At 63.3% G+C, this 57,671-nt stretch carries 49 protein-coding genes, 1 tRNA gene and 1 pseudogene (2 of these 51 running past the window's edge); 22 read left to right on the plus strand and 29 right to left on the minus strand.

Going from position 1 to position 57,671, the window contains the following annotated elements:
* Both KCN53_RS13670 and KCN53_RS13675 read left to right on the plus strand, forming a co-directional pair.
* Positions 1-1,056, plus strand: the 3' portion of a protein-coding gene (locus tag KCN53_RS13670; RefSeq protein WP_088713658.1) for a cytochrome P450. Its footprint begins 258 nt before the window's first position; the window shows 1,056 of its 1,314 coding nt (coding positions 259-1,314); the start codon falls outside the window, past its left edge; the stop codon is at positions 1,054-1,056.
* Positions 1,053-1,484: an acyl-CoA thioesterase gene (locus tag KCN53_RS13675; protein WP_088713657.1), complete on the plus strand. Its 432-nt coding sequence runs from the start codon at positions 1,053-1,055 to the stop codon at positions 1,482-1,484. The genes KCN53_RS13670 and KCN53_RS13675 overlap by 4 nt, the downstream gene beginning before the upstream one ends.
* On the opposite strand, the gene KCN53_RS13680 is transcribed toward KCN53_RS13675, so the two are convergent.
* Both KCN53_RS13680 and KCN53_RS13685 read right to left on the minus strand, forming a co-directional pair.
* A complete protein-coding gene (locus KCN53_RS13680; RefSeq protein WP_088713656.1) occupies positions 1,447-2,832 on the minus strand; it encodes an MATE family efflux transporter in 1,386 nt (461 codons plus the stop codon). The two genes, KCN53_RS13675 and KCN53_RS13680, sit on opposite strands and share 38 nt — an antisense overlap.
* Positions 2,833-2,844: 12 nt before the next feature.
* Positions 2,845-3,012 (minus strand): hypothetical protein, encoded by a 168-nt coding sequence (locus KCN53_RS13685; RefSeq protein WP_172406328.1) that lies wholly within the window; start codon positions 3,010-3,012, stop codon positions 2,845-2,847.
* Positions 3,013-3,226: 214 nt separating this feature from the next.
* Between KCN53_RS13685 and KCN53_RS13690 the strand changes: the two genes are divergently transcribed.
* On the plus strand, positions 3,227-4,060 hold the full coding sequence (locus KCN53_RS13690; protein WP_088713655.1) for a sulfotransferase family protein: 834 nt from the start codon (positions 3,227-3,229) through the stop codon (positions 4,058-4,060).
* 3 nt (positions 4,061-4,063) lie between these two features.
* On the opposite strand, the gene bioB is transcribed toward KCN53_RS13690, so the two are convergent.
* From bioB to KCN53_RS13720, 6 genes are all read right to left on the minus strand, one after another.
* Positions 4,064-5,071: a biotin synthase BioB gene (gene bioB, locus KCN53_RS13695; protein ID WP_088713654.1), complete on the minus strand. Its 1,008-nt coding sequence runs from the start codon at positions 5,069-5,071 to the stop codon at positions 4,064-4,066.
* A 13-nt stretch (positions 5,072-5,084) separates the two neighbouring features.
* Entirely contained in the window at positions 5,085-6,026 is a 942-nt protein-coding gene (locus KCN53_RS13700) for a DUF808 domain-containing protein (RefSeq protein ID WP_088713653.1), read from the minus strand.
* 107 nt (positions 6,027-6,133) lie between these two features.
* Positions 6,134-8,191, minus strand: coding sequence for a S9 family peptidase (locus tag KCN53_RS13705; protein WP_088713652.1), 2,058 nt, complete (start codon positions 8,189-8,191; stop codon positions 6,134-6,136).
* A 108-nt stretch (positions 8,192-8,299) separates the two neighbouring features.
* Positions 8,300-9,124, minus strand: coding sequence for a methyltransferase domain-containing protein (locus KCN53_RS13710; protein WP_172406327.1), 825 nt, complete (start codon positions 9,122-9,124; stop codon positions 8,300-8,302).
* Positions 9,117-9,944 carry a glycine/sarcosine N-methyltransferase gene (locus KCN53_RS13715; RefSeq protein ID WP_172406326.1) on the minus strand — a complete coding sequence of 276 codons (828 nt, stop codon included), beginning with the start codon at positions 9,942-9,944 and terminating at the stop codon, positions 9,117-9,119. Before KCN53_RS13715 ends, KCN53_RS13710 begins: the two co-directional genes overlap by 8 nt.
* A 171-nt stretch (positions 9,945-10,115) precedes the next feature.
* Positions 10,116-11,591, minus strand: a complete 1,476-nt coding sequence (locus KCN53_RS13720; protein ID WP_263435135.1) for an acyl-CoA carboxylase subunit beta — start codon at positions 11,589-11,591, stop codon at positions 10,116-10,118.
* A 148-nt stretch (positions 11,592-11,739) separates the two neighbouring features.
* Between KCN53_RS13720 and KCN53_RS13725 the strand changes: the two genes are divergently transcribed.
* From KCN53_RS13725 to KCN53_RS13745, 5 genes are all read left to right on the plus strand, one after another.
* Positions 11,740-12,876, plus strand: a complete 1,137-nt coding sequence (locus KCN53_RS13725) for a deoxyguanosinetriphosphate triphosphohydrolase (protein WP_088713650.1) — start codon at positions 11,740-11,742, stop codon at positions 12,874-12,876.
* Between the two features lie 98 nt (positions 12,877-12,974).
* Positions 12,975-14,708 carry an arginine--tRNA ligase gene (gene argS / locus KCN53_RS13730; RefSeq protein WP_088713649.1) on the plus strand — a complete coding sequence of 578 codons (1,734 nt, stop codon included), beginning with the start codon at positions 12,975-12,977 and terminating at the stop codon, positions 14,706-14,708.
* 13 nt (positions 14,709-14,721) lie between these two features.
* Complete coding sequence (locus tag KCN53_RS16195) at positions 14,722-15,522, plus strand: SPOR domain-containing protein (protein ID WP_088713648.1); 801 nt, start codon at positions 14,722-14,724, stop codon at positions 15,520-15,522.
* Between the two features lie 10 nt (positions 15,523-15,532).
* Entirely contained in the window at positions 15,533-16,567 is a 1,035-nt protein-coding gene (gene nagZ / locus KCN53_RS13740; protein WP_224199732.1) for a beta-N-acetylhexosaminidase, read from the plus strand.
* Positions 16,568-17,354: 787 nt separating this feature from the next.
* Positions 17,355-18,161: a mechanosensitive ion channel family protein gene (locus KCN53_RS13745; RefSeq protein ID WP_088713647.1), complete on the plus strand. Its 807-nt coding sequence runs from the start codon at positions 17,355-17,357 to the stop codon at positions 18,159-18,161.
* 26 nt (positions 18,162-18,187) lie between these two features.
* On the opposite strand, the gene KCN53_RS13750 is transcribed toward KCN53_RS13745, so the two are convergent.
* Both KCN53_RS13750 and KCN53_RS13755 read right to left on the minus strand, forming a co-directional pair.
* Complete coding sequence (locus tag KCN53_RS13750; protein WP_088713646.1) at positions 18,188-18,805, minus strand: TetR/AcrR family transcriptional regulator; 618 nt, start codon at positions 18,803-18,805, stop codon at positions 18,188-18,190.
* The gene (locus KCN53_RS13755; protein WP_224199734.1) at positions 18,802-19,083 is read right to left on the minus strand and encodes a hypothetical protein; all 282 of its coding nucleotides are present in this window, start codon (positions 19,081-19,083) and stop codon (positions 18,802-18,804) included. The genes KCN53_RS13750 and KCN53_RS13755 overlap by 4 nt, the downstream gene beginning before the upstream one ends.
* Positions 19,084-19,113: 30 nt before the next feature.
* Here KCN53_RS13755 and KCN53_RS13760 point away from each other — a divergent pair, with 30 nt between their 5' ends.
* Genes KCN53_RS13760 through KCN53_RS13775 form a run of 4 tightly spaced genes read left to right on the plus strand, consistent with a single transcriptional unit; the run spans position 19,114 to position 22,555 of the window.
* Positions 19,114-20,028, plus strand: coding sequence for a catalase family protein (locus KCN53_RS13760; protein ID WP_224199736.1), 915 nt, complete (start codon positions 19,114-19,116; stop codon positions 20,026-20,028).
* Between the two features lie 25 nt (positions 20,029-20,053).
* Complete coding sequence (locus KCN53_RS13765) at positions 20,054-20,749, plus strand: hypothetical protein (RefSeq protein ID WP_088713644.1); 696 nt, start codon at positions 20,054-20,056, stop codon at positions 20,747-20,749.
* Position 20,750: 1 nt separating this feature from the next.
* Positions 20,751-22,139 (plus strand): Dyp-type peroxidase, encoded by a 1,389-nt coding sequence (locus KCN53_RS13770; protein ID WP_088713643.1) that lies wholly within the window; start codon positions 20,751-20,753, stop codon positions 22,137-22,139.
* Positions 22,136-22,555 (plus strand): acyl-CoA thioesterase, encoded by a 420-nt coding sequence (locus tag KCN53_RS13775; RefSeq protein ID WP_063511171.1) that lies wholly within the window; start codon positions 22,136-22,138, stop codon positions 22,553-22,555. The genes KCN53_RS13770 and KCN53_RS13775 overlap by 4 nt, the downstream gene beginning before the upstream one ends.
* On the opposite strand, the pseudogene KCN53_RS13780 reads toward KCN53_RS13775, so the two are convergent.
* From KCN53_RS13780 to KCN53_RS13795, 4 genes and pseudogenes are all read right to left on the minus strand, one after another.
* Positions 22,552-23,317, minus strand: a pseudogene (locus tag KCN53_RS13780) (IS5 family transposase). The gene KCN53_RS13775 and the pseudogene KCN53_RS13780 sit on opposite strands and share 4 nt — an antisense overlap.
* Before the next feature lie 773 nt (positions 23,318-24,090).
* Entirely contained in the window at positions 24,091-25,320 is a 1,230-nt protein-coding gene (locus KCN53_RS13785) for a tyrosine-type recombinase/integrase (protein ID WP_088713642.1), read from the minus strand.
* 202 nt (positions 25,321-25,522) lie between these two features.
* Positions 25,523-25,596, minus strand: a tRNA-Gly gene (locus KCN53_RS13790).
* 132 nt (positions 25,597-25,728) lie between these two features.
* On the minus strand, positions 25,729-28,506 hold the full coding sequence (locus KCN53_RS13795; protein WP_088713641.1) for a TonB-dependent receptor: 2,778 nt from the start codon (positions 28,504-28,506) through the stop codon (positions 25,729-25,731).
* Positions 28,507-28,867: 361 nt separating this feature from the next.
* Here KCN53_RS13795 and KCN53_RS13800 point away from each other — a divergent pair, with 361 nt between their 5' ends.
* On the plus strand, positions 28,868-31,816 hold the full coding sequence (locus KCN53_RS13800) for a TonB-dependent receptor plug domain-containing protein (RefSeq protein ID WP_088713640.1): 2,949 nt from the start codon (positions 28,868-28,870) through the stop codon (positions 31,814-31,816).
* Between the two features lie 65 nt (positions 31,817-31,881).
* Entirely contained in the window at positions 31,882-33,078 is a 1,197-nt protein-coding gene (locus KCN53_RS13805) for a thiolase family protein (RefSeq protein ID WP_088713639.1), read from the plus strand.
* Between the two features lie 37 nt (positions 33,079-33,115).
* Here the strand turns inward: KCN53_RS13805 and KCN53_RS13810 are convergent, their stop codons facing one another.
* Positions 33,116-34,168 (minus strand): alcohol dehydrogenase, encoded by a 1,053-nt coding sequence (locus tag KCN53_RS13810; protein ID WP_088713638.1) that lies wholly within the window; start codon positions 34,166-34,168, stop codon positions 33,116-33,118.
* Between the two features lie 204 nt (positions 34,169-34,372).
* Between KCN53_RS13810 and KCN53_RS13815 the strand changes: the two genes are divergently transcribed.
* The 3 genes from KCN53_RS13815 to KCN53_RS13825 are packed head-to-tail and all read left to right on the plus strand — an operon-like array spanning position 34,373 to position 39,842.
* Positions 34,373-35,458, plus strand: a complete 1,086-nt coding sequence (locus tag KCN53_RS13815; RefSeq protein WP_224199738.1) for an efflux RND transporter periplasmic adaptor subunit — start codon at positions 34,373-34,375, stop codon at positions 35,456-35,458.
* Positions 35,455-38,589 carry an efflux RND transporter permease subunit gene (locus KCN53_RS13820; RefSeq protein ID WP_088713637.1) on the plus strand — a complete coding sequence of 1,045 codons (3,135 nt, stop codon included), beginning with the start codon at positions 35,455-35,457 and terminating at the stop codon, positions 38,587-38,589. The genes KCN53_RS13815 and KCN53_RS13820 overlap by 4 nt, the downstream gene beginning before the upstream one ends.
* A complete protein-coding gene (locus tag KCN53_RS13825) occupies positions 38,586-39,842 on the plus strand; it encodes a multidrug effflux MFS transporter (protein WP_088713636.1) in 1,257 nt (418 codons plus the stop codon). Before KCN53_RS13820 ends, KCN53_RS13825 begins: the two co-directional genes overlap by 4 nt.
* Positions 39,843-39,893: 51 nt before the next feature.
* Here the strand turns inward: KCN53_RS13825 and KCN53_RS16075 are convergent, their stop codons facing one another.
* Both KCN53_RS16075 and KCN53_RS13830 read right to left on the minus strand, forming a co-directional pair.
* Positions 39,894-40,025, minus strand: a complete 132-nt coding sequence (locus tag KCN53_RS16075) for a hypothetical protein (protein WP_263435130.1) — start codon at positions 40,023-40,025, stop codon at positions 39,894-39,896.
* A gap of 76 nt (positions 40,026-40,101) precedes the next feature.
* Positions 40,102-40,893: an SDR family oxidoreductase gene (locus KCN53_RS13830; protein WP_088713635.1), complete on the minus strand. Its 792-nt coding sequence runs from the start codon at positions 40,891-40,893 to the stop codon at positions 40,102-40,104.
* A 104-nt stretch (positions 40,894-40,997) separates the two neighbouring features.
* On the opposite strand from KCN53_RS13830, the gene KCN53_RS13835 reads away from it, so the two are divergent.
* Positions 40,998-42,206 carry a PLP-dependent transferase gene (locus KCN53_RS13835; protein ID WP_088713634.1) on the plus strand — a complete coding sequence of 403 codons (1,209 nt, stop codon included), beginning with the start codon at positions 40,998-41,000 and terminating at the stop codon, positions 42,204-42,206.
* Positions 42,203-42,589: a hypothetical protein gene (locus KCN53_RS13840; protein ID WP_088713633.1), complete on the plus strand. Its 387-nt coding sequence runs from the start codon at positions 42,203-42,205 to the stop codon at positions 42,587-42,589. The genes KCN53_RS13835 and KCN53_RS13840 overlap by 4 nt, the downstream gene beginning before the upstream one ends.
* On the opposite strand, the gene hslO is transcribed toward KCN53_RS13840, so the two are convergent.
* The 4 genes from hslO to KCN53_RS13860 all read right to left on the minus strand — a co-directional run bounded on the left by hslO (position 42,586) and on the right by KCN53_RS13860 (position 46,507).
* A complete protein-coding gene (gene hslO, locus KCN53_RS13845; protein ID WP_088713632.1) occupies positions 42,586-43,488 on the minus strand; it encodes an Hsp33 family molecular chaperone HslO in 903 nt (300 codons plus the stop codon). The genes KCN53_RS13840 and hslO overlap by 4 nt on opposite strands.
* On the minus strand, positions 43,488-44,414 hold the full coding sequence (gene argF, locus KCN53_RS13850; RefSeq protein ID WP_088713631.1) for an ornithine carbamoyltransferase: 927 nt from the start codon (positions 44,412-44,414) through the stop codon (positions 43,488-43,490). Before argF ends, hslO begins: the two co-directional genes overlap by 1 nt.
* Before the next feature lies 1 nt (position 44,415).
* Positions 44,416-45,618, minus strand: a complete 1,203-nt coding sequence (locus KCN53_RS13855; protein WP_088713630.1) for an aspartate aminotransferase family protein — start codon at positions 45,616-45,618, stop codon at positions 44,416-44,418.
* Positions 45,619-45,697: 79 nt separating this feature from the next.
* Positions 45,698-46,507 carry an ABC transporter permease gene (locus KCN53_RS13860; RefSeq protein WP_224199740.1) on the minus strand — a complete coding sequence of 270 codons (810 nt, stop codon included), beginning with the start codon at positions 46,505-46,507 and terminating at the stop codon, positions 45,698-45,700.
* A 102-nt stretch (positions 46,508-46,609) separates the two neighbouring features.
* Between KCN53_RS13860 and KCN53_RS13865 the strand changes: the two genes are divergently transcribed.
* Entirely contained in the window at positions 46,610-47,341 is a 732-nt protein-coding gene (locus KCN53_RS13865; RefSeq protein WP_088713628.1) for a GcrA family cell cycle regulator, read from the plus strand.
* 67 nt (positions 47,342-47,408) lie between these two features.
* On the opposite strand, the gene KCN53_RS13870 is transcribed toward KCN53_RS13865, so the two are convergent.
* The 3 genes from KCN53_RS13870 to KCN53_RS13880 form a co-directional block, all read right to left on the minus strand.
* The gene (locus tag KCN53_RS13870; RefSeq protein ID WP_172406325.1) at positions 47,409-47,771 is read right to left on the minus strand and encodes a bactofilin family protein; all 363 of its coding nucleotides are present in this window, start codon (positions 47,769-47,771) and stop codon (positions 47,409-47,411) included.
* Complete coding sequence (locus KCN53_RS16200; protein ID WP_224199742.1) at positions 47,761-48,834, minus strand: M23 family metallopeptidase; 1,074 nt, start codon at positions 48,832-48,834, stop codon at positions 47,761-47,763. The genes KCN53_RS13870 and KCN53_RS16200 overlap by 11 nt, the downstream gene beginning before the upstream one ends.
* A 203-nt stretch (positions 48,835-49,037) precedes the next feature.
* A complete protein-coding gene (locus KCN53_RS13880; protein WP_088713757.1) occupies positions 49,038-50,777 on the minus strand; it encodes a PHA/PHB synthase family protein in 1,740 nt (579 codons plus the stop codon).
* Between the two features lie 206 nt (positions 50,778-50,983).
* On the opposite strand from KCN53_RS13880, the gene KCN53_RS13885 reads away from it, so the two are divergent.
* Entirely contained in the window at positions 50,984-52,180 is a 1,197-nt protein-coding gene (locus tag KCN53_RS13885; RefSeq protein WP_088713756.1) for an LL-diaminopimelate aminotransferase, read from the plus strand.
* On the opposite strand, the gene KCN53_RS13890 is transcribed toward KCN53_RS13885, so the two are convergent.
* Complete coding sequence (locus tag KCN53_RS13890; RefSeq protein WP_317988434.1) at positions 52,149-52,946, minus strand: EAL domain-containing protein; 798 nt, start codon at positions 52,944-52,946, stop codon at positions 52,149-52,151. The two genes, KCN53_RS13885 and KCN53_RS13890, sit on opposite strands and share 32 nt — an antisense overlap.
* A 175-nt stretch (positions 52,947-53,121) precedes the next feature.
* Here KCN53_RS13890 and KCN53_RS13895 point away from each other — a divergent pair, with 175 nt between their 5' ends.
* Positions 53,122-54,411, plus strand: coding sequence for a homoserine dehydrogenase (locus KCN53_RS13895; RefSeq protein ID WP_088713625.1), 1,290 nt, complete (start codon positions 53,122-53,124; stop codon positions 54,409-54,411).
* On the opposite strand, the gene KCN53_RS16205 is transcribed toward KCN53_RS13895, so the two are convergent.
* The 4 genes from KCN53_RS16205 to KCN53_RS13915 form a co-directional block, all read right to left on the minus strand.
* Positions 54,377-55,477 carry a mechanosensitive ion channel family protein gene (locus KCN53_RS16205; RefSeq protein ID WP_088713624.1) on the minus strand — a complete coding sequence of 367 codons (1,101 nt, stop codon included), beginning with the start codon at positions 55,475-55,477 and terminating at the stop codon, positions 54,377-54,379. The genes KCN53_RS13895 and KCN53_RS16205 overlap by 35 nt on opposite strands.
* Before the next feature lie 120 nt (positions 55,478-55,597).
* A complete protein-coding gene (fabI, locus tag KCN53_RS13905) occupies positions 55,598-56,401 on the minus strand; it encodes an enoyl-ACP reductase FabI (RefSeq protein WP_088713623.1) in 804 nt (267 codons plus the stop codon).
* A complete protein-coding gene (locus tag KCN53_RS13910; protein WP_088713622.1) occupies positions 56,398-57,213 on the minus strand; it encodes a YihY/virulence factor BrkB family protein in 816 nt (271 codons plus the stop codon). The genes fabI and KCN53_RS13910 overlap by 4 nt, the downstream gene beginning before the upstream one ends.
* Before the next feature lie 91 nt (positions 57,214-57,304).
* Positions 57,305-57,671 carry the 3' end of a DnaJ C-terminal domain-containing protein gene (locus KCN53_RS13915; RefSeq protein WP_088713621.1) on the minus strand. Its footprint extends 638 nt past the window's final position, so the window shows 367 of its 1,005 coding nt (coding positions 639-1,005); its start codon lies beyond the right edge, outside the window; its stop codon occupies positions 57,305-57,307.

The following is a 57,671-nucleotide window of genomic DNA, read 5'->3' on the forward strand; positions in this document are numbered from 1 at the left end:
GAAGAGCATATGCTGCAGATGACCGGCGACACGCACCTGTTTCGCACGCTGGTCGACCTGGACGATCCGCTACATCGGCATATCCGCGCCGTGACGAACGAATGGTTCAAACCGGGAAGCCTGAAAAAGACCGAGGACTCGATCCGCGAGATCGCCCGCGACCACGTCGAACGCATGGCGAGTCTGGGCGGCGAATGCGACTTCGTGAACGAGGTGGCGCTGTTTTATCCGCTGCGCGTGGTGATGAAGATCCTGGGCATTCCGCCCGAAGACGAGCTGATGATGCTCCAAATGACGCAGGAGACGTTCGGCGCTGCCGATCCGGACGTCGTGGCGCGGTCGCAGCGCATCACGTCCGGCGGCACGGGAACGATGGCGACGTCGGGCGAACAGGCCGTCGATCTGATCGCTCTGGCGCAAAGCTTCTTCGAATATTTCGGTAAGGTGATCGCGGATCGTAAGCAGAACCCGCGCGACGACGTCGCCACGGTGATCGCCAATGCGGAAATCGAAGGCGAGCCGATGGATCTGCACCATCAGCTCAGCTATTTCGTCATCGTGGCGACGGCGGGCCACGACACGACGTCGAGCTCCACATCGGGCGGCCTGTTGCAGCTGATCCGCAACCCCGAACAGCTCCAGAAGCTGAAAGACGAGCCGAAGCTGATGATGCAGGCCGTCGAAGAGATGATCCGGTGGGAAACGCCGGTGAAGCACTTCATGCGCACCTGCCAGGAAGATTTCGAGCTGCGCGGCCGCACGATCAGGAAAGGTGACGGGGTCTGCCTGTTCTACTGGTCGGGTAACCGCGACGAGGATGTTTTCGAGGATCCCTACCGCTTCGACGTGGAGCGACGGCCCAATCAGCAGATCGCGTTCGGGTTCGGTGTGCATCAATGTCTCGGGCTGCATCTGGCGCGCCTGGAGATGCGCGTCCTGTTTGAAGAACTGGTGCCCCGCCTGAAGCACATCGAACTTGCAGGGGATCCTGCCTGGACGCGCTCCAACTTCGTCTCCGGCCTGAAACGCCTGCCCATTCGCTACGAGATGTCGTGAGAACCGACCCGGCGCGCCGGGAGCGCGAGACTTACCCTTTCGGTTTCGAGATGCACGTCCGCTTCGCGGACATGGATGTGAACGCACATCTGAACAATGTCGCCTTCGCTCGCTTCTTCGAGGAAGGACGGGTGCGGTTGCATCATTCCCTTGGCGGGAAACAGAAGCTGGCGTTCCGGCCGATCGTCGCGAGCATCACGGTGGACTTTCTGGCCGAAGGAAGCTGGCCGGAGCCCGTCGAAGTGCGCGGCGGCATCGTCCGCTTCGGGCGGACCAGCTATGTCGTGGGGCAGGGCCTGTTCCAGGGTGGCCGCTGCATCGGTCTGTCCGAGACCGTTATGGTCAACAAGGCAGAGGACGGTCCCGGCGGCGCGCCGCTGCCCGAAAGCCTCACGCGGCCTCTGGAAGCGCTGCGGCTGAGCGCGTGATCCACCAGAACCGGCTGATGAGAAAGGCTGCGGCGAGAATGCTGACGCCGCACATGACCCAGACCAGTCCGACAACGCCGTAACCCAGTTCCAGCCCGAACCACCAGGCGGCGGGAAGCATCACCAGATTGTAGCTGATGAAGTGGGTCAGAGTGGGCATCCAGTTGTCGTCGGCTGCTCGCAGCGACGCGGCCGTTACCACCTGCAGCCCGTCGACGGGGAAAAAGAAACAGGCCGCGAGGAGCGCCGGAACGACAAGCGCCAGCAGTTCGGGATCGGTGGTATAGGCGCCGGCCCAGAGTTGCGGCACGAAGGCAATGACCGCCGCGAGGCCGAGAAGGAAGATGAAGGTGGCGCCCACACCGAGTATTCCAGAACTGCGTATGCCCTCCACATCGCCCCGGCCATAATATTTGCCGACGAAAACGGCGGTCGCGCTCGACATGCCGAGCGGTATCATGAAGACGAGCGCCGCCAGGTTGAACGTGATGGAGAAGGCCGCGACGCTGAGCGCGCCCATAAGCCCGGCAATCAGCGTCGTGCCGGCGAACCCGCCGGATTCAACGAAATAGGAGGCGGCAGTCGCCCAGCCGACCCGCATCATGCGCCCCCAATAGGTGGACCAGGAGGCGGCCTTTCGAACCAGGAATACGCCGAGCGAGCGCGCCTCGGGCCAGGCTAGGATCACGAAGATGAGCGCGATGGCGTAAACCGAGCGCGAGAAGAAGGTCGTCCAGGCGCTGGCAACCGCCCCGTCCACGGCAAAGGGACTGGTGCCCGGTACCAGCCAGATGTTCAGCGCGAGGTTCACCATATTGGCAAGAAGCATGAGGTACATGCCCGGCTTGGGCCGTTCCAGCGCTTCGAGCCAGAAGCTGCACACGATGCTGACCAGATAAGGCGTCATCGACAGCGACAGGATTACCACGACCTCCGACGCACCTGCCGCAAGCGCAGGATCATGGCCGAGCAGCCGAAATAGCGGCGGTGTGCCCGCGATCAGGACCGCTGTCGCCAGCAGTCCGACGAGGAGGCTAAGCAGAAGTCCACGCTGCAGGACGGCGCCAGCCTCGATGCGCCGATCCTCGCCGACAAGCTGCGCAGTGAGCACTTGGACCCCCATCAAAAGGCCGACGCCGGTCGTCACCACCACACCGGTCGGCCCCCAGCCGAGGGCCTGGTATCCGAGCTCCTCCGCCGAATAGCGACCGACAACGATCGCGTCCGTCACGCCCATGCACATGATGCCGAGGCGCGAGAGCACCACGGGCCACGCCAGCGTCCAGAGTGCAGCGAGGGTTGGCGGTCCCTTGGGCAGGGCCGCATTCGAGGCGGTCGAATCCAGCAAAGCCGCGCAGGACTAGTGAGCCGGGGCCAGCTTGGCGAGCAGCTTTGCCAGTCCATTGACAACGCGTGGCTTTTTACCGGTTCCGGCAAGTCCGCCAGTGGCGACTCGCGCTGATCCCTGGCCAAGGCGCACGAAATGGCGCCGGCCCAGCTCGTCGCGGTCGATCAGAAAATCCTTCACTTCACTGCTCCCTGTTTTTCGGTTGGGGAGCCAGTCTTGTGCAACCTCAACCGCAGTCGAGCTCAAGACTGATCGCGGCGGAAATCTTCGATCAGTGTGATCGCCCGAAGCGCAGGGGTTCGGGGCGCATGACGTGGCGGGTCTTGCTATTGGCGCGCTACTGCGGCGGGATGGTCGGTCGCTAGTGTGCAGAAAAGGGGGCGGACAAGGCGTCATGGCGGAAGGCAGTCTGAACGAACGTCCGCTGGGCATTCGCTTGTATCTGGCGGCAAAGCGGGTCGTGCCGCGGCCTTTCGGCCGGCGTCCGCCAGTTACTGTCTTCGTGACGGGCACGCCGCGCTCGGGAACGAATATGCTGATGTACGCACTCGACCGAACCTTTCAGACCACCGCCCTGCACGAAACCGATCCGCGCGCCTACGAGGATTTCGCGCTGAGAGACCTCGGTACGATCCGCGCTTTGCGGGATTCCACGCGCGGCAGCTACATGATCGTGAAATGCCTGATGGAAGGCGAACGGCTGACCGACATGACGCGTGCGCTGGCGCCTGCACGGGGCATTTGGCTGACGCGCCACGTCGATGCGATGGTGCGCAGCCACCAGAAGAGCTTCCCCGGAAATCGCGAAGCTATCGACGAGATCGTCGCGGACCGGTCTGCAGGCGTGTGGCGGGCGCGGGGCATGAGCGAGGAGACCCATGAGCTTCTCCGCTCCGCCTATCGTCCGGGATTGAGCGACGAGAACGCTGCTGCGCTGTTCTGGTGGCAGCGCAACCGCCTGGTCTTCGACCAGCGGCTGCCGGACCGGCCGGACATGGCGATCCTCGACTATGACCGGCTGACCGAGAATCCGCACGGCACCGGACGAGCGCTCGCCGCGCGGTTGGGCCTGCCCTATTCGCGCTTCATGTACTCGGGCATCGTCGCCCGCGCGCCCGGGGTGCGACGCGAGGTGCCGCTGGCACCGCACATACGTGAGCTTTGCGAGGAGATGTGGGCGCGGATCGGCGCCTGCGCGCTACGGCCCTCCGCAGACGATGCGGCCTAGGCCTCAGGCGAGTTCCATTTCGTCCGGGTCCATCGCGCTGAGGCCGAACTCCGCGAGTAGCGCGGCGTCGCTGTCTTCGCCGGCATTGGGTGCGGTCAGCAGCGTGTCGCCGGTAAAGATCGAATTGGCGCCGGCGAAGAAGCACATCGCCTGAAGCTCACGCGACATGCTTTCGCGGCCGGCCGACAGGCGTACGACCGAAGCGGGCATGGTAAGGCGGCAGGTGGCAATGGCGCGCACGAACTCGATGCCGTCGATTTCCTCGTAGCGGCCCTCGATCAGAGCATCGCCGCGCGGCGTACCCTTGACGGGAACGAGGGCGTTGACCGGGACGGACTTCGGGTGCGCGGGCAGGGTGGCGAGCGCATGGATGAGGCCGACGCGGTCGACACGTTCCTCGCCCATGCCGACGATACCGCCGCAGCAGACGTTCATGCCGGCGTCGCGAACCTTCTCCAATGTATCGAGCCGGTCGGCATAGGTGCGCGTGGAAATGATCTCGCCATAATGCTCGGGTGAGGTGTCGAGATTGTGGTTGTAATAGTCGAGCCCGGCGTCGGCGAGCTTCTGTGCCTGCTCGTCTGACAGCATGCCGAGCGTCATGCAGGTTTCCAGGCCGAGCGACTTTACGCCGGCGACCATCTCGCACACGGCGTCGGTGTCGCGGTCCTTCAGGTCGCGCCAGGCGGCGCCCATGCAAAAACGCGATGCGCCGCCCTCCTTTGCCTTTCGGGCGGCAGCGATGACGGCGTCTGCGCGCATCAGCTTCTCAGCCTTGACGCCCGACTTCGCGAAGGCGGACTGGGAGCAGTAGCCGCAATCCTCCGGGCAGCCGCCTGTCTTGATCGACAGCAGCTGGCAGGCCTGCACGCCGTTCGCGCGGAAGAAACGGCGATGGGAAAGCTGCGCGTCGAGCAGCAGGTCCATCAGCGGCCGCTCGTAGATTTCGGCGATCTCCTCGCGGGTCCAGTCGGTCCGGACGGCTTCGCGCAGCGGCGTTTCGATGTTCATCAATCTTGCTCCGTCAATGGCCGCCGTGCGGCAGCACCTTGTGGACTATGGGCGCGAGGACGGCCCCGACGAGGACCCCTAGCAGGCCGGACAGGACGGCGAAAACCAGCCAGTCGACAAACCCGTGAATTCCCGCAGGGGCGGCGGCAACGAGCGGGTGCGCTGCGGCCTCTACCAGATGCTCGGGTCCGTGCCAGCCGAGCTCGGCGGTGTTGTGGACGAGAAGGCCGCCGCCGACCCAGGCCATGGCGAGGGTGCCGATGATGGAAATGGCGCTGAGGAGCGTCGGCATCAGCCGCACTAGGCTGCGCCCGAAAGAGGCAAGGGCGCCGTCGTGATTCTTGGCCAGCGCGAGGCCGGCGTCGTCCATCTTCACGATCAGCGCGACCGCGCCGTAGATCCCTGCGGTGATGACGATGGCGATCAGGCCGAGAATTAGGATTTGCTGCCACCAGGGGGAGTCGGTCACTTCGGACAGCGAAATGGCCATGATTTCGGCGGAGAGGATAAGGTCGGTGCGGATGGCGCCCGACACCATCTCCTTCTCGCGCTTGGCCGGCGCCATGACGGCGGGCTCCTCATGCTTGTTCGTCTCATCGACCTTGAACAGCTCGAGCACCTTTTCCGCGGCTTCATAGCTGAGGAACAGGCCGCCGAGGAGCAGGATGACCGGGATGAGGAAGGGGGCGAACTGGCCCAGAAGGACCGCGGCAGGCAGGAGGATGAGCAGCTTGTTCTTGAACGACCCGCGCGCGATCTTCGCGATCATCGGGAGTTCGCGCGAGGGGTCGAAGCCGGTGACGTAGCGCGGCGTCACGGCCGCATCGTCGATGACCACGCCCGCCGCCTTCGTGCCGGCGCGCGACGCGGCGGCCCCTACGTCGTCGATCGAGGCAGCCGCCACCTTGGCAATGGCCGCGACGTCGTCGAGAAGTGCTACAAGGCCAGTTGCCATGACATGGGGTCCCGGAAGAACGGAAAGGGGCGAAGACCGCAGGGTGCGATCCTCGCCCGCTTTATCCGATTGGGAGCCGGCAGCAACCGTTGCTGGCTGCCGCGGGGCTATTCGCCGCCGGTCGTGCTTTCCAGGCCTTCGACAAATTCGGCGCCGGCGAGAATCTCCGCCGAGCTGCCCTCAAAGGCGTCGTCGATGGGCTGCACGCGGCCGCCCAGACACTGGCCGAGGAAGCCCTCCATGGCCGCGAAGAAGCTGAGCCGGTTTGCCGGTTCTTGGAAGCCGTGCCCCTCGTCGGGATAGTTGATGTAGGTCACGGGCAGCTCCTTCTGCTGCATCGCCTCGACGATCTGGTCGCTTTCGATCTTCGTGACGCGCGGGTCGTTGCCGCCCTGTCCGATCAGCAGCGGCACCCTGATCTGGTCAGCGCGTGTGAGCGGCGAACGGGCGGTCATGTCTTCGCGTTCGGCCGGGTCAGCGGGATCACCGATATGCTTGATGAAAGTGCCGTCGAGTACGGGCTTCCAATAATCCGGGAAGCTTTCGATCAGGGTTACGAGGTTCGACGGGCCGACGATGTCGACGCCGCAGGCGAACTTGTCGGGGGTGAAGGTCACGCCGACTAGCGTGGCGTAGCCGCCGTAGGAGCCGCCGCCGATGGCGACCTTGTCGGGCTGGGCGATGCCTTCTTCGATGGCCCAGTCGACGGCGTCGATCAGGTCGTCGTGCATCTTCCCCGACCATTCGCCGATGGCCTTGTTGACATGCTCCTTACCGAAGCCGGTCGAGCCGCGGTAATTCACGCTGAGCACGGCGTAGCCGCGGTTCGCCATCCACTGGTGGACGGTGTTGTAGCCATATTCGTCGCGCGCCCAGGGGCCGCCATGGACCCAGAGCAGCGTCGGCAGCGCCCCATCGGGTCGTCCGTCGCCGTCTTCATCGCTGCCCGGCGGCAGAGTCAGATAGGAAACGAGGGTCAGGCCGTCGCGGGACTCGATCTCAAGCGGATGCATCGGCTGCAGCGGCGCATCGGCCAGTTCCGGGCGCGTGGTGAACATCTCGGTCAGCTCGCCGTTATCGCGGTCGTAGAGCATGTAGGTCCCCGGCTTTTCGGCAGCGTCGTCGATGACCACCCATTTGCGGTTGTCGTCCGTTGTCGACACAATCTGGAGATTGCCGGTAGCCTGGCTTTCGAGGCGCTCCAGATCGTCGGCAACACTCTCGTCGAGAGCGGTCCAGCCCGCCTTCAGATAGTTCATCTCATAGGCAAGCGGCGCATGCGTCGTGGGATGGAACAGCACGTTCGAGATATCGGACTCGCCCGGCTCAGCGATCATCGAGGTCTCGCCCGTATCGAGGTCGAGGGTCACGAGCGCCGCCTTGTCGCGATCCCGGCTGTCGAGCATGTAGACGTCGGTCCCGGCCTTGTTGAAGCCGACCGCGCCCGAGGTGAGGAAGTCCTCGCTCGGGAATGTGACGAGCGGCTCGGACGCCGGTGCGCCGTCCTCTCCGATGGCGTAGAGTTCTGCCCCGCCCCCTGCCGTCGGCGCGAAGCCGAGGCGCGGGGTCAGCTGGTGGTCGACGGTGACTTCGGCAAAGCCCGGGTTTTCGAACGCCAAAGTGCGCTCCCCGGTGCGATAATCGACCAGATACATGTCGAACAGTTGCGGATTGCGGTCGTTGAGGCCGACGAGAATCTCTCCAGGCCGCTCGTTGCTGACAGCCTGCACGACGGCGCGGACATTGTCGTCAACCGGCGTCAGGTCCCGGGTTTCGGCGGTCTGAACATTCGTCGCATAAATATGGAAATTCTCGTTCCCGCCCTTGTCCTGCTGCGTCAGGATATACTGGCTGTCGGGCGTCCAGGAATGGTTCGCGATGCCTCGCTCGTCGTCGTCGGTGACGGGCCGGGCAGCCGAGGGATCGGACGCCGGAGCGACCCAGACGTTCATGATGCCGTCGCGCGGGGCGAGCCAACTTAGCCATTCGCCATCGGGCGAGATGCGGCCCTGCGATTTCGTCGGATTTCCGAGCAGGGCCTCGCGGGGGATCATCTCGGCGTCCATCGCTGCGGCATGCTGGGCGGTCGCCGGACCTGCAAGGGTCGCGGACAGGGCAATCAGGCTGGCGGCAGAAACAGCGCTGCCGGTATGGTTCAGGAACATCGATAACTCCCCACTTCTGTAATAATGGGGAGGGCTTAGCGTATCTGTATTACCTGATCAATACACCTGCCCCGGGGCGCGGGTCGGAAGGACCGGCCCTTAGGCGTGCTACGCGGCCTTGCGGTAGTGCATGATGCCCCAGGCGAGCTTGCCGTCCGCGGCGCCGTCCACCCACAGCTTCAGGCCGGAGAGCATGCGATCGACGAACTCCGGGTCGAGCGGCAGTTCGTCCCGGCGGGCCTCGAGCTCTTCGCGCACACGGCCATAGTGGCGGCCAAGTTGGGCGGGCATCTTCTCCACCTCGACCGGTTCGAACCCGCGCGCCGTCAGCGCCTCGTCGTAGAAGGCGAAGGAGGCGAGATCGGGCAGATGGATGCGATCGTAGATCGGCTGAAGCGCAGCCGCGTCTTCGAGGCGGTCGGCCTGCATGGGATCGGTGAAGATGAACTCGCCGCCCGGTTTCAGCACGCGCGCCACTTCGTCGAGAACCGCATCGCGGTCGGGGGCATGCAGGATCGCATCCTGGCTCCACGCGACGTCGAAACTTGCGGTGTCGCAGGGGATATCGTCGAAGCTTCCGTCGATGATCCTTACCCGGTCGTCGAGACCGGCCTTTGCGGTCAGCTCGCGGTTCCGCCTGTTTTCCACCTCGGCGATGTTGATGCAGGTGACATCGGCGTCATGCTCGCCGGCGAGGACGCGCGCCGCGCCACCATAGCCGGATCCCAGATCGACCACTTTTTTTCCGGCGACCGGAAGAATTTTGCCGAGCATGCGGTCGACGGTCTGGCGGCTGGCAGTGCGGATATCGCGAACGTCGTCGTAAAGGCCGACGTGGATGTCTTCGCCGCCCCAGACGGCACTATAGAATGCGTCCGCATCGGGACTGTCATAATAGGTCTTCGCGGCGTTTTCCGTCTGCGACTCACTCATCGTCGAGCTTCTCCGCCACATGAATGAAGAAGTCTGGCCGGCTTTCCTCTCCGTCTTCCATGAAGTCCCCGTAGGTCTGAACCTTCTGGAACCCGGCCTCGCGCAGCAGCCCGCGCGTGTAGTTCTTGCGCAGCGGGAACATGTTCAGGTTGTGCTTGGACCCGTCGGGGAAGGTATATTCAAAGCGGGCGAGTCCGTCGTCCACATGAACGGGAACAGCCGTTACCTGATCGCCGCAGTAGTAATATTTGTGTTTCGTCTGGAATTTCTTACTGTCGAGGATGGCGTCGTAATTCCGCTGGTCGATGATGAGAACGCCGTCATGTTTCAGGGCGGCATAAAACTCGGCGAGCGCCCGCCTTCTGTCGGCCTCTTCGAACAGGTGCGTAAAGCTGTTGCCGAGACAGATGATGGCATCATATTTTCCGTGCACGTCCCGGTTGAGGTAGCGCCAATCGGCATGCACCGTTTTCAACATTACGTCATGTTCGACTGCATTTTGAAAGGCTTTCGCGAGCATTTCGGCAGATCCGTCAGCTGAGGTGACTGCAAATCCGGCCTTCGCGAGCTGGATGGAATGAAATCCCGTTCCCGTGGCAACATCGAGAACCGAATCCTTCCCGCGCCCTTTCAGGATATCGATGAAAAAGCGCCCCTCGCTGTCAGCGCGCTGGTTCCAGTCGATCAACTCGTCCCACTTGTCGACGAAACCCCGGATATATTCCGAGACATATTTGTCGGACGTTCGGACCCCCGTTGGGTCTTCGCCATAATCCTGCGTGGATTCCGGACGAAAAGTCTTGTCGGCCTGGTCGGTCATGGTCCCCCGCGCCAATAGAGTCTCTGAAAATTTCACGAGACGGGAAGGCTACGGAAGGATCGTACCAAAACCAAGCCTTGATCCAGTTTAATTTCGAAAGGCTGACTCAAGGCGCGGTATTGGCGAACAATTTTCCCACCAGTTTACACAAATGTTACGGGAATTATTCGGTCAGAGCGGAATATTGTCGTGTTTCTTCCACGGATTTGCCAATTCCTTCGTGCGTAGCTTTCGCAGGCCGACGGCAATGCGCCGACGAGTCGAATGTGGCATGATCACCTCGTCGATAAAGCCCTTCGACGCGGCCACGAACGGATTGGCGAAGCGGTCCTCATATTCCTTGGTCCGTTCGGCGATCTGTTCCTCCGACTGATTGCGGAAAATGATCTCCACCGCGCCCTTCGCGCCCATCACGGCAATTTCTGCTGTCGGCCATGCATAGTTTAGGTCGCCGCGCAGATGCTTCGACGCCATCACGTCATAGGCTCCGCCATAGGCCTTCCGTGTGATGCAGGTGATCTTCGGGACCGTCGCCTCGGCATAGGCGAAGAGCAGCTTCGCGCCGTGCTTGATGATGCCGTTATGTTCCTGCGCCACGCCGGGCAGGAAGCCGGGCACGTCGACGAAGGTGACGATGGGAATGTTGAAGGCGTCGCAGAACCGAACGAAGCGTCCACCCTTCTTCGCCGACGAAATATCGAGGACGCCCGCCTGCACCAGCGGCTGGTTGGCAACGAAGCCGACGGTCTGTCCCTCGACACGGCCGAAGCCGGTGATGATATTGGCCGCGTGCTTCGGCTGCAGTTCGAAAAAGCTGCCCTCGTCCGACACCTTCCGGATCAATTCGTGCATGTCGTAGGGCTTGTTCGCACTGTCCGGGATCAGCGTGTCCAGGCTTTCGTCATTCTCGAGGCCCTGGTGGGTAGGCAGGACCGGCGGGGTCTCGCGGTTCGACAACGGAAGATAGTCGACGAAGTCGCGCGTTCTCAGCAGCGCCTCGACATCGTTTTCAAGGGCGAGGTCGGCGACGCCCGACTTGGTCGTATGCGTGGACGCGCCGCCCAGTTCCTCCTGCGTCACAACCTCGTTGGTCACCGTCTTCACGACGTCCGGACCGGTAACGAACATGTAGCTGGAATCCTTCACCATGAAGATGAAGTCCGTCATGGCCGGCGAGTAGACCGCACCGCCCGCGCATGGACCCATGATCAGGCTGATCTGCGGAACGACCCCGGAGGCGAGGACATTGCGCTGGAACACCTCGGCATAGCCGCCGAGCGAGGCAACGCCCTCCTGGATGCGGGCGCCGCCGGAATCGTTGAGGCCGATGACCGGCGCGCCGACCTTCATGGCCATGTCCATGACCTTGCAGATTTTCTCCGCATGCCGTTCGGAGAGGGCTCCGCCGAATACCGTGAAGTCCTGGCTGAACACATAAACGAGGCGTCCGTTGATCGTGCCTGAGCCGGTGACCACGCCGTCGCCGGGAATGTGCTGCTCGTCCATGCCGAAGTCGGTACAGTTATGCTCGACGAACATGTCATATTCCTCGAACGAGCCCGGATCGAGGAGGACATCGAGCCGTTCGCGCGCGGTCAGCTTGCCCTTGGCATGCTGACTGTCGATCCGGCGCTGCCCGCCGCCCATGCGCGCGCGTTCGCGCTTTTCTTCCAGCTGTTCCAGAATGGCCTGCACGGCGCCCTCTCCCTCAAAGATCTTTCAAACTCACAGCGCGCTTAGCAGCGCGAAAACGCGGCTGTCACCCTATGAGGACCGCCTGTATAGGCGCGGCACCATGTCTCTAGCTTCCTATGCGAGCGATCCGTCCCAATCCCGGGGGCGGAAATATGCCGAAGAGCCGTCGGCCTTGCGCGATGCCTTCGACCGCGACCGCGACCGGATCGTGCATTCCGCCGCCTTTCGCCGCCTGAAACACAAGACGCAGGTCTTCGTCATGCCGGACGGCGATCATTACCGGACGCGCCTGACGCACAGCCTGGAAGTCGCACAGATCGGCAGGGTCCTGGCGCGCGCGCTCGGGGTTCACGAGGGACTGACCGAGGCAATCTGCCTGGCTCACGATCTTGGCCACCCTCCCTTCGGCCATGAGGGGGAAGCCGCCCTAGCCGATGCGGTGCGCGAGGCGGGCGGGTTCGATCACAATGGGCACACGCTGCGCATCTTAACCGTGCTGGAACGATCCTATGCCCGCCATCCCGGCCTGAACCTCAGCTGGGAAGTGCTGGAGGGGCTGGCGAAGCACAACGGCCCGGTCGAAAGCGCGGGATGGGCGCTTGCCGAAGCGGACCGCGAGCATGATCTCGACTTGGCGACGCATAGCGGCCTCGAGGCGCAGGTCGCCGCCATCGCCGACGATATCGCCTATGACAATCACGACTTCGAGGACGGCCTGCGGGCGCAGATGTTCGGCCTGGAAGCCGCGATCGACGTGCGTTTCGTGCGCGACAATTTCCGTATGGTGCAGCAGCGCTATCCCGATGCGCCGCGGGATATCGTGATTGCGGAAATGAAGCGCCGGCAGATCGGCCTGATGGTCGAGGACGTACTCGCCGAGACACGCCGCCGGCTCGCGGACCTAAACCCGCGCTCGGTCGAGGATGTGCGCTCAGCCCAGCGGCAGATCGTGGCCTTTTCGGAAGGCATGTACGCTGAAGAGCGCGAGATGAAGCGCTTCCTTTATGCCAGCATGTACCATCACCCGGGCGCCGCGAGCGCGCGTGAAGCGGCGCGCGCGACGATCTCGGAGATCCACGAGGAAATCTCCCGCGATCCCAAGCGCCTGCCGAAGGAATGGGAGCGGGCGATGCCTGCGGATGAGCCCGACCGGTCGCGTCACATCGCCGACTTCATCGCCGGCATGACCGACCGCTTCGCCCAGCGTTTCCTGCACGAATTGCAGCTGACGCCGTGATCGCTTTTGAAAAGCGCGGCAGGGCGCGGTAACAGGCGGATCGATTGTACCGCCCCGCGGTGCGCGCCGTCCCAGACCCGGAACTGAAACCACCTCTCTTGCAGACCATTTTCGACATCTACGCCGCTGAAGTGAACCGTGCGATCGACGCCCTTGTGGCGGCGGGCACCGTCCCGGCCGACGCCAACCGCAAGCCCGTGACGCTGGAGCCGCCGCGCGACCCCACACATGGCGACCTCTCGACCAATGCCGCCATGGTACTTGCGAAGCCCGCGAAGACCAACCCGCGAGCCCTCGCCGAGGCGTTGAAGCAGGAACTGGCCGCTGCGCCTCATGTCGAGGCGGTGGAGATCGCCGGACCGGGCTTTCTCAACCTGCGGCTGGCCGAACCGGCCTGGATTGCGGAACTCGCGCGGATCGGCGAGGCGGGCGCCCACTATGGGCGCAGCAGCTTTGGCGAGGGTGTGCGCGCGAACATCGAATATGTTTCCGCCAATCCCACCGGCCCGATGCATATGGGGCATTGCCGCGGCGCCGTGGTGGGCGATGCGCTGGCGACGCTGCTGGAATTTACCGGACACGACGTCATTCGCGAATATTATGTCAACGATGCGGGCGGGCAGGTGGACGTGCTCGCGCGCTCGGCGCACCTGCGCTATCTGGAGGCGCTGGGCGAGGACATCGGCGAGATCCCCGAGGGGCTCTACCCCGGCGACTATCTGAAGCCCGTCGGCGACGCGCTTGCCCGAGAGTATGGCGACGAGTTGCGCAATGCCCCGGAGGCCGACTGGCTGCCGACCTTTCGCCGGAAAGCGGTGGACGCGATGCTGGAACTTATCCGCACCGACCTCGGCAAGCTGGGCATCCACCACGACCTGTTCTCATCGGAATACGACCTGCAGCGGTCGGGTGCGGTCGACCGGGCCGAAGCGCGGCTGCGGGAGATGGGGCACGTCTACGAGGGCGTTCTGGAGCCGCCGAAGGGCGAGCTTCCCGACGACTGGGAGCCCGTCGAGCTGACCCTGTTCCGGGCCAGCGAGTTCGGCGACGATGTCGACCGGCCGCTGAAGAAGTCAGACGGCAGCTGGACCTATTTCGGCGCCGATGCGGCCTATCACCTGCAAAAGGCGGAGCAGGCGGACCTGCTGATCGACATCTGGGGCGCCGACCATGCGGGGACGGTAAAGCGCATTAAGGCCGCCGTCGAAGCGCTGACGGGTGGCAAGGTCCCGCTCGACGTTCTGCTGGTGCAGATGGTGCGGCTGTTCCGGGCCGGCGAACCGGTGAAAATGTCGAAGCGGTCGGGCAATTTCGTGACGCTCGCCGAGGTTGTGGACGAAGTCGGCAAGGACGCGGTGCGCTTCATGATGCTGTCACGGCGGGCCGACGCGCCGCTCGATTTCGACTTTGCGAAGGTCAAGGAACAGTCGAAGGACAACCCTGTCTTCTACGTCCAATATGCCCATGCGCGAATCCAGTCGATGCTGCGCCGCGCGGAGGCCGAGGGCTTGGCCCCCGCGCCCCCGGAGGACTGTGCAGGCCATTTCGACGAGACCGACCAGGCGCTCCTGCAACTGGCGGCGCAGCTGCCGCGCATCGTGCGCCTTGCCGCCGAAGCGCACGAGCCCCACCGGGTGGCCTTCTTCCTGGAAAGTCTCGCGGCGGCGTTCCATGCCAATTACAATCGCGGCAATGACGATCCGGCTCTGCGCGTCGTGCGGCCGGAGGACGCGGCGAGGTCGAACGCCAGGCTGGCGCTGAACCGCGCAGTCGGCCAAGTAATTGCGAACGGTCTGGGCTTGATGGGGGTCGAGCCTGCCCACGAAATGTAAGGAGCAGGGCCAGGTGGCGGACGGGGTCAGGGATGAGAGCGAGTTCGAGGAGGAGCCTGGGGAAGGGCTTCCCTGGCTCGAACCGACAGAGCTGGAACTGGATGAACGGGGAGGGCTGGTGTCCCGCCGCGCCGTCCTCATTGTGGCAGGAAGCGTGGTGGCGATTGTCGCTGCGCTGTTCCTGTTCGCGGCCCTGTTCGGCGGCGACGACATCGAGGTGCCGGATGGAGAGGTACCGCTTGTTCGCGCCCCGGAAGGGCCGTTCAAGGTCGAGCCGAAGGACAGGGGCGGCCTGGTCGTCTCCGAAAGCGAGCGCATGACGAGCGCGGTCGCGAGCGGCGAGGACCTCCCCTCGGACGTGGCGACCGACCGCTTGCCCGAAGTCGCGGTTCCTGTGGTCCCGCCGGCCGGCGAAGATGCCGATGCTCCGCCGCGGGACCTGCTCGCAGAAGCGGAGGAGGACGCAGCCCGGCGGGATGCAGCCGGGGGGGACGCTCCGCGCACACCTGCTTCCGACGAAGGCGCCGCTTCGGACAGTGACACCGGCGAAGAGCCGGTTTCCGAGCGGTCGTCCGGCGGTGGCCAGACAATTCAGCTCGGCGCCTTTTCTTCTCAGTCGCGCGCCAGGGATGTGTGGGAGACGTTCACGGGGCGCTATTCCTATCTTGCTCCGCTCTCGATGGTGCTGCAGCCGGTCGAAGTGAACGGCACGACACTCTACCGGCTGCGCGCGACAATCCCGGATGGCGGGGCCGGCGCCGACGAGATTTGCAACCGGCTGAAGCTTGCCGGCGAACAGTGCGTCGTCGTTTGAGGCGGCGCGGATGAACCCACCGCTTGCCGGCCTGCGGCCGCTGGTCCTTGGATTTGCGGGACCCGAACTGACCCCGGACGAAGAAGCTCTGTTCGGCCGCTTTCCGCCGGCCGGCTTCATCCTGTTCGACCGGAACATCGGTTCGCCCCGGCAACTGCGTATGCTGACGGACCGTCTTCGCGCGCTGACAGGGCGGCCGGACGTTCCCATACTGATCGACCAGGAGGGAGGCCGGGTACAGCGACTGGGTCCACCGCACTGGCCCGAGCACCCGCCAGCGCGGCCATTTGGCGAGCTGTACAGGGAGGGGCCGATTGCCGCCCTCGACGCGGCGCGCTTCCACGGACGCGCCATCGCTGCCGATCTCGCCGCGGCCGGGATCAATGTCGACTGCCTGCCGGTGCTCGATGTCCGCGATCCGGAGGGTCACGACATTATCGGCGACCGCAGCTTCGACGCGGATCCTTCGGCGGTCGCGTCGCTCGGCGCGGCGCTGCTGACCGGCCTGCGCGAGGAAGGCGTCTGCGGGATCGTAAAGCATATTCCCGGCCACGGCCGAGCGCGGGCCGACAGTCATCGCGAGTTGCCGGTCGTGAATGCGCCGCGAGAGGACCTTGCGCGGGATTTCCTGCCCTTCCTGCGCCTGGCGGACGCACCGATGGCGATGACCGCGCATGTCCTATACGCCGCGCTGGACGAGGCCCGCTGCGCCTCCCTGTCGCCGGTCGTGATCGGCGACGTGATCCGCGGCGAGCTTGCCTTCGATGGCTTCCTGCTGTGCGACGACTTGGCGATGAAGGCACTGACCGGACCGCTACAGGATCGCCTGGAGGGCGTGCTCGCCGCCGGGTGCGACGCCGCCTTGCACTGTACCGGTATCTTCGCGGAAAATGAGACGCTTCTTTCCGCTGCACCTGTCATGGCCGAGCGATCCCGCGAACGGCTGGAGGCGGCAATGAACTGGGCCGAGGTGCCTGCCGCCGATATGTCGGCCGAGGAGTGGGCACGGCGCCGGGACGACTTGCTCGGCCTTCTGGCGCGCTGATCTGAACTGTTGAGAGCCCCGGGTTGGAGCGGTGAGGGGAAGCCAATAGGCTTGCCAAGAATCTGAATTCAGATCATTTTTCGAAATAAGCAAAACTAAAGGCCCCCAATCTGGCCCCCAGCGCTCCGCGCTTCTGTGGAAAAAGGCGAGACTTTGGGAGACCATCGTGCCTTTGTTGAAGGCTGGCATCTAGCACTTCGGGCGATGGTTGTCATGACCAGTGGCAGCAACTCACAGGCGAGCAGGGCGCCGCCAAGGCACATCGATGCAGCCGAGATTTCGCGGATCACAAGCAACTCGCACCCTAAATAGAAAATGCCTTGCCAATCCAATACCTTAAAACAGGGTGAGTTGTCTGCGGATCAGCGCAAACCCGCTCAACTCGCAGGCGGGTGACTTTCGCCCAAACCACATTTATTAATATAAAACAACGGCTTGTGACCCGAATTCGCGGGGTAGGGTGTGCTCACGTTTCAAGTTACGATGGAGAGTCCAGAAAAGCGAGACAAGGTGCTTGCGGGGCAACGCATCGCTTACAGTTGGATTTGCAGCCTCGCTGGCGTTTGAGGCTGCTTGTGGGCCTATTGTGTTGAAAAACTCGGCCTGACCCGATCCACAGCCGATTTTCCGTAATAATGATTCAACGGGAGAAGGCGTCTTGAGGTAATGATGCAGGCATGATCTCTTATGAGTTTTAATATTTCCCGCCGAAGGTGCCTGCGGAGTTTTTCAACACAATAGGCTGTGGTCGGACGCTGCGCCGATCTCGATCGTCGCGCGTCAGGTCGTGCTGCGCTATCTCGGCATTGCAGCGTGGATCGTGTTCCTGTGGTTCCTGTTCCGCCTGGTCGATGCGCTCGTCCGGTGGCTGTCGCTGCGTATGACGCGGCGCGCGCGGTACCAGAGCGCGTCTGTCATCGTCTTTGCCCGCCGGGTTATCAAGGCCGGACTGTTGGTCTTGGGGGCGCTCGGCATCCTCGACACGCTCGGCTTCGATGTCACCGCTGGTGTGGCGGCGCTCGGCATCGGCGGTCTGGTCTTGGCGCTGGGTGCACAGAAGACGGTCGAGAACGTGGTCGGCACCGTATCCGTGCTGGCCGACCGGCCGGTGCAGGTCGGGGATGTGTGCAAGGTCGGCGATGTGCTCGGCACGATTGAGGATATCGGGATGCGGTCGACCCGGATCAGGACGCTGGAACGAACCGTCGTCACGATCCCCAATGGCGATTTTTCCTCACGCCAGATCGAAAACTATACCAAGCGCGAACGTTTCCTCTTCAACGAGACGATCGGCCTCGAATACGCCTTGGATGCGGCCAAGCTGCGTGAAGGGATTGGCCTGATAGAAGAGGCGCTCGCACAGAACGAGCACATCGCCCCGGAGCCGCGCCGGGCGACATTACGTTATTTTGCAACGGACTCGCTGGCGATCGAAACCTTTGCCTACATCATGACCGCCGATTTCGACGAAAGCCTGAGAATCCGCAACGATCTCATGCTCGACATCTACGAGCGATTGGAACAGGCAGGCATCGGGTTCGCCTTCCCGACACAGACCCTTTACCTGCGCAAGGACGAAACCGGGCAAAGGTGACGCGATATGGTGGCGGTCACGCAACGCTATCCGGCTGACGGTTCGCCGAACATGATCTGCCTGAAGACCTTCACGTAATTTTCTTCCGGCTGGGTGCCGTCGCCCGATCGCAAGACCGCGGTATGCCAGAGTATGAGCAAGGTTTCGGTGATGACATCGGCGGGCAAGCGGAGTGGCTGCCCAAACTGGGCGGCCAGGCCTTCGATCAGAACCCGGAACTGGGCCGTTACACGCGCCTCCGCAGCCTTGTACTGCGCGCGGAATTCCGGGTTGCGAAAGGCATAGAGCTGCAATTCCAGCGCCAGCGCCGCCCAGGCCTGGCGATCGGGGATGTCGGCTAGCCACGCAGCAAGCGTTTGCATGGCCTGGTCGATATCGGCTTCCGGGATCGAGGCGGCGAGGTCTTCCAGTCGGTCCCGCTGTTCGGCCAAGTGACCTTCCATGACTTCGAGCAGCAGCAACTCCTTGCTCTCGAAGTTCGAATAAAAGGCGCCTTGCGTAAATCCGGCGTCGGCGCAGAGCTGGCGCACGGAAAGTGCCGGGATGGAATGGGCGATCATCAGCCGCTCGGCCGATTCGATCAGCTTGGCGCGTGTTTCCGCCTGGCTTTGCCGACGCGATTTGGTGGTGGTTTCGCCGCTCATGGTGCTCGATCCGTCTCAAAAGTCCTGATTTTCGGAACCAAATTTTCAGATATCACTTGATATTTCAAATGCCCGGTCAGAGGATCGGTTTCCCGTCGATCCTTTTCAGCAGGCAAAACAGGCAGGAGTTGTTGCCCATGCAGCCCATACGGTTCACCCCCGATGTCGAGCAAGTCGATCCCAACGAACAGCGGCTGACGCGCGAGATCGTCGAACAGATGAATGCGACGGCGCGCAACGCGTTCGAACGGCATCGGCACGCCCATCGCGATGCCCATGCGAAATCGCACGCGATCCTTAAGGGTAGCATGACCGTGCACGACGGTCTGTCGGCTGAGCTTGCGCAGGGCATCTTCGCTTCTCCGAAGACCTACGAGGTCGTCGCGCGGCTTTCGTCCGCGCCGGGCGATATCCATTCGGACGAGGTTCCGGCCCCGCGCGGTTTCGCGATCAAGGTGATCGGCGTTCCGGGTGACCGGCTTTCGCCCGACATCGGTGGCGAGAACCAGGATTTCCTGATGGTGAATTTCCCGGTGCTCGCCTTCGGCACGATCCCGAAATACAAGCAGATGCTGGGTCTGCTCGAAAAGAACGCGCATGCGCCCGATTTCTTCCAACGCCTCGTTGCCGGCGTGGCGCGCGGCGCGAAGGATGCGGTGGAAGCGGTGGGCAAGGTGCCGAGCGCGACGCTCGAGGGGTTGGCGCGCGACAACAATCATCCTCTCGGCGAAACCTATCATACGCAGGCCGCTGTCCGGTTCGGCGACCATGTCGCCAAACTGTCGCTCGCCCCGAAATCCCAATCCGTGCGCGATTTGACCGGTCGGGATCTCGAAGACGTCCAATATTCGACCATGCGCGACGTAATCGGCGATTTTTTCCGCGCGAACGGCACCGAATATGAATTGCGCGCGCAGCTCTGCACCGATCTCGAAACGATGCCGGTGGAAGATGCTGCCGTGTTGTGGGAAGAGGAAAAGTCTCCCCATCGTGCCATCGCCACGCTGCGCTTCGACAGCCAGGACCCCTACAGCCCGCCACGCCAAGTTTTCGGCGACGATGTGCTGTCGTTCAATCCATGGAACGGCGTCGAGGCGCATCGCCCGCTGGGCGGCATCATGCGCATTCGCCGCGCGGCCTACGAACGGTCCAGCACCTATCGTCACACTCAGAACGATCGCCCGCGCATAGAGCCGCAGGCCCTGTCCGACATTCCCGATTGACCACCAAGCGCAAAAGGAGCGCGCCATGACCAAAAGCACCGATCCGCGTCTTGCCGATGAGAGCAAGCCCGAAGAAATCCGCCGCCGTGCGCGCGAGCTGGCAGAAGACCTGCCGCAGCTCGCGAAAATCGCGCTGGAAGCGATGATCCGCGACCACAATCCCGATTACAAGGGTACCGCCAACAAGGCGGGGCGCGCGGGAATGCAGTCGGGCAATGTGTCCGAACTGACCGCCATCGCCAAGGTCAAGCCCGGCGGGGCGGACCGCCTGCGCCGCATCTTCGACCTCACCAACGGCAATATGGACGGCGCGCAGCGGGTGTCGACCTTGCACGATATGCGCTTCGTATTTTTCGACGACGACACGCGCATCCTGTTCGCCACAACCTATGATGGCGACTGGGACACCTATATCAACGATTTCGCCACCAAGATTCCGGGGTTGATGGACCTGCTGTTCGCCAATGTCGAAGGCTGGCCGGGGATCGACAGCCCCAAGGTGAAGGACTTTATCGCCGATCACCAGATCGATGCATCGGGATGGTTTGTGGCCAATCCGCAAGTGACGGTTGTGGATACCCGCCGGTACCAGCGGATGGAGCACGCGCTGAATGACTTCCTCGAAAAATCCCGGGCGAATGCGGATATGGATCCCGTCACGAGCAAGGCTCTCGACGAGCTGAGCACGGCCATCGCGCAACCCGAAGGCGTGGATTATTGACATGGGCATTCTGCAAGAACTTTCCGCCCGCTTCCGTCCGGACAAGGTCAAGCTCCAACTCAACGATATCCAGGCGCTGATCCTTCGATCCCGGCCCGAACCCTATGTCGGCATCCATTCGATGATCCATGTCGACGAGGCCGCCGGAGGGCGGGATCTTTTGCGCCGCCTGGCCGACCATATCCCCGCTGCATCGGGTTGGACGGACGAGCTGGACTCGTGGACCGGCGTCGCCATCAGCTATGACGGCTTGAAGGCGCTCGGGCTGCCCGAAACCTCGCTGGAGAGTTTTCCGCTGGCCTTCCAGCAAGGCATGGCCGCCCGCGCCGAGCAGCTACGCGATTTCGGCGAAAACGCGCCCGAAACATGGGAGGATCCCTATCGCCCCGGCACTTGCCATATCGCATTGACCATTTATGCGCGCGACGACGATGCGCTCGACGACGTGCTGGCAAAGGCCGAGGCCGAACTGGAAAAATCCACCGGCATCACGCTGATCGGTACGCACCGTTTCGGTGCCGACGAGGACGCAAAGAACCCCTTCGGCTTTCGCGACAGCATTTCGCAGCCGTTGGTCGACGGGAGCGGGGTCGACCCCTTGCCCGGTCAGGAGCGCGCGATCGCGCCTGGAGAATTCATCCTGGGCGAGAACAGCGAGACCGGTAGCCCGCTCGCCATGCCGCAACCCGCACCGCTTGGGCGCAACGGGTCATACACCGTGCTGCGAAAATATCAGAGCCGCGTCGGCGCGTTTAACGACTTCCTGCGCGAGCAATCCGCCGACGAAGGAGAGCAGGATTATATAGCCGCGAAGATGTTCGGCCGGTGGCAGAGCGGTGCGCCATTGCCGTTAGCGCCGGACCGGGACGATCCGGAACTTGGCGCCGATTCCCGACGCAACAACGACTTCTCCTACGAAGACGATCATCGCGGCCTCGTCTGCCCGCACGCCGCGCATATGCGCCGCCTCAATCCGCGCGACAGCCAGCTTACGATCCTCAGCGATGTGAACATCCACCGCATCATCAGGCGCTCATCTACCTACGGTCCGAAATGGAGCCGCGACGTGACGTCGGAGTCCGATGCGCAGGAGGATCGCGGGCTGTTCTTCATTTTCATCAGCGCCAGGGCATTCGATACGATCGAATTTCTCCAGCAGGAATGGATCAACCGTGGCAACTTCGTCGACCTGGGCGAAGAACGGGATCCGATCGTCGGTCTGCACCAGACGCCCGGGACTTTCACCATTCCCGAAACGCCGGTGCGCCGAAAAATCGATGGCGTGACCACCTTCAACCGGCTGCGCGGCGGAGAATACATGTTCATGCCCTCGCTCACGGCCCTGCGCTGGATTGGCGACGGCGCATGGGACGAAGGCGCGAGCCCATGAACCCACAGAGGGGGCAGGAGGGCGGTTCGGCTTTCGTCTATCCCATCACGGTCGGCCCTGATGCGATCGACGAGCTCGATCACGTCAACAATGCGGTCTATCTGACCTGGGTGCAGCAGGCGATCACCGCCTATTGGGTCGCACATGCGCCGGCGGAGGAGGTCGCAAAGATCGCATGGATCGCCCTGCGCCACGACATCAGATATCGCAGCGAGGCGTTTCTCGGCGACCAGCTCGAGGCGAAAGTCCTCCTCAGGGGCTTTCGTGGGTCCCGCTCACAATTCGAAATACAGTTCAGCCGCGGCAGCGTGTCTGTCGCCGAAGTGGACACGACCCTGTGCTGCATCGACCGAGAAACACGGCAGCTGCACCGCATCACGCACGAGTTGGCGAGGCATTTCGCCATTGTAGCTTAGGCCCTGTTGACAAACTGATTGGTCCAGAGGCGGGCGGCGGCGATATGTATGAAGCCGAGATAGCTTGCTGAGGTTTTGTCGTATCGGGTTGCGAGGCGGCGCGAGCATTTGAGCTTGGCGAAGCACCGCTCAATGCGGTTCCGCAGGGCGTAGGTGACGGTGTCGTGCGGGATCGGCTCTTTGCGATTGGCCTTGGCCGGGATCACTGGTGTTCCGCCACGCTCGGTGATCGTTGCCCCGATATGATCGCTGTCATAACCCCGGTCAGCCAGGAACACGCGAGCCGTCGGCAGGTCATCGTCGACCAGAGCATCGAAGCCTTTGAAGTCAGATACTTCACCTCCCGTTACTTCCGCCCGGACAGGGAGGCCGTGAGCGTTGGTAATGAGGTGGATCTTGGACGTGAAGCCGCCTTTTGAACGGCCAAAACCCTGTCTTTGAGTCCCCCTTTTGCGCCCGCTGCCAAGTGGTGCGCGCGGATCACGGTGCTGTCGATCATCTGGACGCTGTCTGGCGCTGCGCCGCTATCGTTGAGGGCATCGAGCACCAGTTCCCAAAGTCCGGCCAGGGTCCAGCGCCGGAACTGGCGATACACGCTCGACCACTTGCCGAACTCTTCAGGCAGATCACGCCAGGCAGCACCGGTTCGAGCAATCCAGAAAATGCCATCGAGAACAAGGCGGTGGTTGGAGGCCGGGCGACCGCCTTGCCCCGGATCACTATCAAAAAGGGTTCAAAGAATGCCCACTCGGCATCCTCCATCAGCAACCGCGCCAAGATAACCTCCGCAAAAGCTATCTTGAATCACATCTCGCAGCGATTGTGAATCCAGTTTGTCAACAGGGCCTAACGCATACGGCTTCTTGCCCTTTTTCTCCGAGCCATTTGACAATCCCAACGCGAAGGCGCGAGAACTGTATAAGTTCTATTATCGCAGCCTCACAACTATCCCCGTTCTAGCGAGGATACCGACCCGTTATCGTTGCATTTGTTATGCAATGCCTCGGCGCTGCCGACCAAGGCGGTCGCAATAGGAGCGCACATTTGCAGCGATCCCTTGTGCTGAACCGACGCCCACTCTCGGGGGGGGCAGCACGCCGATCGCAAGGAGTGGTTGCTAAGGTGCGAAACTGCCATCTGGGCTGATGCTGACGACAGGCAGCTTTCGGAAAAGATTCAAGCGAGCTCAAATGGCCGACATTAAGGCGCAAAGCTGCCGTTCTTCAGCGCTCAATCGCCGCGCGGCTCTACCTCCATTCACTTGTCCTGAAAGGGCACGGGCAAAGATCTCGCTCTATCTAACGCCCACTCGCGTAAATCGTAATCTGGCGAGCACACCGTACCCCGCGAATTCGGGACCTATCTACCTAATATCATTGCGACATTACGGTTTGGGCGAAAGTCACCCGTCTACGAGTTGAGCGGGTTTGCACCGAACCGCTGGCAACTCACTCTACGATAAGCATCTGTAACAGCCCGGTATTTCGTTGCACTCGCGCGGGTCGCAGAAGAGTTACGGATTTTGGCGCAATCGGTCAGCGCTTCGCCGTTTTGATCGGCACCACCTCAGACCCTGCTCGAATCCTATCGAGGTAGTCGCTCCACCATTGCGCCATCTTCACGCGCTCCTTCCAATGGGCACCGCGATGATAGGCGGCGCGGACCTTGTCGCTATCGCCGTGGGCCAGGGCGCGCTCGATGGCGTCGGGATTCCACTTGCCGCTTTCGTTCAGCAAGGTGGAAGCCATCGCGCGGAAGCCGTGGGCGGTCATTTCATCGGTGGTGTAGCCGAGGCGGCGCAGGCCGGCGTTGATTGTGTTGTCACTCATCGGACGCCTGCGGGTGCGGACGGACGGGAAGACATAGCCAGTGGGACCGGTCAACAGCTGGGCCTCCTGCAGTATCTTGATGGCCTGGCATGAGAGCGGGACGAGGTGGTCCTTGCGCATCTTTGTTTTGCTCGCCGGGATCGTCCACAACGCTTCGTCGAAGTCGAATTCGCTCCATTCTGCATGGCGGAGCTCACCCGGCCTGACGAACACATGTGGAGCGAGTTGCATTGCCAGCTTGGTGATCGGTTGGCCTTCGTAGCCATCGATTGCCCGAAGCAAATCCCCAGCCCCTTCAGGATCGAGAACCGCGCCGTAATGCGTGACGGTGGGGTTCCTAAGCGCGCCCCTCAAATCGCGTGTCGGATCGGATTTGAGGCGCGCTGTGGCGACCGCATAGCGGAAGACCGAACCTGCCAACTGCAAGGTTCTTTTCGCGCTTTCTAGCTTGCCCTTGCTTTCGATCCGGCGAACGGCAGTCAGTATGTCGGCGGGCTCGATGTCGGCAATTGGCAAATTGCCAATTGAGCTGTTGAGGACAGACAGGAGGTATTCGCAGCGCTTTGCAGTGGCGGGTGCCCAAGCTCGCGATCCGTCGTTCTTGCGCTTCTCGCAGAACTCGGCAGCCAGAGCAGCAAAGGTATTTTCCGCAACCAGCCTCGCACGGGCCTTCTCACGCTGCTTTTCGCGTGACGGGTCCTTGCCCTGCGCGATCTGCTCTCGCGCCGCATCGCGCCTTCTCCGAGCCTCAGCCAGCCCAACTTCGGGATAGGTTCCAAGGCCCAGCTTCTTCTCGCGCCCATCGATGCGGTACTTCATTCGCCACAGTTTTCCGCCGCTTGGCTGCACCAAAAGAAAGAGGCCCGACGAGTCGCCCATTTTATAGGGTTTCGGACCGGCCTTAGCCTTGCGAATTGTCACCTCTGTTAGCGCCATGATTTCAGACCTTTACCCGACACGTGGCCCCCAGACTGGGGGCCACTCGAATTGGCGGAAATCTGCCTGGCCCCCAATGTGGCCCCCAAATCGGCGGGACTTGGCGAGACAAGACGGGTGAATGCAGGACATTAGAACGTCAAAAACCTTCGGATTTCCAAGGTTTTTATAGCGTTTCCAGGATGTTTTGGGAAGAGAGGGCTGGAGCGGGTGAAGGGAATCGAACCCCCGTCTTAAGCTTGGGAAGCTCCTGCTCTACCATTGAGCTACACCCGCACCGGGAGCGCGCGGATATTCCGCTTTGAGGGCTTGGTCAAGCGGCGCCGTAAATTTGGCCCTGCCGCCATAGAAAAGGGGCCCGGCACAGCCGAGCCCCTTCGTCATCAGTGCCCAGATCGCGGGCCGCGCCTAGAAGCGGCCGCGCAGGGTCACGCCATAGGTACGCGGCTCGGCAAGGAAGGCCGAGTAGGTCTGGTTGGGCGCAATGAACGGCGTGTTGAAGCCCACCTGAGTGTACTCCTCGTCGAACATGTTCTGCACCCAGCCCTCGATGGCCCAGCGCTCGTCCTCGCCGCGGATACCGATGCGGCCGTTGACGACGACGTAGCCGTCCTGCTCCTTCGCTGCCAGCAAGTCGGAGCCGGTGTTGTAGTCGCCGGTGACGCGGGTGTTGATGTAGAACAGGCCGGACATGCCCGTGTCGCCGATCGGCGGCGTCCAGGACAGCGACCCCGTCATGACCAGCTCCGGCGCGTTCGACAGGTTGTCGCCGGGCAGGAGGCGTAGCGCCGGATCGAGCGGCACGCCCTGGTCGCTGCCGACAAGATTGTCGGCATATTCCGTCGCTGCGTAGGTCAGGCCGGTCGTCACGGCGAGATAGTTCGCCGGGCGCAGCGACGCCTCGAGCTCGAAGCCCTGGGAGATCACGCCGGGTTCGATATCGCCGACGCAGCTGCCTGTCGCCGCTGAGGTATCAGTATCGGCACCGTCGCCGCCGTCCAGATCGCTACAGCCATTGACGTTCTGCACCAGGTAGACGGTGCCGTTGAACGTATTGAGCTGGAAGTTCGAGAATTCCTGCCGGAAGATCGCGGCGGACAGCGAGAAGGCGCGCGTATCGTACTTGGCACCGATCTCGAACGCGTCCACTTCCTCCTGGTCGAACTGCAGGTTCGCCGTGTCGGCAAGAACGAGCGGGCCAGCAACCACCGCGTTTCCGCCCTGGCCGTTGAGCGCGGAGCGGTCGAGGTTGAAACCGCCCGCCTTGTAGCCGCGCGAATAGCTGCCGTAGATCAGCGTCTCGCGCGACGGCTTCCAGGACAGGACCGCCGTACCGGTCAGCTCTTCTTCGCTGCGCTCGTCATCGAGCACCAGTCCGTTGAGTTCGGACGTCGAGTTGCCCTGACAAGACAGCGAGATAATGCCGCCCGCCAGCGCTCCGAGCGGACCCGCCAGGAGCGGCGACAGATTCTCCCGCACCTGCGGGCAGATGGTGTTGGTGTTGTTGAGGTCAGCCGAGAAGGTCTTGGTCTCGTTCGTGTACCGCAGGCCTACGGTAAGATCGACCGTATCGGTGACGTGGAAGATGTTGTGCGTGAAGAACGCGAAGTTCTCGCTGTTCTGCATGTAGCGCGACCCGTCCGAACCGACATTGCGGACCGAGTCCAGCAGCGCGAGGTTCTGCAGGATCAGCGGTCCGGCTGCACCGAAGGGTGACGGGACGCCGGGAACCTGCCCGCCGATCACGGCCTGGCCGGTCGGGCTGATGCAGCCGACGCTGTTCTCGTCATAGAAGGCCTGCAGGCCGACCGAGACGTTCAGGCGGCAAGCGGCGAAACGGCCATAATCGCTGCCGAATTTCAGATTCTCGCGCACCGTCAGGTCTTCATTGGCGTAGTAGCCGCCGACCAGCCAGTCGAGGCGATCGTCGAGAATCGATCCCTGCAGCCGCAGTTCCTGACTGAAGGTTTCGAACTTGCGTGAAAGGGCATCGGCGCCGGGCTCGCGGTAGAGGATGTCGACCTGCGTGTAGTCCGTGTCCGAGCCCTGCTGGTTCAGATATTCGCGGTAGCCGGTGATCGAGGTGATTTCACCCCAGCCGAGATCCCAGTCCGCTTGCAGCGACACACCCCAGTCCTCGGTCTCGCCTTCGTAGGTGCGGCCCGGCGTCGTGTAGATGTTCCGGTCATAAGGATCGTCAGTGAAGGCACGTGGATCCTGCCCAAGCGACAGAAGTACCGGAATGATCGGGTTCGCTTCGCTGACGAGGGCATCGCCATAACCCTGCGGATCGAAGGCATCGCCCGACAACGGGATGCGCGCGAAGGGCGACACTTCCGGCGTCAGGAAGACGGCGGCGCAGCAGGCCTCGTCCTTTTTCGAATAGTCGCCGATCAGGCGGAAGGAGAGGTCGGACGTCGGCTCGAACAGTGCCTGCGCCCGCACGAGATAGCGATCGCGGTCGTTGACGTCGGTATCGTTGTTGACGTCGTTGTAGAAGCCGTCGCGGCGCGAGTAGACGCCGTCGATACGGGCCGCCACCGTGTCGGACACTGCCGTGTTGAAGCCGCCCTCGAGCCGGACGAAATCGTAATTGCCGTAGGTGCCGGTACCATAGCCGAAGGTGTCGAACTCCGGACCCTGCGTGACGATGTTGATGAGGCCGGCCGACGCGTTGCGTCCGAACAACGTGCCCTGCGGGCCGCGCAGGACCTCGACGCGCTCGATGGGACCGATTTCATTCAGGCCGGCACCCGAGCGCGAGCGGTAGACGCCGTCGATGAAGACCGCGACCGAGCTTTCAAGGCCGGGATTGTCGCCGACCGTGCCGATACCGCGGACGCGTGCCGAGCCGTTCGCCTCGGTGCCGGTCGAAGACACGAGCAGCGACGGGGCGAGCTGATTGAGCTCGCGGATGTCGTTGGCACCGGAATTCTGTAGCTGTTCGGCAGAGACCGCAGAGACGGCGATCGGAACGTCGGATAGCTGCTGTTCGCGGCCCTGCGCGGTGATGACGATGACGTCTGCCGCCTGCTGGCCGGCGACGGCGGCAGGGGCGACGGGCTGGTTTACCTGGTCCGCGGGATCGACGGCAGTCGGGTCGCTGGTCTCGACTTGTGCAGATGCGGAAACGGATACGAGCGAAACAGTGCCCAGAAGGAGGGCAGTCGACAGGCAACGGGTCATGTACAGATATCTCCCAAGGATCTGTTGATCGGCCATTATTCGGCCGGTTATCCGCGTAAATCCGAGGATTTCGGGCTAAAGTCAACCGTCTGCTTGCCGCACTCGAAGGTGGCCGGTCCGTATGTGTCCCGAACGCAACAGATGGCGTTCGTTTTTCAGCCTCGACTTGTTCGCAGGTGAAATGAAAAATCTCAAAACCGGCGGATTGCGGCACATCTTGAAATTCGCAAGTGCAGCATGGTCATTTCAAGTAACGGAATTGCGGCAACTACCTGCTTGACTTGAGAGGCTGAAGTCCGCCCAATTGCAGAACCGCAACGGCAGAGTGCGGAACATAAATATTATTGGGGAGGATGCTCTGATGAAGAGTCGTCTATTGATAAGTGCTGCCTTCACGGCGGCAATGGCTACCAGTGTGGGCGTGCCGGCTTTTGCGCAGGAGGAAGCCGCGCAGACTGCGCCGGCCGTGACAACTCCGGACACGATTGTCATCACGGGCTCGTTCATTCGCGGCACACCGGAGGACGCCGCCTTGCCGGTCGACGTGTTCAGCACGGACGAGCTGTCGCAATCGGGCGTCACCTCGCCGCTCGAGTTTATCAAGCAGCTTCCCTCGGTAGGCTCGGTCTTGGGCGATTCGAACCAGTTCTCCCCAGCGGCGCAGGGCTCCCAGGGGCAGGGGTCGATCAATCTGCGCGGCCTGGGTCCGACGCGCACGCTGGTACTGCTCAATTCCAAGCGGACCGTGCAGGCGCCGGGAGACGGCTTCACCGACACCAACCTCATTCCGCTGTTCGCGCTGGAACGCGTGGAGATCTTGAAGGACGGCGCGGCCTCGACCTATGGCTCGGATGCGATCGCCGGCGTGGCGAACTTCCTCACCCGGACCGACTTCGACGGCATCGAGCTCGAAGGCGACTGGACCTTCATCGACGGATCGGACGACAATTATAAGGCGAGCCTGCTGGTCGGGAAGAATTTCGACGGCGGCAATATCATGATCGGCGGCGGCTGGCAGCACCGGTCGGAGCTTCCCACCACGGCGCGCGATTTCGTCTTTCCGGGATATGAGGACAATTTCTCAGGCTATTCCGCGCTTGCCACGCCCGGACTGTTCGCGGTTACCTACCTGCAGGGTATCGATGCCGGCACGGGGGCGCCCATTCTCGACACCCGGGTGGTCCGGGACGCAGGCTGCGAAGAACTGGGCGGCACGGTCACGCCGCCGCTTTGCCGCTTCACCTACGTGCCTCATGACAACCTGATCGAGGACGAGGATCGCTATCAGGCGTTCGCATCGATGAATGCCGAACTCGGCAGCGGCCTGACCGTGAAGGTCGAGGGTCTCTATGCGCGCACGGACGTGGAGAGCCTGAACTACTCGCCGTCCTTCCCGCCGACCCAGGGACCCAACGGGTCGGGGTTCCAGAACGCCTTCACCATATCGCCAGCCAATCCGTACGTCGGCGATTTCCTCGACAATGTCGGCCTGCCGCAGTCGGGGACGACCAATGGTCCCATCGCGGCAGTGACCGCGGTGTTCTACCGGCCGCTGGGCTTTCTTGGAAACCCGCTGGACCCTGATCGGGGTGCCGGCACCGGGTTTGCAAAGACGGAAGGCCTGCGCTTCTCGGGCGATCTCGAATATGAGATGAGCGACACCCTGCTGCTGACCCTGTCGGCGACCTGGTGGCGCTCGCAGCGCGACAATGCCGTGCGCGACATCGTCGGCACCAGGCTGCAGAATGCTCTGAACGGTCTGGGCGGAGCGGACTGCGATCCCGCGACCGGCACGCCGGGGCAGGGCAGCTGCGTCTATTTCAACCCGTTCACGACTGCCGGGGCCAGCAACCCGGCCTGGGACCTGCCCAACCCCTTCTATGTGGGCGGCGCCGAGAACAGTCCTGCGCTGATCGACTATCTGCAGCCTTACAACGGCACCAGGCAGTCTGAAGAGCAAACGATCGTGCAGGCGGTGCTGACAGGAGAGTCCGGCATCGAGCTGGCCGGCGGTCCCCTCGCGTTCGCCGTCGGCGCGCAGTACCGCGAGAACGACTTCCGCAACCGCAGCTGGTCGAACATCTCCGATGCCCAGTTCAACCCGTGCTTCGTAGAGGGCGACGTCAGCTGCGTGGGCAGCCCGACCGAGGGTGTGGGACCCTTTATCTTCCTGGGCGTGTCGCGGCCGCAGAACCTGGAGCAGGAAGTCTTTGCGGGCTTTGCGGAAGTGAATGTGCCGCTTGCCGACACACTCGAACTGACGGGGGCACTGCGCTACGAGGATTATGGCGATCCGGTGGGCTCGACGCTGAATCCCAAGGGGTCGTTCCGCTGGGAGCCGCTCGAATTCCTGACTTTTCGCGGGTCTATCGGGACGACCTTCCGCGGCCCGCTCGCGTCGAATGTCGATCCCAATTTCGTGACCGCCCTGGCGGGTCTTGCGGCGGCGGGCGGCAACTACAAGTCGGTCGACATCTTCGGCAATCCGAACCTCGATCCGGAAACCGCGCTGACCTACAATGTCGGTGCCATCGTCTCGACCGGCGGCCTGACGGTTTCCGCGGACTTCTGGACCTATGAGTTCGAGGACCAGATTACCCGCGTTCCCGAGGATGCGATTGCGAGTTCCGTCGTGCCGGTGGCCGGTGGACCGGCAAATTGTGACGCGCCGCTGGCCGATCTCGTCACCTTCGACGGCGGGCAGTGCATCCAGGGTACGAGCACGGGCCTCAACATCGCCCGGGTGCGCTCGGATGTTGTCAACGGTCCGGACGTTACCGTCCGCGGCTTCGATTTCGCGGTCAACTACGATATCGATGCAGGGCTAGGCGTCTTTTCTCTGGGCGGGAACGCCACCTGGAACCTCGAATATAAGATCGACGATTTCGTAGTGGACGGCGTACTGCTTCAGGAAAGCTACGATGCGGTCGGGTTCGGCAACTATTTCCGCGATCCCGACACGCTGCCGGAGTGGCGCGTCAACGCCTATGTCAACTTCAACTACGACGCGCGTCTGAACGCCCGCTACGTCTTCAACTATATCGACGGCGTGACGGACGAGCGCTGTACCGCGGCAGGCTGCGTCAACACCAACACCCGCTTCGGCGAGGAGTCGGGCAGCTATGTGCGGCAGGATTTCGTCCTGACCTATGACCTGCTGGTCGGCGGCGCGGACCTGCAGTTCCAGGCCGCAGTCAACAACATCTTCGACGAGGACCCGCCGGAAGCGGCGCTGCCGGTCAGTTACAACCCGTTCCTCGGCGATGCCTATGGCCGCCACTATCAACTGGGCCTGAAGGCGAACTTTTAAAGCCGTCCGGCTTTGGCTATCCGGGGCGCCCCATTGCGGGCGCCCCTTTTTCTTGGAGAGCAACTATGCGCGAAGCCGCCATCATCTCGACCGCACGGACCGGCATCGGCAAGGCCTATCGCGGCGCCTTCAACAATACCGAAGCGACGACCATGGGCGCCCACGCCATGACGTCCGCGCTCGAGCGCGCCGGCGTCGACCCCCGGGAAATCGACGACGTCTTCTGGGGCGTCGGCAACCAGTGGGGCACCCAGGGCGCCAATGCCGGCCGCATGTGCGTCTTCGCCGCCGGTATGCCGGTCGAGATCCCGGCCTTCACGATGGACCGCAAGTGCGGATCGGGCCTCAATACCGTCGCCCTCGCCGCCCGGTCGATCATGGCCGGCGATATCGATGTGGCGCTGGCGGGCGGTATGGAATCGATCAGCTGGACGGTCACCAAGGACGCGCCGCGGTATCAGAATGAAGGCGTTCTTGCCCAGCAACCGCACGCTTACATGGCCATGATCGAGACGGCGGAGATCGTGGCGGAACGCTATGGCATCAGCCGCGAGGCCCAGGACGAGTTCGGCGCCATCAGCCAGCAGAGCGCCGTCGATGCACGGGATAGCGGTCGCCTGGGCGAAGAAATCGTTCCCATCACCGTCGAGAAAGTCCTCCGTGCCAAGGATGGCAGCGAGACGGGACGAGAGACGGTCACCGTCACTGCCGACGAGGGAATCCGCGAAGGGACGACGAAGGAGGTGCTGGCGAACCTGAAACCGGTCTGGTCGAACGGCGAGGTCGTTCAGGAGGGCAAGTTCGTCACGGCCGGTAATGCCAGCCAGCTTTCGGACGGGGCCGCTGCGCAGGTGGTGATGGAGCGTGCCCGGGCGGAGGCCGAAGGGCGCGACATCCTGGGCATTTATCGCGGGTTTCAGGTTGCCGGCTGCAAGCCCGAGGAAATGGGTATCGGGCCTGTGTTCGCGGTGCCCAAACTGCTGGAGCGCGCGGGCCTCGGCATCGATGATATCGGCCTGTTCGAGATCAACGAGGCCTTCGCCAGCCAGTGCCTGTACTGCCGCGACACCCTCGGCATTCCAGAGGACAAGCTGAACGTGAATGGCGGTGCCATTGCGGTGGGGCATCCCTTTGGCATGACGGGAAGCCGTTTGACCGGTGCGGCGCTGCTGGAAGGTCGCCGCCGCGGCGTGCGCTATGTGGTTGTGAGCATGTGTACAGCTGGCGGCATGGGGGCGGCGGGGCTGTTCGAGCTGGTCTGAGCAGCGCGTCGGCTCCGGCCGCTGGCGATGTTGGCGGTTATCCCTCCAACACGACGCGGCCGACGATCTTCCCGTCCCTTAGTCCGGCGAGAACTTCGCTCGCCTCGCCTTTCTGTCGCTCGGCAATCGGCGGGGGGCGCAGCCTTCCCGTCCGCGCTAGCCCCACGAGATCGCGCAGTTCCTGCAGGCTGCCGACATAGCTGCCCTGAAGCGAAATGGCGCGGACCGCCATGCCCGCGAGCGGAAGCGGGAAGGCGCCGCCGAACAGGCCCACCTGCACCACGGTTCCGCCCTTTTCCGGAAGGGCGAAGGCCAGCGGGGCGGTCATCGGCCCGTTGACGAAGTCGATGACGGCCGCGATTGGTCCGCCCGCTGCCGTCATCAGCGTCTCCACCGGGTCCGGCACAGAGGAGGTGTTGATGGTCTTCGCCGCGCCGGCGTCCTGCGCAGCCGCCAGATGCTGATCGTCTATGTCGACGGCAAGGATGTTCGAGTGTCCCAGAGCGCGAAGGATCGATATCGCGCTAAGGCCAACCCCTCCTGCGCCAATGACGACGACCGGTCTGTCGGATTCGGCTGGCAGGCATTTCCTGACGGCGCCATATGCCGTGAGCCCGCTGCACGCGAGGGTCGCGGCCCAGGAGGGGTCGATATCGCCCGGATCGACCAGATATTTCGAATGCGGGACGCAGACCTTCTCACCGAAGCCCCCGGGTTTGCGGATGCCGAGGGCCTGCTGGTCCGGACACAGGTCGTCCCGGCCCGATGCGCATTTGACGCAGTGACCACAGCCGATCCACGGATAGACGATGCGCCTGTCGCCGACGGCGATATCCTCGGCGTCCGGCCCGACCTCGCAGACCGTCCCTAGGATTTCATGGCCGAGAACGAGGGGGAAGGGAATCTGCATGGCTTCGAGGGACATTGTTTCTCCGCCGAAGTCGAAGCCGCCTTCCCACAGATGCACATCGGAATGGCACACACCGCAACGATCAACCTGCAGGACGACTTCGGTTCCCGTGGGTGAGGGCGCAGCCAGGTCGACATCCGTCAAGCCAGAACCGGATCCGGTTACCCCAAGTGCCTTCATTTTTCTCTCCCCGGCGCTTAAAGGCGGCATAGCCGTACTTGCCAAAGGCGCAAGCTCTCTGCCTGCCGCGCTGCGACAATATGACGGGAACTTTTCTCCAGCCTTGGGGCTGGGCAAGATAGTGTATCCGGTCGATTTCGACCGGGTAGGTCGTTGCGGGATTCCGAGATGCAGATGAGGAAGAATTTGAACAGGGCGCTGCGCTTGCAGGCGTTTTCGATTCTGTGCCTTCTCGGTCTGGCTGCATGCGGCGGCAGCGACGACGACGGCCAGATGGGGGGCAACGAGGCGGCGATCGTGGTCGGCTGCGTGGTCGACGAAGCGTCCTTTTCAAGCGCGATCGAGGCTGTCGGGACGGCCTATGCCGATGAACAGACGGTCCTGACGGCTCCGGTTACCGAGCGTATCGAACGGCTATATTTCAATGACGGGGAGCGGGTTAGCGAAGGCGCGGTCATCGCCCAGCTTTCTCGCGGAGAAGAGTCGGCCGACCTCGCCGCGATCGAGGCGCGCGCGCGTCAGGCGCAGCAGCAGCTCGACCGTCTCGAAGAGCTTTCGGACCGGGGCTTTGCCACGCGGGCAAGCCTGGAAGAACAGATCGCCGCGCGCGACGCCGCCCGTGCCGACGCATCCGCCATCCGCTCGCGAATCGGCGACCGCGTCATTCGCGCTCCCTTTTCCGGCGTTCTGGGCCTGCGGACGATTTCCGAAGGGGCGATCGTCAATGCGGGCAGTCCCATCGCCACCCTGAGCGATATCTCACGCATCAAGCTCGATTTCACGGTGCCGGAACAGTTCCTCTCTTCCATCGAGGAAGGTCAGCCGATCGAGGCGACCGCTGCCGCTTATCCTTCGGAGCTGTTCAGGGGCCAGATCGATACGATAGATCCTGTAGTCGACCCGCTGTCACGCTCGGTCACGGTTCGCGCGGTCCTGCCCAATCCGGAGCGGCGCCTGCGCCCCGGCATGCTGCTGTCCGTCGACGTCGTTTCGGAAGAACGGCGCAGTCTGGCAGTGCCGGAAACCGCGCTGATCGCGCAGGGCGACCAGCAGTTCGTCTTTCGGATCGACGAGAATGGTATTGCGCGGCGGACGGCGATCGAGACCGGCCTTCGCCAGGACGGTCAGGTCGAGGTGCTCGGCGGGCTGCAGGCAGGCGACCGGATCGTCGCCGACGGCACCGTAAAGGTGCGCGACGATTCGCCGGTGAGCGCAAACTTCCCGGAAGAAACGCGGCGCAGCGGCGGCGGCGGCGGTGTCGGATCTGGGCTGGAGGCTTCCGGTCCGTGAAACTCTCCGACGTCTCGGTAAAGCGGCCGGTTTTCGCGGTTGTTCTCTCGCTATTGCTCGTGCTGGCGGGGTTCGTCGGCTATTTCCAGCTTCCCGTCCGCGAATATCCCGCCATCGATCCGCCCATCGTGTCGGTCGATGTGAATTATCCGGGCGCAGCGGCGTCTGTCGTGGAAACACGCATCACCCAGCTTCTCGAGGACCGCATCGCGGGGGTCGAGGGGATCGAGACCATCAGGTCCTCCAGCAGCGACGGCCGCGGCGACGTTACCATCGAATTCAGCCCCTCCCGCGATGTCGACAGTGCTGCGAACGACATTCGGGACCGGGTGTCGGGCGCTCTCGACAACTTGCCGGAGGAGGCTGACCCGCCGGAAGTGAACAAGGTCGACAGCGATGCGCGGCCGATCATGTGGCTGAACGTAACGGCCCCCGACCGCGATCCGCTGTGGCTCGCGGACTATGTCGACCGGGTGCTCATAGACCGGTTTTCGTCCATCGACGGCGTTGCGCGCGTACGCGGAGGCGGTGAGCGCCCCGCCATTCGTATCTGGCTGGACCGCGAGTCGATGGCCGCCTACCGCCTGACCCCGGCCGATATCGAAGGCGCGCTGCGGCGCGAAAATGTCGAACTGCCGGCGGGACGGGTGGAGTCGGCCAACGCGAACCTGACGGTGCGCATCGCGCGTGCCTACCAGTCGGTCGAGGACTTTCGCGGCCTCGTCGTGCGCCGGGGAGAGGACGGGTCGCTGCTGCGGCTCGGCGACGTTGCCCGCGTCGAACTCGGCGCTGCCGACCAGTACGACTATTTCCGCTCGAACGGCGAACCGGGCGTCGGGATGGGCATTGTACGCCAGTCGGGGGCCAACACGCTGCAGGTCGCGAACGACGTGAAAGCGCGGCTTGCCGAGGTAGAGCATCTGCTTCCCGAGGGGGTCGAACTGGCCGTCTCCTGGGACAGCTCGGTCTTCATCGCCGCCGCCATCGAGAATGTATGGGAAACGCTGCTGATCGCTGCCGTGCTGGTGGTGCTCGTCATCTACCTGTTCCTGGGCTCGGTGCGCGCGACCGTCATTCCGGCCGTGACGGTTCCGGTCAGCCTGATCGGCACGTTTTTCGTGCTCTGGCTGCTGGGCCTTTCCATCAACCTCCTCACCCTGCTCGCCCTCGTCATGGCGATCGGGCTTGTCGTCGACGATGCCATCGTTGTCTTGGAGAATATCTATCACAGGATCGAGCAGGGGGAGCGGAGGCTGCTCGCCGCCTATTCCGGAGCGCGCCAGGTCGGGTTCGCGGTGCTTGCGACTACGGCGGTGACGATCGCGGTGTTCATCCCGCTGATGTTCCTGCCGGGCAATACCGGCCTGCTGTTCCGTGAACTTGCCGTCGCCATGATCGTGTCGGTGTCGATCTCGACCTTTACCGCGCTGACGCTGATACCCGTCATGTGCTCGAAGATCCTGATGCGCGGCGGCGGAGCCACGGGCCTGACCCGCTTCGTCGACCGCAATTTCGAACGGCTGAATGGCCGCTATGAAAGTGTGCTGTCGCGCCTCGTGAAGAAACCGCTTCCGGTCGGAGCCGTCGCGCTCAGCCTGGTGGGCATCGCCGCCTTCTTCGCCTTCGAGAATCTGCAGCAGGAACTCGCGCCGCAGGAGGACACCGGCTTCCTGTACGGCAGCGTAAATATTTCCGAGGGTGCCGGGTGGGAGAAGCTCGTTTCGGTGATGGAGGACGTCAAGGACATGACGATGCCCCTGATCGACGAGGAAAATACCGATCCAGAGATGCCGCTGCGGCGGGTCTTGCTGCGCGCGCCGGGCTCCTGGGGACCGTCCGGCGACTTTTCCGACGGGCGCCTGATCATCTTCCTGAAGCCTTGGGAGCATCGCACGGCCACGACCGCGGAGACGGCCCAGCGACTGAGAGAGCTGCTGGCTCCCTATCCGGAGGCGCAGGCGAGCGTCTATCCCGCCGGCGGTCTTGGGGGCAGGGGCGGGGAGCCCATCGAGTTCGTGATCGCGGGCGATACCTATGAGGAACTGCAGCGGGCGCGCGACGTCCTGTTCGACCGCGCGGCCGAGTTTCCGGGCATCGCGACGCTGGAAAGCGACTATGAGGAAACCCGTCCGCAGCTGATCGTGGATGTCGACACGGTCCGCGCCGCCGACCTCGGCGTGTCGGTGCAGGATATCGGCCGCACGCTCGAAACCATGATGGGCTCGCGCCAGACCGGCACGTATGTCGACCGCGGCGAGGAGTATGACGTGATCCTGCAGGCAGAGCCGGAGGATCGGGTGACGCCGCAGGATCTCGGCGGTGTCTATGTTCGCGGCCGCGAGGGGCAGGTGGTCCCCCTGTCTGCGCTGGTCACTCTCAACAGCCGCGCCGAGTCCGGCGAGCTCAACCGCTTCAACAAGCTGCGCGCCATCACGCTGCGCGGAACGCTGTCCGACGGGGCGTCCCTGGGCGAGGCGTTGACGTTCCTGGAACAGGAGGCGGCCGACCTGCCTGAGGTGATCGCCATCGGCTATGAGGGCGAAAGCAGGGCCCTGCGCCAGACGGGAGGCTCCATCTGGATGGTCCTCGGCTTCACGATCATTCTGGTCTACCTGGTGCTCGCCGCGCAGTTCGAAAGTTTCATAAGTCCGCTGGTGATCGTGCTCGGCGTTCCGCTGGCCGTCGGGGGCGGGATCGTCGGCCTGCTGGTCATGGGCGGCAGCCTCAACATCTACTCGCAGATCGGCCTCGTGATGCTGGTCGGCCTCGCAGCGAAGAACGGAATCCTGATCGTCGAATTCGCGAACCAGTTGCGCGACGAAGGGGTGGAGTTCGAGCGCGCCATCGTCGACGCCGCCAAACGCCGGCTGCGTCCGGTCATGATGACGTCGATCGCGACCGTCGCCGGCGCCGTGCCGCTGATGCTGGCTGTCGGGGCGGGGGCGGAAAGCCGGCAAGCCATCGGCACTGTCATTGTCTGGGGCGTCGCGATTTCGACGCTGCTCACCCTCTTCGTGATCCCGGCCTTCTACTGGCTTCTGGCACGCGGCACCTCCAGTCCCGAAGCCGTGACCCGCCGGCTCGAGGAACAGCTTTCCGATCGCACTGCAGGCACTCAACCCGCCGAATGAACCCAAATACTGATTTACCGCCGCCGCCGCGTCTTGTCGGCGCGCTGGGCACTGTCGAACTCGTTGCGCTTGTGGCGTTTCTGATGGCGCTGAACGCGCTGGCCATCGACGTCATGCTGCCCGCGCTTCACAATATCGCGGAAGCCTTTTCGCTCCCGACCGAAGGCGAGGGCGCAAACCGGCAGCAGCTTGTCATCTTCGCCTATGTGGCGGGCTTCGGCGCTCCGCAGATCATCTTCGGGCCGTTGTCCGACAGGTTCGGGCGCAAGTCGGTCCTCAGGATATGCCTTCTTGCCTATGCCGCCGTCGCGGCGCTGTGCATGCTGGCAATCTCGTTCCCGGGTCTTCTGGCCGCACGCTTTCTGCAGGGGATCGCGGCGGGAGGCATCCGCGTGATCGCCGTTTCAGTCATTCGCGACATTCACGCGGGCCGCGGCATGGCCCGCATCATGTCGCTGGTGATGACGGTGTTCATGATCGTACCGATCCTTGCGCCGAGCATCGGCCAACTGATCCTGTTCGTCCTGCCCTGGCAGGGCACGTTCGGAATCCTGCTCGTGGCGGGCCTCGGCGGGTTTCTGTGGGTCGAGCGGCGTCTGCCCGAAACCTTGCCGGAAGACCGCCGGCAGCCACTCAGCATTGCCGGGTCGCTCGCCTCCTACCGCGCGGTCTTCGCCAACCCGCTTGCGCGGGGATATATTGTAGGCAGCGGGGTCATTTTCGGTGCCTTGTTCGGCTTCATCGGCTCGTCCGAGCAGGTCTTCCGAGAGGTGTTCGGCCAGGAGGATACCTTCGTTCTCTGGTTTGCCGGAGTGGCGCTGACGATGTCGATCGCGAGCCTGACCAATTCACGGCTGGTTGAACGGTTCGGCATGCGGCGGATCAGCCACGCGGCAATGTTCGCGTTCATCATCTTTTCCGCCCTGCTGTTGGCGGCAATGCTGATTTTCGGTCAGAAGCTCCTGATCTTCTTCCCGCTGTTTGCCCTGATGTTCGCAAGTTTCGGCTTTATCGGCGCGAACTTCAATGCGATCATCATGGAGCCGCTTGGCCATATCGCAGGCACGGCGAGTGCCGCCTTCGGCTTCGCCACGACCACCATCGCGGCGGGCTTCGGCTATTTTATCGGCAGCCACTATGACGGCACGGTCATCCCGGTCATCACGGGGTTTCTGACACTTGGCATCGGGACACTGGTGATCGTCACGATCACGGAACGGGGTCACCTGTTCCGGGCACCCAGCGAGGAATAGGTTCCGGACGTCGAGGGGGGACGAAGGGGGACTTCTCTGTCCCCCCTTCTCTCAGTCGCTCTTTTCGCGCGGATTGGGCACGAAGTTCCGCTGCTGCTGCGGCTTGCTGCCGTCGGAGCCCTTCTTCGGATCCGGCGTCAGCTTGCCCGGCGGAGTCGTTTGATCGGTTTTGCGGTCGCTCATGCGGGCCTCTCCCAATGGGTTGTTTTTCCTGCCATTCAACGGCGGAAGAGGCCCGAAGTTTCGTGTGTGGGCGGCCTCAGCTGGGGCCGGCGGTTGGCAGTGCCGCGTGGACCAGCCCGCCATCGACGACGACCGTGTGGCCGATGACATAATCGCCCGCGCGCGAGGCCAGATAGATGGCGGCCGCAGCCATGTCTTCGGCTTCTCCGATACGGCCGGCGGGAATGCCGCCCGAGAGCGCATCGCCGTGGTCGCGCGCCGCGCGGTTCATGTCGCTGGCGAAGGCGCCGGGGGCGATGGCGTTCACATAGACATTATCGGAGACCAGCCGGGCCGCCATGCGCTTCGTCAGCTGGATGACCGCCGCTTTCGATGCCTGATAGGAGTAGGTTTCCATAGAATTCAGGCGCATGCCGTCGATCGAGGCGATGTTCACCACCTTTGCAGGTTCCTGCGAACTGGCCGCGGCCGTCAGCGGGCCGTGAAGCGCCTTCGTCAGGAAAAAGAGCGACTTCACGTTCAGGTCCATGACCTTGTCCCAGCCCTGTTCGGGAAACTCCAGATAGTCGGCGCCCCACGCCGCACCGGCATTGTTGACGAGGATGTCGAGCTTGTCTTCCCGCTCGGCGATTTCTTTCGCCAGCCTTTCACAGCCTTCCAGCGTGGAGATGTCCATCGGGATCGCAACGACGCGGTCTCCCATCTCCTCTGCAGCGGCGGTCACCTGCTCGATCTTGCGGGCAGTGATGTAGACGCGCTTTGCGCCTGCGCCGAGGAATCCCTCGACGATCATGCGGCCGATACCGCGCGAGCCGCCGGTGACGAGAGCGGTCTTGCCTTCGAGACTGAAGAGCGAATTGACGTCCATGATACATACCCCTTTTGGAATGACGTGGCCTCCTAGTCGAGGCGGATCGGCCGCTACACCTAGCGCGATTGACCGTCACGTCGACCCAAGGCAGCTAGGGCGCCATGAAACCGAAGACCGGCACCGATAGAGATACCACCCGAAGCTGGCGCCCAGCGACCCAGCGCGTGCGCGGCGGCACCATGCGCAGCGAGTTCGGCGAGACCTCCGAAGCGATCTTCCTGACCTCGGGCTATTCCTATGACGAGGCGGAGACCGCAGCGGCGAGGTTCCGGGGTGACGATCCCGGAATGACCTATTCGCGCCTTCAGAACCCGACCGTGGCGATGCTGGAAGAGCGCTTGTGCCTGATGGAAGGCGCCGAAGCGTGCCGCGTGCAGGCGAGCGGCATGGCCGCGATGACGGCCGCGCTTCAATGCCAGCTTTCCGCCGGCGACCATGTCGTGTCCGCCGGGGCCCTGTTCGGCTCCTGCCGCTGGCTGATGACCGACCTTCTGCCGCGCTTCGGCGTCGAGGTTACCATCATAGATGGCCGCGATACCGACGCCTGGGCTGCCTCGGTCCGAGAGAATACCAAGGTCTGCTGGCTGGAAACACCGGCAAACCCGACGATGGACATCGTCGATATGCGCGCAGTGGCGGATATTGCGCATGACGTCGGGGCGCGGCTGGTCGTCGACAATGCCTTCGCGACGCCCATCCTGCAGCGGCCGCTGGAATTCGGCGCCGACATCGTGACCTATTCGGCGACGAAGATGATGGACGGGCAGGGCCGGGTTTTGGCCGGGGCGGTCCTGGGAAGCGAGGAGTTCGTGAACGACGAACTGTTGCCGTTCCAGCGCAACACCGGACCGAACCTCTCCCCGTTCAACGCATGGGTTGTCCTGAAAAGCTTGGAAACGCTCGACCTGCGCGTCCGGTATCAGTCGGAGAACGCGAAGACGGTTGCGGCCTTCCTGGACGAACGCATTCCCACATTGCTCTACCCGGGGCTATCGAGCCATCCGCAGCATGACCTGGCGATGCAGCAGATGTCGGCCGGCGGAACGATCATGTCGCTCTTTCTCGACGGCGGCCGCGAGCAGGCCCATGCATTTCTTAATGCGCTCGAGCTGATCGACATCTCCAACAATATCGGCGACAGCCGTACGCTGATGACGCATCCGGCGTCCACGACCCATTATGGGGTCGGCGAGGAAGGCCGCGCCGAGATGGGGATTACCGAGGGGATGCTGCGCCTCTCCATCGGCCTGGAAGATCCGCTCGACCTGATCGACGATCTTGACCGGGCGCTGGCGAAGTCGGGGGTATGAGCCCGCGCGTCATACAGCGGTGTCTCGCGCTGATCTTCCTGCTCCTGGGCGGCTGGTGCCTGCTGTTTCCAGGCGTGGTCGAAGAGCTGTCGCTGCGACCGGACTATCGCCACAACGACGCGACGACGAACCTGCTTCTGGGATGTTTCGGCGCTCAGGCGATGCTTTGCGGCACCGTCATCTGGTTCGCCGAATTCAGGGCAGTGACCTTCCTGGTCTTCGGGATCGTCGGCTCGGTGCCCTTCTTTGTCTTTAACTGGTATTTCCTGTTTCAGCGCGAAATGTTCACCCTGTGGATGCTGCTCGATTTCGCGGGAAATCTGGGCATTCTGGCATGCGGGATCGCGGGATGGCGCCTAATGCGCCGCGAACAGGCCGGCTAGACGCGGACCGCGAACTGACGCGAGCAGAATTCGCAGTCCACGCGAACCAGCCCATCTTCGTCCCGGATCTCGGCTTTCTGGTCGCCGGGCAGGGTGGAGAGCCGTTCTTCGATCATCGGGACCGAACAGCGGCATCCGCGGGAAATGGGCACCGGAGGAATGATGCGGACCTCGTCTTCGTTGAACAGCCGCCACAGCAGTTCGGGGAAGGTGAGGCCGGGATCGGACAGTTCCTCCGCCGTGACGGTCGATCCGAGCGCTTCCAGATGAGCCCAGTCCTCGCGCTCATTCTCGACGTGCAGGCGGGGGCCGCCCTCTTCCTTGCGGCCGAGATGCTGCAACAGCATGCCGCCGGCGTGCCAGCCATCGGCGCCGAAGCGCACGTCGGCACGTAAAATCGTCGGAATCTGTTCCGAGGACTGGAAATAGCGCTCGGCGGCTTCGGCAAGGGTGTCGCCCTTCAGGTCGACGATACCCTGATATCGCTCCCGTCCGTCGGACGGGTCGATCGTGACGGCCAGATAGCCCGTTCCGAAAATCTCCGACAGCGGCGCGCCCTCGGGCAAATCCGCGGCCTCCGGCTCGAAGCTGAGATAGCCGCGCACTTCGCCCGCCCGGTAGTCGCAGACCAGGAGGTCGACCAGGCCGCCCTCGGCGCGGGCCTGGACCGTCGTCTGCCCCTCATTTCCTTTCAGCGCGGAGCCGATCAGTCCCGTCAGGATGATTGCCTCGCCAAGGAGTTTCGCAAGTCGCGGCGGATAGTCGTGCGCGGACAGCACGACGTTCAGCGAGTCGCCCAGGCGCATCAGGCGCCCGCGGCCCGACCGGGCCGGGATGGTGAAGCCAAGGACGATATCCTCGGTCCGCTGGTCCAGTTCTATTCCGCCCGCAAATTCCATCAGAGCTTGCCCAGACACCAGAGCAGGATGGCCTTCTGCGCATGGACGCGGTTCTCTGCCTCGTCGAAGACGGCGGAATTCGGTCCGTCGATTACGGCATCGACGACTTCCTCGCCGCGGTGGGCAGGCAGGCAGTGCAGGAAGGTCGCATCCGGCGCTGCTGCGGCCATGACCTCCTCGGTCACCTGATAGGGCGACAGTGCGACCAGCCTGCGATTGCGGTCCTTGTCGCCCATCGACACCCAGGTATCGGTCACTACCACGTCGGCCCCATGCGCCGCTTCGAGCGGATTTCGCACGACGTCGATCTTTCCCCCGCGCGCTTCCGCGGCGGCCGCATAGGCGGGGTCGGGGTCGTAGGCGGCAGGGACCGACAGTCGCAGCGTGAAGCCGAACAGTCCGGCCGCTTCGATCAGCGACTGGCAGACATTGTTGCCATCGCCCAGCCATGCCCAGACAGCCGTTTCGACCGGAGCACCGCGGCGTTCCTCAACCGTCATCACGTCGGCGAGGATCTGACAGGGATGGGAGTCGTCGGTCAGCCCGTTGATGACGGGCACATCGGCCTTCTCCGCGAGACGAAGGAGCTTGTCGTGCCGATCCGTCCGCAACTGCACGACATCGACGAAGCGCGATAGCACGCGCGCGGTATCCTCGATCGTTTCGCCGATGCCGATCTGCATGTCGCCCGTGGCCATGGTGATCGCGCTGCCGCCGAGCTGGCGCATCGCCATCTCGAAGGACAGCCGCGTCCGCGTCGACGTCTTTTCGAAAATCGAGGCCAGGACATGTCCGTCGAGCGGAGCGTCATCGTCGGCGCCACCTTTCGGCCGGCCCGCCCGCGCGGCCTTCCGGCGGTGCGCCTCGTCGACGATCTTCCGTACCGCTTCGGGACCGAGCGGCTCGAGGTCGAGAAAATGCGGCATGTCAGGCGGGCACGTCGCCGGTCTTCTTGGCCTCGCGATAGGCGTTCGCCACCGTGGAGAGCTTTTCCACGCATTCGCGGATATGCTCTTCCTCTATATTGAGCGGCGGCAGCACCCGGACGACATTGTCGCCTGCCGCCACGAGCAGAATGCCGTACTGGCGCGCGAAGTTCACGAAGGGGCGCGAAGCCTCGGTCATACGCACGCCCAGCATCAGCCCGCGTCCCCGCACGCTTTCGAACAGGTCGTCGTGGTTCGGGATGAACTGTTCCAGCGCCTGGCGCAGCCGCTCGCCCTTCTCGCGCACCTGCTCCAGGAAGTCGGGTTCCGCCACCACGTCGAGCACGGCCTGTCCGGCGGCCATACCGAGGGGGTTGCCGCCATAGGTCGACCCGTGCGTACCTACGGTCATGCCGACGGCTGCCTTTTCGCTCGCCAGACATGCGCCCAGCGGGAAGCCGCCGCCAATGCCCTTCGCGATCGCCATGATGTCCGGCGTGACGCCATATTGTTCATAGGCGAACAAGGTGCCGGTGCGGGCCACGCCGCACTGAACCTCGTCGAAGATCAGCATCAGGTGATGCTCGTCGCACAGGTCGCGCAGGCCCTGAAGGAACTCCTGCGTGGCGGGCAGGATGCCGCCCTCGCCCTGAATGGGTTCGACCATGATGCCCGCCGTCTTGTCGCTGATCAGGGCCTTCACCGCGTCGAGGTCGTTGAAGGGCGCGTGATCGGACCAGTCGGGCAGGGGCTCGAAAGGAACCCGCAGCTTCTCGCTGCCGGTCGCCGAAATGGCGGCGATCGAGCGGCCGTGAAAGGCGTTGTTGAAGGTGATGATGCGGCTGCGGTCGGTATTTCCGGTCACATGCTGATAGGCGAGGGCGGTCTTTGCCGCACACTCGAATGCCTCGACGCCCGAATTGGTGAAGAAGACCGTGTCAGCGAAGGTCAGGTCGACGAGGCGCTGCGCCAGTTCCCACTGTCCCGGCACGGAATAGAGGTTCGAGGTATGCATCAGCTTCGCCGCCTGATCCTGGATCGTCTTGATCAGGTGGGGGTGCGAGTGGCCAAGGCAGTTGACCGCGATGCCGCTGGCGAAGTCGAGATAGCGCTTTCCATCCTTCCCGATCAGATAGGCGCCGTCGCCTTCGACGGGCTCTACTTCGCACCGGCTGTACGTCGGCATGAGCACGGGAATGGTCATGGGTGGCTGTCCTTAAAGCAGTCGCTGGTCGTTCAGGAGAGCGGATATGACTGTTCCGCCCCGGATTTCAAAGGGTGAGCTAGTTCTTGATGCGCCAGCCCACGGCAAGCAGCCAGTAGGCCAGTCCACCGAGAAGCAGGTTGAGAGCCAGAAGCACCAGCGCGCCTTGCAGCACGGGGCCGTCCGAGGTGCCGAGGAAGCCGTAGCGGAACCCGTCGATGATGTAGAAGAACGGATTGGCATGGCTGATGGTCTGGAACAGCGGCGGCAGGCGCTCGATGACGTAGAAGGTGCCCGAGAGAAGCGACAGCGGCTGAACGATGAAATTCGTGACCGCGGCGGCATGATCGAACTTCTCGGCCCAAAGGCCGGTGAGGACACCGAGAATGCCGAGCAGCATCGTTCCCATGACGCCGAAGTAGAGAATCGCCCAGGGCTCGCGGATGACCGGCTGCAGGCCTGGCCACAGCCACATCGCGCCAAAGACGGCCGCGCCCACCAGGAAGCCCCGCGTAACGGCGCCGGCAATGTAGCTGGCGAGCAGCTCTCCAGTCGAAATCGGCGGCATCAGGACGTCGACGATGGTCCCCTGCACCTTCCCGATCAGGAGGGAGGAGGAGGTGTTCGCGAAGGCATTCTGGATCATGCCCATGATGATGAGGCCGGGCGCGAGGAAGGAGTTGAAGGGAAAACCCATTACTTCGCGGTCGCCGCGCCCGAGCGCGATGGTGAAGATCGCCAGGAACAACAATGTCGTGATCGCGGGCGCCCACACAGTCTGGAGCTGCACCTTGAAGAAGCGCCGCACCTCCTTCATGTAGAGGGTAGCTAGTCCCCGCCAGTTTATGAACGGGATCAGCGGTTCGCCGGGTTCTGGTCGGCTTCTCATCGAGAGACGGTCTTGGGCCATGACGAACCGCCTAAACCTGCCCGATTTGTGCTGCAACCGGCCTTGGCCGTGACGCGGCTCACCAAAAGGAATTGCCTGAGTATGTCCTGGACCGACGAACGCATCGATACGCTGAAGAAGATGTGGGAAGAGGGCCACCCGGCCAGCAAGATTGCGGATGAGCTTGGCGGCGTCAGCCGCAACGCCGTCATCGGAAAGGCACACCGGCTGGGTCTGGAAAAGCGGCCTTCGCCCGTGAAGGCTGACAAGGCGGCGGCGGCCGCCCCCCAGCCCGCCGCTGAAAAGCCCAAAAAGGCGAAGAAGAAAAAGGCCAAGGCCGAGAAGGCGTCCGCCAAGGAGGCGAAGACGGCCGAGGCGCCCGAGTCGGCACCTTCCGAAGTCGATGCAGAGGCCGCGTCCGCGCCTGCCTATCCCTCCGACGAGCCTGCGCCGGGCGAGGATTCCTCGCTCCCGATCCAGCCGCGCGTTCCGCTGTCCAAGCGCAACGACGTCGATCAGAGTTCTACGCCGGCCCCGCGTATCCAGATTCACGACCCGCGTCCTGCGCCCCGTCCGGCTCCGAAGAAGCCGCTACGGCCTGCCCCGCGCAGCGAGAAGGTCAAGGACAAGACGTCGCTGCTCGACCTCAACGAGCGCATCTGCAAATGGCCGATCGGGCATCCGGGCGAGCCGGAATTCCACTTTTGCGGCGAAAAGTCGGAGCCGGGCTTTCCCTATTGTAACCGGCACTGCGCAGAGGCCTATCAGGCTCAGCAGCCGCGCAAGGACCGTCCCGGCCGTACGCCGATGCCGAACCTGCCGCGGCCGCGCTGACGGGCCAGCACAGGTCGAACCTTGGTAGGCGGTAGCTGCGGCTACCGTGGCCGCCGCGGCTGCGGGCTCAGCCTTCTGTATCGGAAACGAGCTTCAGCCCGTTGTCGTCGTCCCGCCGGCGCAGCGTACCGTCGGTTCTGGCGCCCGCCTCTATGGTGATCCGGTCATATTCGATCTCGCCGGACGTTATCGCGCTGGCCGCGATGACGAGCTGAGACGCGGAGATGTTTCCTTCGGTGGCGCCCGATATCTTGGCGTCGTCGGCCGTAATGTCGCCGACGATCATCCCCTTTTCGCCGACGATCAGCGACCGGCAGGTAACATTGCCCCGAACCGTTCCGTCGATGTGAACGTCACCGGCTGCCTCGATATTTCCAGTGACTTCGACATCGGCACCGAGAATCGAAAAGGCACCGGGATCAGCCGGCATCCGCTTGCTCCTGTCTGCGTTCGCCCGCTCGGTCTTGGATTTCGAGAACATGGTCGGAGGCCTCCAGGAAGGGACGCGGATTGACGGGTTTGCCATCGATCCTGACTTCGAAATGCAGGTGGGTGCCGGTGGAGCGGCCGGTCGAGCCCATGGCGCCGATCGTCTCGCCGCGGGCAACGGTATCGCCGCGACGGACGGAGGTTTCGGCAAGATGCGCATAGCGGGTCCGAATGCCGCGCCCATGATCGACGATGACGATCCGGCCGTAACCGCCCCACCAGCCTGAGCGAATGACCGTTCCGGCTGCCGCTGCGCGAATGTCGGAACGATGCGGTCCGCTGAAGTCCTGCCCCTGGTGCATGGCGGCGCGCCGGTGAAACGGGTCGCGGCGCAGACCGTAGCCGCTCGATAGTCGTCCGCCCTCGGCGGGCATGAAGGACGGAATGGAGAGAAGGGCGCGCTCGAGACGCTCCAGCTTTTCGATCGTTTCCGCGAGGCGGAGCAGATCGTCGCCGACCCCGATACCGGGAACATAGGGCCCGCCGGTCCCTTCGCCGCTGCCCGCCAGCTTGATGGGATCAAGGCCGAGGCTGGCCATGGTACGTTCGGCGCGCCGCATACGCGCGGAAGCGAGGAGATCTACCTGGCGAATGAAGGCAGTCTGGCGCTGCTCCAATGTCTTCAGGCGAGCTTCGGGCGAGTTCTGGCGGTTCGTGGAAACGGCCGCGGAGGGCGCGGTCAGCGAAGCGCCGGGTAAGTCGAAATGCTCTGCGGCGACCGCTTCCAGAGCGCGCTGCCTGGCCTCGAGATCGTTTGCCAGCGCTTCTGCCGACTTCTGCCTGCGCACGGCGCCGCGATAGGTACGCTGCGCATCCGCCAACATCGCAGCGACGCTGCTGCGTTCCGCAAGCATCGAAATTTGCGAGGCGAGAAGATTTCCCGACAGGACCAGCCAGCCGAGCAGCAGGATCGCCGTGCTGGCGGCGACCGTCTTTTGAAACCGTGCGCTGATCCTCAGAAAGCGGAGCTCTCCATCGGTACGCATGTAAAGTTCGCGGTCCACGAAAAGCGACGCGAAACGCGCGCGCAAAGACCCCCAAAGGCGAGGCGCCACAAATTCCCCCATCTGCGCGAGTCGCCCCGCGATTTCCCTGAAAAACTAGCTAGGACAGGTTCTCGTGGGCATTCAAGGCCGGGCGGCCGATTCTTTTCGGAATTCTTAGGTTTTTTGCTGCGGCGCCGTCGCTCCAGGGCATTTTCGGGCGTCTATCCGTTCCGTTCCTTCACGTAACGGCCAGGTGCCGGTTCGATGGCTTTCAGCTTGCCCGTGCCCGGCTGTCTGGCGGGCACCTTGTCTCCCGCCCGGGACGAAATCCATTCCAGCCAGTCGGGCCACCACGACCCTGGGTGCATCTCCGCTTTTTCCTGAAAGTCCTCCAGCGAAGCGGGAAGGTGGCCGTCATACACCCAGTGCTGGTATTTCTTAGCCGCAGGCGGGTTTACTACCCCGGCAATATGTCCGCTGCCGGCCAGCATGAAGCGCATCTCTCCGGAGAAGTGCTCGGTCAGCTTCCAGACCGAACGCGCCGGCGCGATATGATCCTCCTTGCCCGCCTGGATATAGGTGGGGATGTCCACCGTCCGCAGATCGATGGGCACTCCGTCGATCTCGATTCCGCCAGGCGAGGCGAGCTTGTTGTCGCGGTACAGGTCGCGCAGATAATCCGCGTGCCAGGCGGCCGGGACGTTGGTCGCGTCGGAGTTCCAGTAGAGCAAGTCGAAGGGAAAATAGTCCTTCCCCAGCAGGTAGTTGTTGACGACGTAGTTCCAGATCAGGTCATTGGCACGCAGCATGTTGAAGGTCGTGGCCATGTAGCGGCCATCGAGATAGCCGTGCTCGGCGGCGAGCGCGTCGATCATTTCCAGTTCGCCTTCATCGACAAACACCTGCAGGTCGCCTGCTTCGGTGAAGTCGACCTGCGCCGTGAAGAAGGTTGCGCTGCGGACCTTATCCGCCGTTCCCTTCGCCTCCATATAGGCCAGCACCGCCGCAAGTGTCGTACCCGCGACACAGTAGCCGATCAGGTTCGCGGCCCGCGCGCCCGTATCCTCCAGGACCTTGTCGATGGCGGTAAGGAACCCTTCCGCCACATAGTTGTCGAGGCGGACGTCCCGCAGGTTCTCGTCGGCATTTTTCCACGAGACGATGTAGACGCTCAGGCCCTGGTCGAGGCACCAGCGGATGAAGCTCTTCTCTGCCGTCAGGTCCAGAATGTAGAATTTGTTGATCCACGGCGGAAAGATCAGCAGCGGAATCTCAAAGGTCTCGGCGGTGGTCGGGGCGTAGTGGATGAGTTGGAAGAGGCGGTTTTCGAAGACCACCTGTCCCGGCGTCGCCGCTACGTTCACACCCACCTCGAACGCGTCCTCGTCGGTCATGCGCATCCGGCCGCGTTTCAGATCGTCGAGCAAATGCTCGGTTCCGCGCAGCAGGTTTTCCCCGCCCGATTCCAGCGTCGCCTGCAGAACCTCGGGATTGGTGAGCAGATAGTTGCTGGGCGACGCCGCATCCAGGAACTGCTTGGTATAGAAGATCGCCTTTTCGCGTTCCTTCCGGTCCAGTCCCTCGGCCCCTGACACCACGTCCATCAAGTATCGGCTCGCGAGCAGATATCCCTGCTTGATGAACTGGAAGGCCGGAATTTCCGTCCACGCCTCGTCCCGGAAACGCTTGTCTTTCGGCGCGTCCCGGTCCCCGCTTTCAAGTTTGGCGCCGGTCAGAAATCCCTGCCACAGGCGCGTGGCTTCGTTCACATAGTCCATCTGCATCTGCGCGAGGCGGACGGGATCGGATACGAGCGCGGAGCCCAGGTGCGGCCAGAGCTCCGCCATACCGAAGGGATCGAAGGGCATCGCGCCGAAAGAGGGCTGGTCCTCCTCGCCCGACCAGAACTCCAGCATCATCTGCTGCGCCTTTCCGGCCAGGTAGGTCATCTGTTCGAACATGGCGGTCGCGTCGGGAACGGCGGGCGCACCTCCGTCCGCCACAGGCGACGCTGGACCGGCCGAGTCCGACTTTCCCTCGCCCTTGTTCATCTCTGCCTCCCGCTTTTCTCTCGCCAAGCGCTTGCAGGAACGCTTAGTCTCCCCCATCGGCACCGATGTTCTGCGCGGTTGCCGGTGGTGTTGCAACGGAGATTCCGGCCAGGTCCATGAACGACGATTTCTACCGCATTAAGCGTCTTCCCCCCTATGTCTTCGCCGAAGTGAACCGGATGAAGGCAGAGGCGCGGGCGCGCGGTCAGGACATCATCGACCTGGGCATGGGCAACCCCGACACGCCGCCTCCGGCCTATGTCATCGACAAGCTTGCCGAAGTGGCACGCGATCCGAAGGCGCATCGCTATTCCGCGTCGCGCGGCATCGAGGGGCTGCGAAAGGCGCAGGCGCGCTATTACAGGCGGCGCTTCGGCGTCGAACTGGATCACGACAAGGAAATTTGCGTCACTTTGGGCTCCAAGGAGGGGCTCGCCAACCTTGCCCAGGCGATCACCGCGCCCGGCGACGTGATCCTGTCGCCCAATCCATCCTATCCCATTCACGCGTTCGGATTCATCATCGCGGGCGCCACCATCCGGTCGATCCCGACCTCGCCGGGACCGGATTTCTTCCAGAGCCTCGACTACCAGATGCGCTACACGGTCCCGAAGCCGACCGTGCTGGTCATCGGCTATCCCTCGAACCCGACGGCGGAGACGGTCGACCTCGATTTCTATCACGACGTCGTCAATTTCGCGCGTCATCACGGGCTGTGGGTAATTTCCGACCTGGCCTATGCCGAAATCTATTTCGACGGCAATCCGCCGCCGTCCATTCTCCAGGTGCCCGGGGCGAAGGATGTGGCGGTGGAGTTCACCTCCATGTCGAAGACCTTTTCAATGGCCGGCTGGCGCATGGGCTTTGCCGTCGGCAACCAGCAGCTAGTCGGCGCACTGACGCGGGTGAAATCCTATCTGGACTATGGGGCGTTCACGCCGATCCAGGTGGCTGCTGTGGCAGCGCTCGACGGCCCGGAGGAGGAAATCGAGAAGCGGCGCGAAATGTACAAGCGCCGCCGCGACGTCCTTGTCGAAAGCTTCGGCAGGGCGGGCTGGGACCTGCCGGTGCCGAAGGCAAGCATGTATATCTGGGCGCCCGTCCCGGCGCAGTTTGCACATCTCGGTGCGCTGGGATTTGCCAAGGAGCTGATCGAAAAGGCCGGGGTCGCGGTCTCGCCGGGCGTGGGCTTTGGCGAACGCGGTGAGAGTTTCGTGCGCATTGCCTTCGTGGAGAACGAGCAGCGCATCCGCCAGGCGGGTCGTCAGATCCGGGCGCTGTTCAAGGGCGAGGCGCGAGAGGCGGCCGAGTAGCGCTAGCTGGGCGCGCTTCAAAGGGCTGCGGAAGCTTGCCGAGCTCGGGGCGCGCGTAGAGAAAGCCCTGGTGCAAGGTGATTCCGGCGGAGGTCAGGAACTCCGCTTCGCCGGTCGTCTCGATTCCCTCCGCGATCAGGAGCGTCCCCAGCCTTGCGGCCATTTCCGACACCGACGTCACGATGGCCTGGCGCGCCCGGTCGCGGTCGATTCCGCGCACAAGGTGCATGTCGAGCTTGATGTGACTGGTTTGAAAGTCGGCAAGTAGCGACAGGCCGGCATATCCCGATCCGAAATCGTCGAGCGCGGTCTGGAAGCCGATTTCCGCATAGGTCTTCATGATGGCGCGAATGTGGTCGCTGTCCGCGATCCGCTCGGTTTCGGAAAATTCGAACATTAAGCGATGCTGCGGCAGCGCCACCTCTTCGGCGGTCTTCAGGGTGAGCTGGATGCAGGCGAGGGGGGAATAGACTGCGTTGGGCAGGAAGTTGATCGAAAGGTGAGCGTCCGTAGCGAGAATTCCGGCATCGACGGCCTGGCGGATGGCCGCCACACGGCACTGCTGGTCGAAGGCGTAGCGGTCCGCTTCGGACACATTCTCAAGGACATGTGCAGCGCCTTCGCCGTTCGGGCCCCGCACGAGTGCCTCATAGGCGAATACCTCTCGCGACGTGACGTCCACGATCGGTTGAAATGCCATTCTCAGGGCGAAGCTGGGCTGGGCGTCGCGGCAGGCCGAACATCCCTGTTTCCAGCTCTCCGTCATCGCGGCCCCCAAACATACATTAATGAAAACAAAATATTATCCGTGGAGAATTTTATAGGTCAAATTGTTTCGCAGCAGAGCTTTCGGGCCGATTGTTTCACTTCGCTCTTGAAATACCGCGCTCCATGCTTTCGGTCGCAGCCAGAGACAACGATCCCGAAGGATGCATGACCAGATGACCGAACCGCTTCGTATCGCCATTGCGGGCCTTGGCACCGTGGGAGCGGGCGTGGTGCGCCTGCTCACGGGGAATGCGGAGCTGATTACGGCGCGGGCGGGCCGCCCGATCGAGATCGTGGCCGTTAACGCGCGCGAGCGGAAGAAGGACCGCGGCGTCGACCTGACGCCCTATCGCTGGCAGGACGATCTGGGCCTGATGGCCGAAGCGGACGATGTCGATGTGGTGGTCGAACTGATCGGCGGCTCCGACGGGCCGGCCATCGCTTTCGCACGCAAAGCGCTGAAGGCAGGAAAGGGGCTCGTAAGCGCGAACAAGGCGATGATCGCCCATCATGGGGCGGAGCTTGCGACCCTCGCGGAAGAAGCGGGCAAACCGCTGAAATTCGAGGCGGCTGTCGCGGGCGGCATCCCGGTGATCAAGGCGCTCGGCGGCGGTGCGGCCGCGAACGAGATTTCCAGCCTGTTCGGCATCCTCAACGGCACCTGCAACTATATCCTCAGCGAGATGGAGCAGAAGGGCTCGAACTTCGCCGACGTGCTGAAGGAGGCGCAGGCGCTCGGCTATGCGGAAGCGGATCCGACGTTCGACATTGACGGGATCGATGCGGCGCACAAGCTCGCGATCCTGGCGAGCCTCGCCTTCGGTACGCAGATTTCGTTCGAGGAGGTGGAGACCCGCGGCATCCGCGAGATCGAAGCGGTCGACATCGAACGGGCGGCGGCGCTCGGCTACCGCATTCGCCTGGTTGGGGAGACGCGTTACGACGATGGCCGCCTGTTCCAGCGCGTGCACCCGGTCCTCGTTCCGGTGAACCATCCGCTGGCGAAGGTGGACGGCTCGCTGAACGCCGTCGTTGCAGACGGCAACTTCGTCGGACGGCTGACGTTCGAAGGCGCCGGTGCGGGTGCCGGTCCGACCGCCAGCGCGGTCGTGGCAGATATCATCGACATTGCGCGCGGCGAGTTGCAGCCCGCCTTCGGCGTTCCCGCATCGGCCCTTGCCCCTGCGGCGCCCGCCCATAGCGACGCCGGCAAGGGCCGCAGCTATGTCCGTGTGGCGGTGGCCGATGAACCCGGCGTCATGGCCGATCTTACGGCGATCCTGCGCGACTGCGATGTCTCTATCGAGAGCCTGATCCAGCGTGGCGACGCGGGCGACGGCGGCGTCTTCATCGCGATGATTACCCACGAAACGGAGCATAGCCGCCTTGCCGAGGCGGTGCGCCGCATGGCCGACTGCAAAGCCGTGCTCAGTCAGCCGATGCGGATGGATCTGCTGGACTGAGGCCGGGCGCCAGCTGGCGTTCGACTCGGTGCCGGAGGATCGCCTCCGGCATGTCGCGGCGGATGAAGTCCATCAGCCCTTCGCGCACGTCGCAGCGCAGGTCGAACAGGGTGATGGCATCGCTTGCGCTGACGACCGCGCGAACCTCCATGCTCCCGGGCTGGGTGTCGGTGACCATGATATCGGCGCGCTTGCCGTTCCAGCGCTTGTTGCTCCTGACCAGCCGTTGCAGCTCTTCGCGTAGCGGCGCCACGTCGGTCGCCGGGTCGACGTAGAGAAATACCGAACCGAACAGCTTCTCGTCCGGCCAGGACCAGCTCTCGAAGCTGTCCTCTAGGAACTTCGTCACCGGCACGACGAAGCGGCGCTGGTCCCAGCTGCGCAGGATTACGTAGGTCGTGCGAATTTCTTCGACCCAGCCCCAGCGTCCTTCGACGATGACGACATCCTCGATATGTATGGGCTCGGTCAGCGCCATCTGGATCCCGGCGATCAGGCTGCGCAGCGCAGGCTGCGCGGCGGCGCCGACGGCAAGACCCGCGAGACCGGCCGAGGCGATCAGGGTCAGGCCCACGCTGCGCACGCCGGGAATGCTCAGCAGCATAAGGGCGATGGTGATCATGACGACGACGAAGGTCGCCAGGCGCGACAGGATGCCGATGCGCGTCTGGCGGCGGCGCGCCGTAAGCTGGTCGGCCGACCGCAGACCGGTGCGCACCTGGGCCACGCCGGCGAACGCCTTCAGGATCGCGATCATGAACCACCCGGCGATGGCGGGCACCACAACGCCGCCGATACGGGCCCAGATGGCTGCCAGGGCCGGTACTTCCTGCGCCGTATAGGCGATGGCGACGGCAACCAATGCCCAGCGCAGCGGCCTGCCGATTTTCGCAACGACCAGTTCGTCGGAATCGATCGAGCTGCCGCGGGCCAGTCGGAGGAGCACCCGGTAGAGGGCGGCATGGAGGAGCAGCGCTAGCGCCACGGCAAGCGAGCCGAACAGCGCGGCACCGGCCCATTCGGTCAGCCAGCCCTCATGGGCGAATATGGTCAGGTCGGGGGTCACGCGGGCAAGGCCTTACCGGCGCACATGATGCACGCAAGGATAGTCATGAGACGGGGGCTTGCCGGGCACGCGCCGCCAGAGATCGTGGAAGGTGTGCCGGTTACTTCACCAGTGATGCAATCAGTCGAGCGCGATGTCCGGCGCGTCCTCGCGCTTCATCCCGACGGTGTGATAGCCGGCATCGACATGATGAATTTCGCCGGTGACGCCCGATGACAGGTCGCTGAGCAGGTACAGGCCCGCACCGCCGACATCCTCGATCGTCACGTTCCGTTTCAGCGGCGAATTCAGCTCGTTCCATTTCAGGATGTAGCGGAAGTCGCCGATGCCCGACGCGGCGAGGGTTCGGATCGGCCCCGCGCTGATTCCGTTCACGCGCACATTCTGCGGGCCGAGATCGTTGGCGAGATATTTGACGCTGGTTTCCAGTGCAGCCTTGGCAATGCCCATCACATTGTAGTGCGGCACGACCTTTTCGGCGCCGTAATAGGAGAGCGTCAGCAGGCTGCCGCCGTTCGGCATCATCGGCATGGCGCGTTTGGCACAGGCGGTGAAGCTGTAGGCCGACACGTTCATCGTGTTGAGGAAGTTGTCGAGGCTGGTGTCGAGATAGAGACCGCGCAGTTCCGACTTGTCGGAAAAACCGATGGCATGAACCAGGAAGTCGATGGTTTCCCACCGCGCCGCGAGGTCGTCGAAGGCGCGGTCGAGCGCCTCCATCGAGCTTACGTCGCATTCGATCAGGAAATCGCTGCCGACTTGCTCGGCCAGCGGCGCCACGCGTTTCTTCAGGGCCTCGCCCTGATAGGAGAATGCGAGTTCTGCGCCCTGCTCATGGAGCTTCTTTGAAATGCCCCAGGCCAGTGAGCGGTCATTGGCGAGGCCCATGACCAGTCCGCGCTTGCCTGTCATCAATCCGGTCATCCGACCCCTCTTACGGCTTCTCGTTCATGTTCGGTCTTGCCGCCCGCATCTAGCTTGCGATCGCCCCCCAATGCCAGTGCGGCGTTCAGATACGCGCCGACAATGAATGCAATCCCGACGACGAAGAAGAAGATCAGCGTGACGATAACGCCCGCAAGCGGCCCGTAGAAGCGGTCGGTATTGGAAAAATTGGCGAGGAACCAAGGCAGGAGATTCGACGCCCCGATCCAGATCGCCGCTGTCGCCAGAGCGCCCGGCCACTTTGGATAGCGAGAGCGATATTCGCGCGGTGTCAGCGAAACGAAGAGCAGGTAGAGCGCCGCGAACAGGGCGACCATCGGCCCCAGGCGGAGACCCGTGAGAAGGCTGGTGTCCATTGCGGGGAGAACCTGCAGGATGAATTCCTGCACACCCGCCAGAATGAACTGCAGCGCGAAGGCGACGACCATCAGGACGACGCTGCCGATGATGATGCCAAAGCTAAGCAGCCGGCGCTGCCAGATCGGGCGAACGGCGGTGAAGCCGTAGGCCTTGTAGAGGATGAAGCGAATGGTCTCGACATAGCTCGCCGTCGTCCAGAGCGCGACGACGAGTGAGATCGTCAGCAGGCCGCCCGAGGATTCGCGCAGCAGCGCCCCGATCGGTTCGGCCAGATAGTCGGCAACGCGCGGCGGGACGGTCTCGAGAAAGCTGCGTATGAACCTCAGCGTGTCGAGCGAGCGTCCGAAGGCGCCGGCAATGGCACCCACGAGCACGAAGAAGGGAAACAAGGTAAGCATCGAGAGGAAGGCAAGGTTGCCCGCCTGTGTCATGCCGTCTTCGAGTGTTCCTCCCACGACCCGTCGGGCGATCCGCACCGGGCGGCTCGTCCAGAGGGTTCTCAACGGGATGTCAGGTAATCCTCTATCCGCCGAGACCGGCGCGGGGATCACGCGCCTCGTCCGCGGTCCAGTCTCGCACAAATGCTTCCAACTCGGGATCCTCCTTCGGAATCGCAATTTCGATCGTGACGAGCAAATCGCCGCGCGATCCATCCTTGCGACTGAATCCCTTACCCTTCAACCGCATAACGGTTCCGCCATTGGTGGCCTTGGGAATGGTCAGCATGACGCTGCCGGAGGTGGTTGGCACCTTGACCTTGGCGCCCAGAACGGCCTCCGAGAGACGGACGGGAAGGTCGATGCGGATATCGTCGCCGTCCTTCCGAAAATGCCGGTGAGGCTTGATGGAGAGCGTGATCAGCGCATCGCCGGTCCCGCCCGGACCGGCC

The sequence above is a fragment of the Pacificimonas aurantium genome (assembly GCF_020092905.1).
Taxonomy (GTDB): Bacteria; Pseudomonadota; Alphaproteobacteria; order Sphingomonadales; family Sphingomonadaceae; genus Pacificimonas; species Pacificimonas aurantium.

Coding starts and splice junctions, on each gene's coding strand:
- KCN53_RS16075 (WP_263435130.1), bottom strand. CDS start 40,025: ATGAGCGACCGCAAAACCGATCAAACGACTCCGCCGGGCAAGCTGACG.
- KCN53_RS13755 (WP_224199734.1), bottom strand. CDS start 19,083: ATGGGCATCGCGATGGGCGTGCCGATGCCGTTCGAACGCGTTGCGCGC.
- KCN53_RS13910 (WP_088713622.1), bottom strand. CDS start 57,213: ATGACACAGGCGGGCAACCTTGCCTTCCTCTCGATGCTTACCTTGTTT.
- KCN53_RS13800 (WP_088713640.1), top strand. CDS start 28,868: ATGAAGAGTCGTCTATTGATAAGTGCTGCCTTCACGGCGGCAATGGCT.
- KCN53_RS13725 (WP_088713650.1), top strand. CDS start 11,740: ATGTCTCTAGCTTCCTATGCGAGCGATCCGTCCCAATCCCGGGGGCGG.
- hslO (WP_088713632.1), bottom strand. CDS start 43,488: ATGGAATTTGCGGGCGGAATAGAACTGGACCAGCGGACCGAGGATATC.
- nagZ (WP_224199732.1), top strand. CDS start 15,533: ATGAACCCACCGCTTGCCGGCCTGCGGCCGCTGGTCCTTGGATTTGCG.
- KCN53_RS13810 (WP_088713638.1), bottom strand. CDS start 34,168: ATGAAGGCACTTGGGGTAACCGGATCCGGTTCTGGCTTGACGGATGTC.
- KCN53_RS13825 (WP_088713636.1), top strand. CDS start 38,586: ATGAACCCAAATACTGATTTACCGCCGCCGCCGCGTCTTGTCGGCGCG.
- KCN53_RS13865 (WP_088713628.1), top strand. CDS start 46,610: ATGTCCTGGACCGACGAACGCATCGATACGCTGAAGAAGATGTGGGAA.
- KCN53_RS13880 (WP_088713757.1), bottom strand. CDS start 50,777: ATGTTCGAACAGATGACCTACCTGGCCGGAAAGGCGCAGCAGATGATG.
- KCN53_RS13860 (WP_224199740.1), bottom strand. CDS start 46,507: ATGAGAAGCCGACCAGAACCCGGCGAACCGCTGATCCCGTTCATAAAC.
- KCN53_RS13835 (WP_088713634.1), top strand. CDS start 40,998: ATGAAACCGAAGACCGGCACCGATAGAGATACCACCCGAAGCTGGCGC.
- KCN53_RS13830 (WP_088713635.1), bottom strand. CDS start 40,893: ATGGACGTCAATTCGCTCTTCAGTCTCGAAGGCAAGACCGCTCTCGTC.
- KCN53_RS13895 (WP_088713625.1), top strand. CDS start 53,122: ATGACCGAACCGCTTCGTATCGCCATTGCGGGCCTTGGCACCGTGGGA.
- KCN53_RS13715 (WP_172406326.1), bottom strand. CDS start 9,944: ATGACCGACCAGGCCGACAAGACTTTTCGTCCGGAATCCACGCAGGAT.
- bioB (WP_088713654.1), bottom strand. CDS start 5,071: ATGAACATCGAAACGCCGCTGCGCGAAGCCGTCCGGACCGACTGGACC.
- fabI (WP_088713623.1), bottom strand. CDS start 56,401: ATGACCGGATTGATGACAGGCAAGCGCGGACTGGTCATGGGCCTCGCC.
- KCN53_RS13805 (WP_088713639.1), top strand. CDS start 31,882: ATGCGCGAAGCCGCCATCATCTCGACCGCACGGACCGGCATCGGCAAG.
- KCN53_RS13840 (WP_088713633.1), top strand. CDS start 42,203: ATGAGCCCGCGCGTCATACAGCGGTGTCTCGCGCTGATCTTCCTGCTC.
- KCN53_RS13760 (WP_224199736.1), top strand. CDS start 19,114: ATGACCGTGCACGACGGTCTGTCGGCTGAGCTTGCGCAGGGCATCTTC.
- KCN53_RS13705 (WP_088713652.1), bottom strand. CDS start 8,191: ATGTTCCTGAACCATACCGGCAGCGCTGTTTCTGCCGCCAGCCTGATT.
- KCN53_RS13785 (WP_088713642.1), bottom strand. CDS start 25,320: ATGGCGCTAACAGAGGTGACAATTCGCAAGGCTAAGGCCGGTCCGAAA.
- KCN53_RS13775 (WP_063511171.1), top strand. CDS start 22,136: ATGAACCCACAGAGGGGGCAGGAGGGCGGTTCGGCTTTCGTCTATCCC.
- KCN53_RS13720 (WP_263435135.1), bottom strand. CDS start 11,591: ATGGGCGGCGGGCAGCGCCGGATCGACAGTCAGCATGCCAAGGGCAAG.
- KCN53_RS13795 (WP_088713641.1), bottom strand. CDS start 28,506: ATGACCCGTTGCCTGTCGACTGCCCTCCTTCTGGGCACTGTTTCGCTC.
- KCN53_RS13765 (WP_088713644.1), top strand. CDS start 20,054: ATGACCAAAAGCACCGATCCGCGTCTTGCCGATGAGAGCAAGCCCGAA.
- KCN53_RS13770 (WP_088713643.1), top strand. CDS start 20,751: ATGGGCATTCTGCAAGAACTTTCCGCCCGCTTCCGTCCGGACAAGGTC.
- KCN53_RS13870 (WP_172406325.1), bottom strand. CDS start 47,771: ATGCCGGCTGATCCCGGTGCCTTTTCGATTCTCGGTGCCGATGTCGAA.
- KCN53_RS13710 (WP_172406327.1), bottom strand. CDS start 9,124: ATGAGTGAGTCGCAGACGGAAAACGCCGCGAAGACCTATTATGACAGT.
- KCN53_RS13855 (WP_088713630.1), bottom strand. CDS start 45,618: ATGACCATTCCCGTGCTCATGCCGACGTACAGCCGGTGCGAAGTAGAG.
- argF (WP_088713631.1), bottom strand. CDS start 44,414: ATGCCGCATTTTCTCGACCTCGAGCCGCTCGGTCCCGAAGCGGTACGG.
- KCN53_RS13885 (WP_088713756.1), top strand. CDS start 50,984: ATGAACGACGATTTCTACCGCATTAAGCGTCTTCCCCCCTATGTCTTC.
- KCN53_RS13700 (WP_088713653.1), bottom strand. CDS start 6,026: ATGGCAACTGGCCTTGTAGCACTTCTCGACGACGTCGCGGCCATTGCC.
- KCN53_RS13890 (WP_317988434.1), bottom strand. CDS start 52,946: ATGACGGAGAGCTGGAAACAGGGATGTTCGGCCTGCCGCGACGCCCAG.
- KCN53_RS13690 (WP_088713655.1), top strand. CDS start 3,227: ATGGCGGAAGGCAGTCTGAACGAACGTCCGCTGGGCATTCGCTTGTAT.
- KCN53_RS13750 (WP_088713646.1), bottom strand. CDS start 18,805: ATGAGCGGCGAAACCACCACCAAATCGCGTCGGCAAAGCCAGGCGGAA.